This window comes from Pseudoxanthomonas sacheonensis (assembly GCF_010093305.1).
Taxonomy (GTDB): domain Bacteria; phylum Pseudomonadota; class Gammaproteobacteria; order Xanthomonadales; family Xanthomonadaceae; genus Pseudoxanthomonas_A; species Pseudoxanthomonas_A sacheonensis.
In genome coordinates this window covers 56,872-113,781 of the sequence record NZ_PDWS01000013.1, presented here as the reverse complement: position 1 = coordinate 113,781, position 56,910 = coordinate 56,872, and the positions used below count along the sequence as shown (strand labels likewise).

The following is a 56,910-nucleotide window of genomic DNA, read 5'->3' as shown; positions in this document are numbered from 1 at the left end:
TACCGCTGGACCGGCTGATCGCGTTGCCTGACGACATCGATTTCGAAACGGCGGCCGCATTGCTGCTGCAAGGCCTCACCGCGCAGTTCCTGCTCGAGGACAGCCACGCCGTGCGGGCTGGCGAGACCTTGCTGGTGCATGCGGCTGGCGGCGGCGTCGGCCAGTTGCTGGTGCAGTTGGCGACCGCGAAAGGGGCGAACGTGATCGCGCTCGCCTCGTCCGAGGACAAACGCCGATCTGCGCTCGCCGCTGGCGCCCGCCATGCTTTGGATTCGGGCCTGGGCTGGGCCGGGCGCGTACGCGCAGTGGCGCCGGATGGGGTCGACGTGGTCTACGACTCCATCGGGCGCACGCTCGGCGACAGTCTGGCCCTGGCGCGTACCGGTGGCACGGCGGTGTTCTACGGCATGGCGGCTGGCGATCCGGATCCCGTCGATCCACGCGTGCTGATGGACCGTTCGCTGACCCTGGTGGGCGGCGATCTGTGGAACGTTCTGACTACCGCACAAGAGCGCCAGCAGCGCGCCGACAGGCTCTTCGAAGCGGTGCACGCGGGGCAGTTGCGCGTGAGCGTCGCCGCGCATATCCCGCTGCGCGAGGGCGCCCAAGCGCACGCGCTGCTCGAAGGCCGGGGCAGCGCCGGCAAGGTACTGTTGATTCCGTAGCGGGAATGCAGACCCAACCAGTCGATTGAGCGGATGCCGGCGGAGTCGGGAAAGACGCTCCGCTCGCGTTTTCCGCTATGCCAATCGGGTCCGCAATTATTGGTCGAACAGGCGCAATACCGCCCGATCGAAATCATGGATAGTGGAACGAGGACGCTTTGCCATGGCGGACTCCTATTCCTGGCCGGGCTGCGGTGTATGCAACAGCCCGCGTAAGGCGGGTTTACGGTTTCGCCGCCGCCGTCGGCTTCAGCAAATCCAGCACTGCCACGGTCATCGCTTCGGTACCCAGGCGCACGGACGGTTCGGGATCGATCTTGAACAACGGCGAGTGGTGCCCGGAGACCGGCGGTCCGCCGGCCTTGGCGGCGTCGAAGGCTGGTTGCGGAGTGCCGCCGACGTTGAAATAGAAACCCGGCACGCCGAGTTCGGGCTGCACGAAATACGCGAAGTCTTCGGCTCCCATGCCGGTACGCGGCGGCGATTTCAAAACCGCGGTGCCGAAGGCCTGGGCGAAGACCGTGCGCAGGCGCGCGGTGAGCGCGGCATCGTTTAGCGTGACGGGCGTCGATTCGACCGACAGCTTCACTTCCGGCAGCTTATCTTCCGGCAAGCCATTCATGCGGCCTACGTTCTGCGCGATCCGTTTGATGCCGTCCAGCAGCACTTTGCGCACCGCTTCATCGTCGGTGCGCACCGTCAGCTGCAGGTCCGCGCGGTCGGAGATGATGTTGTGCTTGGACCCGGCATGGAACGCGCCGACCGTCACCACGCCCGGCGACAGCGGCGAGATCTCGCGGCTCACCAGGGTCTGCAAGGCCAGCACGATTTCCGCGCCCATCACGATCGGATCCTTGCCCTGGTGCGGGTACGCGCCGTGTGCGCCGACGCCGTGGATGGTGATGTCGATGCTGTCCGAGGACGAGCCGACGATGCCCGGATCGGCGACGATCGTGCCAGTCGGCGACTCGGCATCGACATGGAATGCCAACGCGTAGTCGGGTTTGGGGAAGGTGTGTCGCCCGGATTGGTTTCTACCGGGCCTGCAATGGCTTATAGAACTCGGCTATCTTCGGAATGAAGTTCTGTGGATTCGCGCCAACGAGGTTGGTCAACACAATGATGGCCAGTCGATCATCGGGATAAACCACGAATGCGGCGCGGGCGCCCCCCATACCCGCCACTTGCAGGTGCGGCGAAGTCTCCAAAACCGACCATCCAGCGGCCCAACTTCCGTCGGCGCCGCTGTTCAGTTTTTCTGGCGTCCACATATTCCGGACATTGGCCGCATTGATCAGCCGACCACTCGACAACGCGATCATCCAATGCGCGACTTCATCGGCCGTGGTCAGGATTCCACCGCCCGCCCAAAGACCAGGAGGTATGTCGTAGAACCAATGGGACAAACGCTCGTCGTCGCCCTGCGCATCGGTTTTGCGTGGGAAGTAGCTGTACATCGTAGCCGCGTTGGCAATCAGGTCATAGCTGTCGCCGAACGTTGACGAGCGCATGCCGGCGGCTGCGAATTGACGTTCTGCTACGTATTTCTCATAAGGCATTTTGGTTTGTTTGACTATGATCTGTAACAGCAACACATAGTTGGTTTGGTTGTATGCGAACCTATCGCCAGTGGGCGCATCCATGGGCAGCAGCTTTACTGCCTTCCACGCATCTTGTTCGGAGCCTCCTCCGATCAGGCCTTTCTGGTCGAGGATATCCGGAAGCCCTGAGGTGTGCGCCAGCAGTTGACGGACACGGATACTTTGCCAAGCTTCAGGCAACCCATCCAGATAATCGGAGACAGGGGCATCCAGATCGACGAGCCCGGCTTCGGCCAACTGCATCATGGCGACGCCCGTAAACGACTTTGTTGCGGAATTGATGGGAAACAGAGTTGTTCTTGTGGCAGGCACGTGGTTCTCCACGTTGGCCAAGCCATAGCTTTGAGATAACACAACCTGATCGTCCTTGATGACTGCGATCTGCAGACCCGGTATGCGTTGCTCTTTCATCGTCTGCTGTATCGATTGCATAGCCCGCTCGTTCGCTTCGTCCAAGGGGGTCGCAGCGGCTCCAAAGCAGGGAAGCGTCAGTAAAGCGGCGAGGGTCACGGCGGCACGGTACTTTCCAAACAGCATGAATCTTCCTCGGGCGAATCCGCCAATGATGTGATGGCAACGACTGCTTATCTTGACGAGCAGGGCTGATGCTGGGATGCGTCGCAAGGCCGCATGGTTTAAACCGGCCGCTGGGGAACCGGGGTGCGGCCCTGCAAGGTCAGCCTGGGATCCAGGTGCTGGTCCCCCAGCCCGCGGTGCACGTCCAGGCACCGCGGGCGCCGCTCGCTCGCTCACCCGCCCGTGCTGTGTAAGACGGCGTGGCGGAAAGCCCATGTGTAGGTGTTGCCGAGCATGACCGGCAGCATGTTGCGATAGGCACGGATGCGCTCTTCGTTGCTGGGTGCAGCGGGCGTGTCGTAGCGCGCGGGATGCTGCAGCGAAAGGAAGGCCAGCGGTCCCAGCGCCGCCTGTTGGATTGCGATGCCGTTGTTGTCGTTCATGGTGCGCATGCCTCCTGGGAAAACAGACATGCCCGCGGGCTTGCCTGCGGCCGAGTTCCCCCGACGGCCCACGCCGACGACGCACTGAAGAAGCCGCAGGCGGCCGGGGCGCTTATTCCCCCTTTTCCGCCGGATGCGTGAGGCGAACTCCCCCTGTTGGACCGCCTGCCAGCCGCATCCGGCGCCTTCATAACAAAGAACGTATGCGTCTGCCGGAGGCGGCCACGTCACCCGTAGCGACGGGGGTGGTTTGTGCTGGAGAAATCTCTGGGCACGACGGAAACCGGTTCACCGCATCGGACGCTTCGCCTTCGGCGCAATGGACAACCATCAGACGAAGCCGATCCAGCGGCCCGCGAGCAGCGTCGAAATCCACAACAACGCCGACATTCCCGCCAACACGCGTACGCGCACGGGCAATGCACCCATCGCCTCCGGCAGCCCGAGCGAGCGCCATTGCCGGTGCTGGACCGCTACGTTGAGCAACGCCAGCGAAAGCAAAAGCAGTTTCCAGCGGAAGGCCGCGTTCTCCAGGTAGTCGCCGGGATTCACCGAGAAAAGCCATGCGCCGGTGAGCAGGGCCAGCACCAGACCCGCGGCAGCGGTGCGTATCGCTACTGGCGCGAGCACGGACAACGCTGGCTGCGCGCGCCCCAGCACCAGGCGCAAGTCCAGCGGCAACATCGCGCCCAACAGCAGCCCCAGGCCGAGAATATGGGCGGCATTGACCAACAAGTAGGCGGTACCCGATTGCTGAAGCCAGCGCGCACCCGGCCAGTTGCCAATCCAGTCCACCGCCGCCAGGCCCACAACCGCGGCCGTGTTCACGGCATGCCGGCCAACCGTTCGGGATAGAGGTCGTAGTTGCGGCCGTCGATGGTGATGCGCACCGCTTTCATGTGCCGCTTGCCCGGCTCTTTGCTGCGGTTGCCCAGCACCGTGACCCGGTCACCAGCGCGGGCGCTCTTGCCGGTGAAGCCGGACCGTTCGGTCTGCGAAGGATTGGCCAGGTCGATCTGCCAGCGGCTGCCGTCGTCAGCCTCGACCTGCAGTTGCGGATGCGGCGGCGCCATCGATACCGACAGGATTTTTCCCTCCAAAGTGGTCTGCTTCTCCTCCGCCCAGGACCAGCCGTGATGCGCCAGCGCCGACACGGCAACCGTGGCCAGCAGCAAACCCGTCGCCATGCCGCGCAGCCGCCGATTTACTTTCGTTGCCTCGGTCTTCATCGTCATGTTGGTCTCCTCGTTCGCGTCGGCCGCCGTGGACGCGTGCGATACCCACGAACCGGCGGCGCTACACCTTAGCGCAAGGCGAAGGAGCGGGAAGTGAAACGACTCGGCAGGCTCAGGGACCCGAATCGACGGGCGGATCCTTGCTCCGGGTCCGGGATACCGCGGTGACGATGCCGATACCCAGCAACACGATCGCACCCACTCCGATCCACTGCGGGGCCAGACCGGCCAGATGCGCGCCATAGGCCAAACCACCCACCAACACCACGATGCCTAAGAGATAGATCGCCAACGATGACATGTGCGCGCCTCCTGTCTGTGGAGGCGCGATTGTAGGCGGCGTCCGTGTTGGCCGGCGTGAGGACGGGCCAGGATTTCGGCTGTCCGTAGCAGCCTGGCCAATCGAAGCGCGCTGTTCCTTCAACCGCGCCGCGCCGCCTCGATCCTGGCGATGTCGATCTTTCGCATCTCCATCATGGCGTCGAAGGCGCGCTTGGCCGCTGCGCGGTCCGGGTCGGTGACGGCCTCCGTCAGTGCGCGGGGCGTGATCTGCCACGACAGGCCCCATTTGTCCTTGCACCAGCCGCAGGCGCTTTCCTGGCCGTCGTTGCCGACGATGGCGTTCCACAGGCTATCGGTTTCGGCCTGGTCCTCGGTGGCCACCTGGAACGAGAACGCCTCGCTGTGCTTGAACGCGTCGCCTCCGTTCAAGCCGAGGCACGGAATGCCGAGCACGGTGAATTCGACCGTCAGCACGTCGCCCTGCTTGCCCGAGGGGTAGTCGCCCGGCGCTTGATGGACGGCGGTCACTGCGCTGTCCGGGAACGTCTTGGCATAGAACTCCGCGGCATCGAGCGCGGTGCCGTCGAACCAAAGGCAGATCGTATTCTTGTGGGTCATCTTCTTTCTCTCGGAATGGGAGGAGTCAAAGCTGGGAAAGGCGGATCATTTCGAACCCGCTGGAAAGCCGGGGTGAAACCAAACGCATCGAGGGGGAGGAATCAACCGGCAAACGGTTGCAGGTGATCGAGCGCGATCATTGCGGCAGCGATGGGCTGCCTCATGCCGGGGTTCCGTGCGGATCGACGTGCCCGCCTTCCTACACATGACGAACGGAGAGCAGGAGAATCGACAACCGGGTCATGAACAGGGCCCATGGATAGGATCAGGTTCATTTCCCAACGCTGCGTTGAAAACGGGGCTGGCCACGCACCGACGCTAAACGAATCCCAAGCCCCTTTTCCTCACGGCCCGGGAAGAAAGCGAATCCGCCCCCCGACGCGTTACGATGCCGTACCCCACCGCCGCACGTCATAGACTCCGCATGAAGGCCCCTACCCCCGACGCGCTTGCGGCGGCATGAGCAAGGCGTCGAGCCGCGCCGATGCCGGGACCGAACCCCGGATCGAACGCCTGCAGCACTGGATCGCCGCGTTCTCGAGCGCGCTGCTGCATCTGTTGTTGCTGCTTCTGGCGTTGTTGACTCCCCCGATTACCGTGACGACGCCGCAAGGCGCCGATGCCGGCAGCAGAATGGCCGTGGATTTCATCGGCGACACGCCACCGCAACCCACGGACGCGCCGCCCGCCGCCAAGCCGGCGCCGCGCAAACCCGTAGCGAAGCCACGCGCGGCCTCGCGCGTGCAGTCCACGCTGGTCGCGCGTGCCGACGACCCGGTGCCGTACGTCGTCCCGGACGAACCCGCGCAGGACTCCGCACCGGCGCCCGCCGCGGCGATGCCCACGGCGCCCGCAACGCCACGGCGGCGCCCGCACATCTGGGGGCAGCCGCCGGGCATGCTCGCTGAAGAGACCGCACCGGAAAATGCGGGGCTGGCCAGAAGCCCTGCCATCGACCGCGGCCGCGGCAACGATGCCTCCGCCGCCGTCGCCAGCCTGGAAGTAGGCGGCTACCAGGTCTATTACGACCTGCGCAGCGAAACCCGGCTGCGCGCCTGGCGCGACAGGGGAATGACGGAGGTGTTCCTGCTACTGCCGGGCACGCGGCGGTACATGGTGTGCCCGCTGGAAACCGCGTTGAGGCGCGAATCCGGCCCGTGCCGCCTGCTGGAACCGGACTCGCCGGAACTGGCGGCCATCGGCGATGCACGCGAAGTCATCGACATGCAGCGCGTCTACCGGCAGGGCGAAGTGGTCTGGAGCGGCCCGGGTCCGTATCGATGATCCGGGTTGGCGCTGTCGGCTTCTAAAGCAGATGCGGCCAGTTGCCGGGCGGAATGGGCCGTGACATTGAAATGTGGGAACGGGGTTGGAAACCGGATCAGGTTCGTTCCCTAAGATCGCCGGGGCGCCCGCGCGCCATTGGCGAATGAATCCGACTCTTCTCCAACAGGCGCAGGACGGCATGCGACACTCGCAGGGCAGCGTCGCATGCCGCCGCCTTTCTTGCCGGTGGCCGAAGCGAAGGAGACCAAGATGGAAAACCAATCGGCCGGAATCAGCCGGCGCCGGATGTTGCAGGCAATGGGTCTGGCCGCAGGTGCGGCGTGGAGCCCGATGGGTGCGTGGGCCGATCCTTCGGACAGCGCCGGCGCCGGCGGCAACCAGGAAACGAAGTTGCGCGTGGCGCTCATGGGACTGGGCAGCTACGCCGCCCGGGTGGCCGAAGCCATGCAGTCCTGCAAGCGCGCCCGGGTCGCCGGGCTCATCAGTGGAACGCCTTCCAAACTGCAGGAATGGGGAACGAAGTTCGGTGTGCCGGAAAAGAACCGGTACGACTATGGGAATTTCGACCGCATCAAGGACGATCCGGACATCGATGCGGTCTACATCATCACGCCCAACGCGCTCCATCGCGATCAGGCGATCCGCGTCGCCAAGGCGGGAAAGCATGTCATCTGCGAAAAGCCGATGGCAGTCAACGCCAAGGAAGGCCAGGACATGATCGATGCCTGCGCCGACGCCGGCGTGAAGCTGCTGGTGGGTTACCGGATGCATTTCGAGCCCAACACGCTGGAAGTGATCCGCATGCGCAAGGCAGGAGATTTCGGAAACATCCTGTTCTTCCAGGGCCTGTGCGGCTTCCGCATCGGCGATCCAAACCAATGGCGGCTGGACAAGGCGCTGGCAGGCGGCGGGTCATTGATGGATATCGGCATCTACGCCATCAATGGCGCGCGCTACATGGTGGGCGAAGACCCGGTATGGGTGACCGCGCAGCAAACCAAGACCGACCCGATCAAATTCAAGGAAGGAGTGGACGAAACCGTCCAATTCCAGCTGGGCTTCCCCAGCGGAGCCGTGGCCTCCTGCCTGTCCACCTACCAGATGAACCATCTGGACCGCTTTTTCATGACCGGCGAACAGGGATTCGCCGAGCTGCAGCCTGCCACGGGCTATGGTCCCATCCAGGGCCGTACCCACAAAGGCGAACTCGCGCAGCCGCACGCCATGCACCAGACCCTGCAGATGGACGAGATGGCCGGCATCCTGCTTGACGGGAACACACCCGTGGTCCCTGTCGACGGCGAAGAAGGCCTGAAAGACCTGAAGATCATCGATGCCATCTATGCCGCCTGCGACACCGGCCGCAGGCAGGAGCTGCGCCCAGGCTAAAGGGAAGTAATCAAAGCAGAGAAGCTCTTGTAGGATGGGTTGAGCGAAGCGATACCCATCGCTACCATCCCACCACACACGCAAGAGGTCACGGATGACCAACTATCGACGCACATATGTTCCCGGCGCCACATGGTTCTTCACCATCAATCTAGCCGAGCGCCGCTCACGGTTATTAGTGGATCGTGTTGACGAATTGCGACAAGCCCTGCGTTACGTTCGGACGCGTCACCCCTTTCAAATCGACGCCATGGTGGTATTGCCAGACCATCTGCACGCGATCTGGACCTTACCTCCGGGCGACAGCGACTACCCGCTTCGCTGGCGATTATTCAAGACGTGGCTCTCCCGCCACGTACCTCAGGGCGAACCCCGAAGAGCCAGTCTGGTCGACAAAAGCGAACGCGGGATATGGCAACGCCGTTATTGGGAACACCTGATCCGGAATGAAGCCGATCTGCACAGCCACATTGATTACATCCACTTCAATCCCGTGAAGCATGTCCATGTCTTGAGGACGGTGGATTGGCCGCATTCCACCTTCCACCGTTATGTGGCGAAAGGCATCCTGTCTGCGGATTGGGGTATTGCACTGGGTCGCGACGTCGGCTTCGGAGAGCGCACGTGATGGGTATCGCTGCGCTCAACCCATCCTACTGGGCTGAAGGGAAGTGATGTAGCCCGGTAGGCTGGGTTGGTTTCATCAACCCAGCATCTCGCGGTTGCAAGCTGAAAGCGCTGGGTTGATGGAACTAACCCAGCCTACGGCCTTTCCTCTCGCAGAATTTCGCCCCCCCACGTGGTCTGCTCGATCCAATCATGTGCTTGCCTCCTGTGGAGATTGCAGCCTTATTCTGGCGCGGATTCGTGCGGGCAGCGCGAGCGGAATATGAGGCGGAAGTGAAGCACGGCTTCTGCCGCGACGTAGTCCGGGTACGGCCCGCGATTACAAATACCCCAGATGCATCAACGTGAAGGCAGTCATGTCGGCGCAGGCATGAAAACTGATCACGTACCACAGGTTGTCCGACCAGCGCTGCCGCACTGCCGCCGCGAACACCGCGAATACCAGCGCATTGGCCACGCCGAAGGCACCGAGTTGCACGTGATAGGCGGCGAACAACAGCACGACGAGCGTCGTCGCCACCACCGGCCGCCCATGCCACGCCGGCAGGTGCCGCAACAGCATGGCCTGCAAAAACCCGCGGAATACGAGCTCTTCATAGAACCCTCCGATCACCCAGGCCAGCGCGAGGGCAATCAGGTAACCGGACAGGTGCGCGCGCACGAAATCGAAACTGGAAAGATCGGGCAGCTCGCCCAACGAACGAGCCAGCATCGGGCCGATCGCCGCGTAGTTGGCCATCGCATAGGCCACGCCGAGCGTGCCGCCCACCAATAGCGGCACGATTCCCAATGCCCGCCACCGAAACCCGATGTCGGCAAACCCGAGCCGCTGATATCGCAGCATCCCGGCACACAGGCCAAGCCCGAGCAAAGGGTAGAGGAACATCGGCACGCCGAAGTGCGGCGCGAGCAATACGCACAGGCTGCCGGATGCAACCAGTAACGTTTGTGCGATCGCCGGCCGGGAAGGGGTCAACGGGGCATCTTCCATGCGGTCAGTGGGCCACCCGCCATTTCTTGCGCAGAAAGTGACGGCGTTCTCCCTACTCTGCCAACGCCTTGACCAGGTCGAACAGGTAATCGCGGCCGACGTAGACAGAACGCACCTCAAGACGTTCGTTGAGGCCATGGACACCGTTGCCGTCGGGGTCGCCCCACATGCCTGGCGCACCGTAGGTCGGGATTCCCACCGCCGACAGGTAGAGCCCGTCGGTCGCACCGGTCGAGAGCGATGGGATCACCGGCACGCCGGGGAAGTACTTCGCGCTCAGCGCCTCCATCGGGCCGATGATGGCCGGATCGAGAGGGGGTGACTTGGCCAGTGGCTTGTCCTTGCGCGCCAGCTCGATCGAGATGTCGGGATTGCCGATGATGCCGACCAACCGGTCCTTGATCTCTGCCGGCGTATGGCCGGGAAAGATGCGGCAGTTGACGTTGGCTTCCACCCGCTGCGGCAGTGCGTTGACCGCATGGCCGCCATCGATCATGGTCGCCACGCAGGTCGTGCGCAGCATCGAGTGGAACCCTTTGTCGGTGTTGACCACCGCCGCCGCGTCGGCGTCGCCCGGATCCTTCGCCAGGGCCGCCATCGCCGTTCCCATGGCGTCCTTGCGCGCGGCACCGGCACGCTCGAAGAAGACGCGGGTGGTGGCATTGAACTCGGCGGGGAACTCGTGTTCGCGGATCTTCTGCAGCGCGTCGGACATGGCGTAGATCGCGTTGTCGCGCACCGGCTGGGAGCTGTGTCCTCCCCGGTTGGTGGCGACAAACTTGTAGTCCTGGTAGATCTTCTCGCCGACCTGGATCGACTGCGCCACGATACGGCCCTTGCCGTCGGTGTCGCCGCCGCCGCCTTCGTTGAGCGCGAAGGCCGCATCGATCAGGTCGCGCTTGTTGTTGGCGAGGTACTGCGCGCCGTTGAATGCGGTGTCGGTCTCCTCGCCGCAGGTCAGGGCCATCTTGACGGTACGCGCCGGCTTGTAGCCGTCCTGCCTGAAACGGATCAGGGCGTCGGCCCAGGTCGCCGCCATCATCTTGTCGTCGGCGATGCCGCGGGCGTAGTAGTAGCCGTTCTCCTCGATCAGCTTGAACGGGTCGCGCTCCCAGTCGGCGCGGTTGGCCGCCACCACGTCGATATGGGCCAGCAGCAGGATCGGCTTGAGCGTGACCGACGTGCCGGGATAGATCGCCACGATCCCACCCTCCTTCGGATGTTCGGGCACGGAGAACAGGGTGATCTGGTCGTCGGCGAAGCCGGCCGCCTTCAATCGCGCCGCGATCTGCTCCGCGGCCTGGGTGCAGCTGCCGTTGGTGACCGTGGTGTCGGTCTCGACCAGTTCCTTGTAGAGCTCGAAGAATTGCTTCTGGTCCGGACGCAGTTCCCCCATCGTGCCGGTCGGTACCTGTGCCGCCACCGGACACGCCACGAGCGCAGCGGCAGCGAACGCGATCAATGCCTTCATCGACTTCTCCTTCGATAGTGTCCGAACACGCGGGTCGGCGTCGATCTCGCCGACGCCAGCGAGCGGGGATTTCCGATACTACCGCAACACCACAGCGTCGTAGGTATCGATCTCGAGTGCTCGTGTATGGAAGCGCTCAACCTATCCTGCGCGACCCGCTATCCGGCATCGTCACGGACACGCTCCACGCGCGTGCGATACGCACTTACGTTGTTGCCGGAGATGCTCGTCTCCTGCGTCCCGTTGTTCTCGCCGACCTTCTCGTCCGAGCCGGTCACCGGCTGCGCCTCGACGGCCGTTTCGTGTTCGAAGGCGTGCGACTTGTCGGTGTTGCGGTAATAACGGTACAGGGCCCAATACAGCGCCGTGGCGCCGGCGGGGCCGATTGCGAGCAGCCAGAGTCCATTGTCGTCGCTCATGATGCGGCCACCATGATCCAGAGTGCGATGCCTTCAAGGAACGTGCCCACCGTCAGCGCGGCCGTGAGCAGTTTCCACTGCTGCACCGGCACGCTGCCCATGGTTTCGCCGGTACGGCCGTTCACCGCGATGTAATGCAGCATGCCGCCATTGCGGCCCGGCTGGTGGTACGAATACAGCCACACCGGCAGGTACATCGAAACCCAGCGCGTGCCGTGGACGTCGAGGCGCTCCTGCTCCCAGCGCACGCCGCGATCGTAGCGGCGCACCGACGCTTCGACCTGAGCGCGACCGACCGATAGCAACTGGTCCTCAAGGCGCGGGCGCAGGTGTTCCACGTCGCTGTTGCGCTTCTCCGAAGTGAAGCCGGACAGGTAGGACGCATTCCACTTCACCGCGTTCTTGGTGTCGAAGGGCAGGATGGTGTTGATGATGTTGTTGGTGTTCGTCTTGGTATCCAGGTTGCCGCGTTCGGTCGAGGATTCCAGCGGCAGATCGTCCACGGTGAAGTCCACGTGCCGCTCGATCTGGTACACGTCGGCGTCGTAGTAGGTCTTTTTCTTGTCGCCGCTGCCGCGCGTGTACTCGCGCGTCTGGATCTCGCCCTTGCCGGCAACGCCCACGCTCACGTTGCCGTCGACGATCATGTAGGGCAGATAGACGCCGACCACGTTCTCGGGCGTGAACTGTTCCTTGAACGCCTTCAGCGCGAACAAGCGCCGCTTGTCCACGAACTGGCGGATGCGCGCCACCGCGTCTTCCTTCCTGATATGGAAGGGCAGCACCGCGTCGGGCACCGCACCGTTGGCCACCTGTTCGTTGACGCCCAGCACGTGCCGGCACCAGTGGCAGCGCGCCGTCATCGCGTTGTCGGTATTGACCGTCACCTCGGCGCCGCAACCGGTGCACTTGAAGCTCATCAGGCTGGCGGCGTCGGCTGCGATGTCGCGCGCACCGGAGGCGATCACCGTGCCCTTGAGCTGCGCGATCCCTTCGCCGAAACCGAATTCCTCCTCGACCCGCGCGCCATCCCATTCGTTGCGGCAGTACAGGCAGACCAGCAGGTCGCTGCCGGGCTTGTGCCGGATATCGGTCGCGCCGCATTTCGGGCAGCGGTTGAGGCCGTCCTTCAGCTCGGCCGCGGAAGTGTCGATGGCGACCGGATCGGGCGCCAGCAATTCCTCGCGGATCGGTTCGGGCAGCGTGGCCGGGTCCACCGGCAGGCTGCCGGGCAACGGTGGGACGTCCTGCGGTGAACCAGGACCGGTGACGGGCGCCGCCGGAATCGGCGGCGGCAGGTTCGAGTTGGACATGTTCGCTGCTTGCCCGTTGCTTACAGGCCCAGCGCCTTGGCTTTGAGCGCGTCGTAGTCACCCTGCGTGATCAGGCCGAGATCGAGCATCTCCTTGGCCTTCTTCAATTTGGCGACCGGATCTTCGGCGGCCGGTGCGGCCGGCGCAACCGGCTGCTGCAGGTTGCCGATGCCGCCCAGCATGCCCGATGCCATGCCCACGCCGACCAGGCCCGCGGCGCCGCCGTTTTCGCCTGCCGACTGGATGCCCTGGGCAACGCTGGCCTGCAGGTTGGAGTTGCCGCGCGAACCGGCCAGCGCGTCGGCGCGCTGCACGGTCTTGAGCAACTCACGCGTGTTGGCGTCGTATTCGATCGACACGATCGCGGTCTTGACGATGGCCAGGCCGCGTTCGGATTTCCACTGGTAGCCGCTCTCCACCGCATCGGACAGGCTCTTGGCGAAACCGAGCGAATCCTGCTGCAGCTTGGTGATGCGATTGCCCTTGGCCGGGTCGTTGGAGTACAGGCTGAAGGCCGGCGCGAGCGAACCGACGACTTCGTTGAACAGTTGGCCGGCGGCGGCATTGTCCAGATCGGTGAAGTCGAAAACCTGGCCGGGCTGCAGATAGCTGGCCGGCACGAAGTTCTTCACGAACAGGATGGGGTCGACGATCTTCAGCGTGTAGGAGCCGCGCGTGACCGCGCCGACCTGGGTGTTGAGGAAGCCGTCGTCCCAGTAGATTTCCGATTGGGTGCCGAAGCGGTTGTCCGGCAGTTCCTTCAGCGAGACGAAGAAAGCGGCCTGCTGCGAACCGGGCTGGCCGCCGAACTTGAAGCGCTCCCAGCTCTGCTTGATCAGCGGGCCGACGATCCCATCGCCCGCGAAGATCGATTGCGAGTTGACGTCGTCCGAGCGCCATTCGTAGCCGCCCGGCTCGGCGGCGAAGCCGGTGATCTTGCCGTCCTGGAACAGCAGCAGCCCATAGCCCTCGGGCACGACGATCTTCGACCCGTTGGTGATGATGTTCGAGGAACCCTGCGTGTTGGAGCCACGTCCGGCGTTGGTGCCGCGCGGCACCGCGGCGAACAGCGCCGCCGTCGACGGCAAGCCGTCCGGAACCGTATAGAAGTCCTTCCACTGGTCGCCGAGCATGCCACCGACCGCACCCGACACTGCTTGAACAAGACCCATGACATCTCTCCGTGATTCGTGGCTGGGCAACGTGCCCGCCATGCCGGCGTACTATACCTTCGCGGACGGCGGCTTCGGCCAAATCAAACGAAAGACAAACAAAAGGGATCGGAGTATCTATCTGTTTGACTCCTTTGTTTCACTTTTTCGCCTTTTTCGTTTTAGTTAACAAGGGTGTTTGGCCAACGCAACCGCATCGGCGCCCGCTGCAAAACGCAGGCGGCCCGAGGTGTCGTTCGCCGCCTGCCACACCGCTTCAGCGACTTCATCCGGGTGGGTCGTGGCGTCGAGTTGCGAGAAGCCTGCGAAGACTTTGCCCGCGAACGGCGCATAGGGTTCGGTAATCAGACCCTGCATGCGCGTGGCGCCGTTGTCGGCGAAGCGCGTGTCGGGGCAATAACCGGGTTCGATCAGCTTCGCACGCATGCCGAACTCGGCGAGTTCCAGCGCCAACGATTCGGTGAAGCCTTCGATCGCGGTCTTGCTGGCCGTGTACGCGGCGACCAGCGGAAACGGCGCGAGCGTGGCGCTGGAAGTGACGTTGACGATGGTGCCTGCGCGGCGTTCGCGGAAGCGCGGGATGGCCGCCTGACACATCGCCATGGTGCCGAAGGTGTTGGTCTCAAAGATTTCGCGCACGGTCGCCATCGGCGTGGCCTCGAACGCGCCGAACAGGCCAAGGCCGGCGTTGTTGACCAGCACGTCGATAGGGCCCGCCGCGTCCAGCGCCCGGGCGATGCTGTCGGCATCGGTCACGTCCAAGGGCAGCACACGGATGCCGGCCGACGCGGGGAACAGGGCGGCGCGGGGATGGCGCATCGTGGCAATGACTTGCCAGCCCTGCGCATGGAAGTGGCGGACGGTGGCCAAGCCGTAACCGGACGAGCAGCCGGTGATCAGTGCGGTATTCATGGGGTGGCTCCTTGGATGGGTAGTAGGTCTGGGATGCCAGCTTGACCCGCGCTGTCCGGATGATCGATAGTCAAACGTCCGCATTATTTTAGTGATAGTCCGGCTATGAGCGATCCTCTGTCCCAGGTCATCGGCCTTCTGCACCCGCGGGCCGCCTTCGCCAACGTCATCAGCGGCAAGGGCCGCTGGGCCGTGCGCTATGCCGAATACGGCAAACCCAGCTTCTGCGTCGTCCTGGAAGGCGGCTGCCAACTGGCCATCGACGGCCATGCGCCATTCGCAATCGGCGCGGGCGATTTCATCCTCCTACCCGCCACCCCAGCCTTCACTCTGTCCAGCGACGATCCGCCCCCGCCCGTGTTGCGGGATCCCGATGCCTTGCCCAGCGACGGCAGCGAGGTGCGTTATGGCGAAGCGGATGGCGCGCCGGACCTGCGCTCGCTCGGCGGTGCGTTCCTGTTCGACAACGGCAACCCGGCCCTGCTGGTCTCGCTGCTGCCTGCCGTGGTCCATGTGCGTGGCTCCACGCGCCTGGCGCAACTGGTCGCGATGGTGGCCGAGGAGACCACCACGATCCGGCCCGGTCGCGAGTCGGCGCTGTCGCGGCTGGTGGAACTGCTGCTGATCGAAGCCATGCGCTCTACCACCGCCGGCAGCGCCCCGCCCGGCTTACTCAGGGGTCTCGGCGACGAACGTCTCGCCATGGCGCTGACGCTGATGCATGCGCGCATCGAACGCCCCTGGACGGTCGCGCAACTGGCGAGCGCCGCCGCGCTGTCGCGTTCGACGTTCTTCGAGCGTTTTACCCGCACCGTCGGCGTGGCGCCGATGGAATACCTGCTTGCCTGGCGCATGCAGATCGCCAAAGAGTTGCTGCGCCAAGGCGAACTGCGCGCGTCGGAGATCGCGGAGCGCGTGGGTTATGGATCGGGCAGCGCTTTCAGTGTGGCGTTTCGGCGATATGTGGGGATGGCGCCGAGTCGGTATTCGCAGTCGAGCGCGCACAACCACAGAAAGGAGGCAGGTTCATTTGTCGATAAATGAATCTGCTCCCTATTTTTCCGCAGTCCCGTTCACTTCGTCGGAAGGAAATCGTTCGCGTTCACGAGCTCAACGCCCGGCGCCGCGCGCGCGCAGCTTGCCAACTGCGCGACATGTCCCTGTCCGTAGAACACCACGGCATGATCGCCGGGTTTGAGCGCCTGTAGCAGACGCGCGCAGATGGCGAAGTTGCGTTCGGCCCAGGCGGCGTTGAGGGCGACGCCAGGTTGCTGCTCGCCTTTGCCGTAGCGCAGGAATTCTGCGTAGAAGGAGGCAGCCTCATCGATGGCCTGCTGCGTGTTCATCTCGCGCAGGACGCCGCCAATGGTGTGCGTGGCCTGCAGCGCGGTGATGCGGGCGGTGATGGCTTGCGCCTGTTCCGTCAGCGCGCTTAGCGCATCGGCCTTACCGTTGGACTGGGCCCATGCCTGTACGGCTTCGAACGGGAACTCGCCGGGGACATCCAGACCGTGGACCTGCTTGAGGCCACGCTGCTTGGCCAGACGGAAGCCGAGCTGCACTACTTCGTTGGCGGAAGGCGGCAGACTGCCGTTGAGGTATTGCACGTACTGGGTGCTTGCGGTGTCGGCCGGCCATTCGACGCCGACCAGGGTCGGCTCGAACTTCGCCAGCGCATCGGTAACCGCCTGCAACTCGGCTTGCCGCTGCGGCACGGTCACATCCACTGACTCGACATTCGCCTGGTCCTGGCCCGGATTGCTGAAATGGTAGGTGCCGACGATCAACACGCGCGCGGGTTCGGCAGCCTGCAAGGCGGCGGGAGCGAACACCAAGCAAAGCGCGAGCAGGTAGCGGATCATGGCAGCAGCCTCACAAGGTTTATGGAATCCGGGCAACTTTGCATCAGCAAGCGAACCGATACCTGCCTTGCCTGCCAACGCGACGAACAGGAGCGGCCGACCTCGCCATGGATTGTTTGCCAGTCTAGGGCGGCCGGCGCCTGCCAGGCATGTGCCGTAGGATGGGCTGGATAGCACGGTAGGCTGGGTTGGTTTCATCAACCCAGCATCTCGCGGTCGCAGGCTGAAAGCGCTGGGTTGATGGAGCCAACCCAGCCTACGGCTCTAGCCGGCGGTGTAACTCACCAAGAGGTCGGCCAACTCTTTCGGGTGACTGAGCGCAACGCAATGGCAGCCCGGAATCTCGTCGGGGGTGATGCCCAGGCGCTCTGCCGCAAGCCGGCGCAAGAAGTCGGGCGGAAAAAGGTGGTCGTCCTTGCACAGCACAAATTTCGTCGGCACCTCCGGCCACGCGTTCAGCGGCCACGGCGTACGCCAGGCCGTCGGCGACTCATCGCGTGCCCTGCGCAACGCCTCTTCGGCCAGGGCGCGTGGAACGCCGTTGTAATAGCTGACGAGCGGATCGTCGTTGCCGGTCTTTCCGTCATCGCGCTTGGCCTGTTCCCGCGAGGCCTCGCTGTAGCCGGTGTTGGCCCACCAGTCCTCCGGGGTCTCGCCTGGGGATGGAATCATCGCAGCCAGCAGAACCAGCAGATCGGTCGGCAGTCGGGCGGCCACCAGCGGTGCGGTGAAGCCGCCATACGATTGGCCCACGACCACCAGATCCCTCCGGCTGCCGACAGCCTCGACCACGGCGTCCGCGTACTCACCCAGTCCCGCAGAGGGGTCGTCGCACGGCAGGTCGGGAGCGATCACATCGTGCCCCCGCGAACGCAACTCCGCCTCCAGCAGATGCCAGTACCAGCCGACGTCTCCGCCGCCATGGATCAACACGAAGGTCGTCATGTTCGCGAATCCTTGCAGTCAAGGTCGTTGATTCGGTTGAAAAGAGTATCAGGAACGATTTTCCGCGCCATAAGTTGTCCCTGACACCTTAAAGTTGCCTCTGCCCACTTTGGTCCGGGACTTGGACTTCAAGAATGTGGGCCTGACGATATGGAATGAAACCGGAGGAACACTGATGCGTACGATACTGATCTGCTTCACCCTGTGCGCCAGCTTGTTGGCCGCCTGCGCGGCCCGGGCGCAGACGGCAGCGGCGGCCGAGGCGTGCAAGTCAACGGCTACCGGCGATCTGCATGTGCATGCGTTGAAAAGCGAGATCTTCGGCAATGAGCGGAAGATCCGTGTGCTGTTGCCGACAGGGTATGGCGACGCCGCCAACAAGGATCGCCGCTACCCGGTGCTGTACCTGCTCGATGGGCAGAATGTGTTCGACGCGTGCCTGAGCGAGGTCAGCCACCACGAGTGGAGCGCCGACGAAGCGGTGCGGCAATTGGTTGCGGACAGGAAGATCCCGCCGCTGATCGTGGTGGGCGTGGACCACGCCGGCAAGGATCGTGCGCGCGAATACCTGCCGTACAAGGATTTCGTCGGCAACCCCGACATGGACGAACCGGCCGGCAAGCAGTTTCCCGATTTCATGACCAAGGAAGTCATGCCGCTGGTCGACGGCAACTACCGCACGCTGACAGGCGCGCCCAACACCGGCATTGGCGGTTCGTCCTACGGCGGCGTCGCCAGTCTGTACGCGTTGCTGGCCAAGCCGAACGCGTTCGGTTATGGCCTGATCGAGAGCCCGGTGCTGTGGGTCGGCATGGGCCAGTTGGTGCGCGATACCAGTCCGTTGGCGGCCATGCCCAGGAAGGTGTTCGTTGCATTCGGCGGCAAGGAGGCGTCGGATCCGTACATCAGTCAGAAGATGATCGGGTTCGTGCGCCAGGTCGAATCGAACTTCCACGCCGCCGGTTATGACGAAACGAATTTCCGGGTGGTCATTGAGCCGGAAGCCGAGCACACCGAAGCCGCGTGGGAAAAACGGCTGCCCGGTGCATTGACTTTCCTGTTCGGCGATTGGAAACCGACGCCCACACAGTAACTACAGACTGACCGAAGAAGCCCTTCCCCCGTTTACGGGGGAAGGTGCCGAAGGCGGATGAGGGCGCTTTTCGCATCAAGACTGAGTTGCAGTGAAGCCTATTGCGTTGGAACACGATCAAGAGCTGCCCCCATCCGCCCTGCGGGCACCTTCCCCCGCGAGCGGGGGAAGGGCTCATTCTGAAGGGCTGCTTCTCCTGAAGCACGCGACTGCAGGCGATACGTGCTGGCGATGATTGAATCAGGGATCGCAGAGACCTCTCCAAACAAATCGGCGCCCACAAGGGGCGCCTGGAACAGTGAGGTTCTGGGACAAGCGAAGCGTTGCCTGCCCCGAACTTTTTCGCGATCCGTCAGGGCAACGTGTTCAATGTCGCCCGCACTGGCTGCGAGAAGTTGAACCCGTCGCGACGGTCCCAGTTGATCGACCAGGTCATGACGCCGCGGAACGTGGGATAGGCCTGCTGGGGCCGGATGGTTCCGCAACTCTGCAGCCGCGTCAGGCAGTTCAAGGCATTGGCGATCGTGGCCGACGACGCCTGTCCGCTGTTGGCCGACGAGGGTCCCGAAGGCAATCCGAATGCCACCTGGTCCGGCCGCAGGCCATTGAACACGACGCCGGTGTTGTTGTTGGTCCTGAAACCCTCGATCAGCATCAGGCTGGCGCCGACCAGCATGTCTACCGAACCCTCGGCCAGGCCGTTCTGGCTATACGGCGAATACAGCGCGCCGTTGTTGTAGTACTGCACATGGATCAGGTCCAGCTCCTGGCGCAGTCCATCGATGATTGGCAGGTAAGCGCCCCAGATTCCGCTGTACGCGGCGAAGCCGCCCTGCACATACGGGTGCTCGGGCGCCATCGACAGGTAGAACGACGGGCCGATGCGCGTGTTGAGCTGCTTGATGGCGGTGACCAGATTGGTCTGGACGGGCGCGCCGTGGGAGACGCCCGCGCCGCTTTCCAGATCGATGTCCACGCCGTCGAAGCCGTAGTACCGGATCAGGTCCTCCATGCTGTTGACGAAGTTGGCGACTTGCGCCGAGTTGTTCAGGGTTACGGTGCCGTTCTGGCCACCCAGCGACAGCACCACCTTCTTGCCGCGCGAACGCGCCGCGGCCACGTCGGCGATGAACTGCGCTTCGCTGCCGGCGCCCGGATCGACCGTGAAGCTGACGTTGCCGTTGCCTGCATCGTCGCCGAAGGCGACCACGATCACGTCGAAGTCGTTGGAGACCTGGCTGATCGGAATCGTGGGACCGGACGGATTGGTGAAGTTGTGCCAGTACCCCACCAACGCATGGCGCGGCAGGTCGTTGGAACCGCCGCTGGCGCTGGTGGTCGCGGTGATCTGCGCGCCTTGCGCCGAGGCGTTGCCGGCGTTGTCGCGGGCGCGTACGCGGAAGGTGTAGGCCGTGGAGGCGGCAAGGCCGGTGCTGCTGAAGGAAGTGCCGGCAGGCGAGCCGACCAGCGTGCCATTGCGGTAGACGTCGTAGCCGGCGATGCCGCTGCCGCCTGCGTTGTCGGTGGAGGCGTTCCAACTTAGGTTGATGCTGGAGGAAGTCACCGACGTAGCGGTCAATCCGGCAGGCACGCCGGGTGCGGTGGTGTCGGGCGTGCCCACGGTGTTGACGGTGATGTTGGCCGTCGCGGAAGTGCCGGTGGCGCCCGCGTTGTCGGTGGCGACCGCCTTGATGGCGTAGGTGCCGGCAGCCGCATTGTTCCAGGTCACACTGTAGGGGGACGTGGTATCGATTCCCAATGAAGTGGTGCCACGAAAGAACTGCACTTGGGTGACGGTGCCGTTGGCATCGGCGGCATTGGCCGATACCGTGATGTTGGCGCCTGCGTTGAAGGTCGCGCCATTGGCCGGTGCGGTGAGGGTGACCGTCGGCGGGGTGTTGGTGCCGGTGCTGCAGGCGCCCAGGTCCTGGTACCAGCCGCAGCTGGGGCAGTGCGTGGGCGGTGCATTCCAGATGGTTGTAGCCGCCTGGTACAGCCGCCCCTGGTAGACGAGCTTGTCGCCCGGGTTATAGATGGTGGAGGCGTTCCATTCGGCGATCCCCGTACAGCTGACGCTCTGCGCCTGCGCGGGCGATATCCATGCGGCCAGCAACAAGCCGCACAGCAAACCCTTTGCCAATCTGATGCTCATGAGTGTGTTCTCCAGGTGCCTGGTGGATAGGGACAGAGGCGGGCGCGTAGGCGCGGGCCGTTCACGCGACGCACCGCAAAGCTGCGGCGGCGCGGTTGTTCCCTCAGGCAAGAACGACAAGAGTGTTGCGGTCTGTTGCTGATCCGTGGAGTGCGTTGCATTCGTGTGCAGCGCTATCGGCGCCGCCGACTGTGGTGCGCGACCACCCTCGCGTCAAGCGGTGTGTTTCGGAAAATGCTGTGCTCGTCACGCTACGAGAAAATGCTGTCCTGCATCGAAGTCCGCGTGCTTCCGCAACCGTGTCGCGCCTGCGTCCGGCGATGACCGATTTTGTCTTGCCCAAGCCGCTGGAAGTCTCGCGCATGCCGCATCGGGCGTGGCGCGATGGGACGTGCAGACAATGCGAGTCGCGCGTAGGCGGGCGAAAAGGCTGCAGCGCGCGCGATGGGTATCGCTGAGCTCAACCCACCCTACGAGGCGTGCCCCCGAGCTTGCTAGTCAGGCAGCGCAACAGGTCCCTGCCACACGCCAGCATTGACTACCCAATAGACGAATCGATCCTGGCCCACGCAGAACGCATTGAGCTGAGTATTGGTCTGGGGGAAAGTCGCCAGTGGAGCACCTGCTGGCGCAATGCCCGATGGCCCCAGCCCAACAGGTCCTTGCCACGTTCCAAGCCCCTCCACCCAACTTACGTGAAGTTGCTGGTTGGAACCGACATATAGAACATCCAGTTGATTGGGGGAGCCCTGGTAGCCCGTCGCCAGGGCGGCGCCGGCCGGCGCGGTTTCTCGCGGGGTGATTGCAACCGGCCCCTGCCAGATACCGCCGCCCACGACCCAGCTGACATTCAAAGCGCCTTGGTGGTCGACGAAGAATGCTGATAGTTGATTCGGCCCTTGGCCGGCCGCGGCAATTCCCGCGCCTGCAGGAGCAATTCGAGTGTTGCTGACCGTGACCGGTCCTTGCCATGCACCCATGCCCACAACCCAGGACACTTGAAGGCCTTCATTGGTGCCTATGAACACCACATCCAGCTGATGCTCGCCTTGCATGATGGCCGCAAAGGCACCGCCTGGCAGATTGACGTCCTTCGGCGAGACGGCGGCCGGACCATGCCATCCATCCGCGCCCACCTTGTCTCCGCTTGCCCACATCACGTTGAGTTCGCCTTGGTTGCCGAAGAACAACACGTCCAGCTGGACCTCGGAAAGCTGGTGAGCTGCCTTGATATGCGCGCCGGGCGGTGCAGTCCCCGGTTCGCTGATGGCAACGGGGCCTTGCCAAAGTCCGCTTCCCTGCACCCAGGCAACGTATACCGCTCCGTTGTGGCCTACAAAGAAGACATTGATCTCTGGAAAGAACTCTTCAACCGGCACAATTTCGTAACCGTCTTTGCCATCCGTATCGTGCGCATCTCCCGCTTCGCCTCGCTCATAAGAAGGGACAATTACGGTGGTTCTACGTACTGCGGCAGCGACCGGGGCCCCCGGTGGCGCCAATCTAGGTTCGCTTATTCGATGTGGTGGTTGCCATTGGCCGCCCCCTATAACCCACGCAACCCACAAGGCTCCGTCTTCTGCGATAAAGAACTGATCCAACTGGCCACCGGTTGGGTGGAGGGTCTGTTGCAGAAGGGCGATGTGGGCCCCTGGCAATGCTTTGGCTGGCATGTGCACTCCTCGTTTGCCCAAGTGCGCCGGATTCACGCGCGGTGCGTGACTTGAAGACCGTCGCACATACCACCGGAACGACCGCTACATCTGGAATCGGTCAAGCAGTACGACTTGTATGTGGATTGATCTGCTCCCGTTTTTAGTGCGAACTACTGTGAGCATGGATTTGGCGCGGTGGGAGTTACTGCTCAGGTTTGCGGAGCATGTGTGTAAATAGTTCACAGCCCGTTTGTCGGAATCATGAGCTGCTTTGTGAGTAAATCGCGGCGATCCGCATGGCGACTTGGGGGTGGTCGCGGTAGTAGGCGGCGTTGTCTGCCAAGGTGTGCCAGCGCTGGCGGTCTTGCAGCAGGTGGGTGATGTGCTGGGCCATGGCCATGAGTGAGGCAGGCTGGGTGGGTGGGTGAAGCTAACCCAGCCTGCGGTCCTTAAGCCCACTCCACGGGGTCTTTCTGGTGTCTGCATTCGACCCACCCTGCGGCCCGATCAGATACCCTGCCCGCCGGATACTTCGATCCGCTGCGCGTTGATCCAGCGGTTGTCCTCGGACAGCAGGCTGGCGATCATCGGGCCGATGTCGTCCGGCAGGCCGACGCGGCCAAGTGCGGTCATGCCCGCGAAGATCTTGTTGATCTCCGGATTGTCACGCACGGCGCCACCGCCGAAGTCGGTCTCGATTGCGCCCGGCGCCACCGTGTTGACCGCGATCCCGCGCGCACCCAGTTCCTTGGCCATGTAGACACTGAGCACTTCGACCGCACCCTTCACTGCCGCATAGGCGGCGTAGCCGGGGTAGGACACGCGGGTGAGGCCCGACGACAGGTTGACGATACGGCCACCGTCGGCGATCAACGGCAGCAGTGTCTGGGTAAGGAAGTACACGCCCTTGAAGTGGACATTCACCAGTGCGTCGAACTGCGCTTCGGTGGTCTGCCCGATCAGGGCGTAGTCGCCGTGTCCGGCATTGTTCACCAGGTAATCGAAAGTTTCGCGCTGGCAGGTTTCGCGCAGTGCCGCGTGCAGGCGTTCGGCGAACGGTACGAAGCTGGCGATATCGCCGGTATCCAGTTGCAGGGCGACGGCCTTGCGACCCATTGCCTGAATCTCCGCGACCACCTCCTGGGCGTCCTCGGCCCTGCTCTGGTAGGTAACGACGACGTCGCCGCCCTTGCGGGCGATGCTGAGGGCGGTATTGCGGCCAAGCCCGCGGCTGGCACCGGTCACGATGGCGATCTTGTTCATTTGGCAGCTCCTGTAAGAGGGAGCGCCATGATCCCTGCCAAGGGCGCGGCGGTCGTTACCGGAACCTCCCCCATCCTTACCTTTTCCTCCAGACAAGGTTTGCGTACCGCTCCAGTATCGTTACGATCGCGGCATGACCCACACGCTGCTCCAGGCGGTTCGCCGATACGTCGAGACGTATGCCGATCCCGCCGGCGTTGCCCAGACGCCCATTCCGGGCCTGACCACCATCCGCTCGGTCACGCCCAGCGGTCTGCAGCACGCCATCTCACAGCCGCTGGTGTGCCTGGTGCTGCAGGGAAGCAAGCAGGTGGCGATGGGCACGCAGTCCTTCTCCTTCGGCGCCGGCGATTCGCTGCTGATTACTGCGGACGTGCCGACCGTCAGTCAGATCACGTGCGCCAGTGCCGACGCGCCCTATCTGTCGCTGGTGCTGGAGCTGGATCCGGCGGTGATCGCCGACCTGGCGATGCAGATGAAGGAGGAAGCGACCATTGCCGACGGCACGCCGGTGCGCGTGGAGCCCACCGATGCGGAGGTCGCAGACGCGGCCCTGCGGTTGATGCGCCTGTTGGATCGCCCGGCGTCGATCCCGGTGCTGCATGCGCAACTGGTGCGCGAGCTGCACTATTGGCTGCTGGAAGGAAAACACGGCGCGGCGATTCGTCGGCTGGGCTGGCCGGATGGCCATGCGCGGCGTGTGGGACGTGCGGTCGCGTTGCTGCGCGCGGAGTTCGCCCGTCCATTGCCTGTCGATCGGCTGGCGGCGACAGCCGGCATGAGTCCGTCTTCGTTCCACCATCATTTCCGTGCGGTAACTTCGTTGTCGCCGATGCAGTTCCAAAAGCAGTTGCGTCTGATCGAAGCGCGCCGGTTGATGATGTCCGAAGGCCGGTCAACAAGCAGCGCGGCGTTTGCGGTGGGTTACGAGAGCGTCCCGCAGTTCACGCGTGAATACGGCCGGATGTTCGGTTTGCCGCCCGGGAAGGACAGGGAGGCAGTAAGGAATTGGGCGGGCGCGGCGGCGTAGCCAATGCGGTTCGCAAGGCGGCGATGAGAGAGGCAATTGGAGGGTGGTCGGGGCTGTTTTCGCGCGGCAGGTGGAAGACGGTGTCGGTGTAGGAAAGCGAGGTCAGCCAGTGGGATGCCTGAGAGGGTCCGCAAGTTGAGCGCAGCGAACCCTGTTTTTATCGGATCTTACAGCGTCAACTTGAACTTACTTTCGAGAAATACACTCTCACGGTGGAAGCCGAGGAACTTATGCTGGTCTTGCGAGAACGCGCCTACATTGATTGCAACATCCGGGTCGATGCCCATGCGCCGAAGTGAATCCCGATGTACGACGGGCGAGATCAGAACTTTTCCGCTGTCTTCAAAGGCAATAAATCCACGATCGAACAGGTGATCGATGGTGGGCGTCAGCAATAGTCCGTTCGTGCCATCCAGTCTTTCTTCGTTGGTAGAATCCCGCCATGGTTTGCAATGACTGGCACGCAGATGCTCTACCTGGTCCACGCGGGTAATCCGGCAGAACGCCTCATGCTTCAGTACGTTCTGCTTGAACACACCTTGCCCGCGCCGCGCCATCACAACCGCTTTCCGCGTCGTTTCGGGTACAGTTTGATCTTGCGAAATCCGGCGTAGCTCGTGCTCTTCCCACTCAATCAGCCCGATTGCAATAGGTGGTTGCGCTGCATCGGAAACACGCGTCATGTGCACAATGCTGCGGGCTTCTCTGCCCAGAATATCAATCAGTGCCTCTGCGAATGAGTCGGGCAACAGGGTGAGATAAACACTCTGCAAGCCCTGTCCGTTCGATTGGAGCGGCGCGTAGCGTTTAGGCAGGTGTGGTTCCAGCTGCGCCATGTACTCGGCAGGTTTTATTGGAAACTTCAGCTCGATAAAACGTATATCTACCCGCCAACCGATCTTGTCCCAGTAGGCGCCCGACTGCCCAAACTCAAGCGGCTTGGGTGCTTCATACGCATGCGTAGACGCAATTCCTATTGCCTTGATCAGACCATCTGCATAGGAAAAAACCACATCTCCGGGCGCGACTTCGCGCATGAAATCGTAGAATGCGTTCGCGTGCCCATTAGTCTTACGCTTGGGCGACCACAGGTAACCACCCGGGACTTCATGCCGGTAGGTTTGCTTCTGGTTGACCCACCAATAGCGCATGGCGTGGAAGAGCTCGAGCGAGTGTGAAGGACTTTAACTCTTTTGTGAGCGCATGGCTGTATCTGTCGAACCGGGCGGCTGTGTTACCGCCCATCAAATCGGTTTATCAACCAGGGTCAGATTACTTCCAGCTAGGTATTGCAGAACTAATGGAAACTCATCGCTCTCCTTTGATACATGGCTTTCGTTGCTTGAAAGTGCGTAGTCCTCGAGCGATGGATCTGTTATCCGCGGCCTGGACACCAATGAATGAGGAAATATCCTCCCCGAGTAGAAGGCTTCCATCTCTTCCATGGTCACTCTGTAGAGAGGCACAGGACGACTCAATGCTCGCACCATTGCCTTGAGCTGGATTCGGCATCCGGCGTATGTCCACTCCCAGCCATCGGCGAATGGGCGATATCGATAAACGTCCATATCGCCGACTGTCGCTGCCTTCTCGACCGCCAATAATTCGATGCGCTGTGGAGCCAGCGCATTCTTATCGAGAAACTTAACTGTCGATATGGCCAGAAGTGGAAGACTCGGAGGTTCAATCAGCGTAGCCATTACATCGAATAGGCGCTGTGGACACTTGTAGCAGTACTCCGTTTCGTACGTACGTTCGTCTATGCCCACGATCCATTCCGGACGCACGCCAAATAGCCTGCCTACTGCATCAACCAATTCTGGCGTGAGCACTGAAAGTAATGCCTGCTCGCTAGCTAAATCGCTGTATCGCAGCGAAGGGATAAGACGCGGGATATGCCCTGACTGCAACCCATGGCCCTCAAACACCTGCAGAAATCTGGATGCGATATCAGCATCTTTTTGACCTGACCGAGACTTCCACCACCGATTCAACGCTCGTAGGTCTATCCCTAGTCCGTAAATATTCGGCTTCAATTGAAAGATTTCATCGCCCACGTGACGCACCTTCTGCTACACGCCTAGTTGCAGCTTAGTACACCGTAAGGCTAGGGAGCTCATCAGCCCACGCTAAAAGACAGGTATATCGAGCCGACGCAGCGGAATCCTCACGCAATGTGACGCTCAGGGACACGTAAATAATTCACACCCCTCTGCCCAGCCACCGCGCACAGGTCGTATCGCGACCTGGCATGTGTTTTGCGTTCCTAGTCGTGGGGAGAGGTACCAATGAAACTAATCAGCTTGATTCTGCTCGCGTTGCCCATCGTGGCGGGCAATGCCTGGGCGCATGGTGGTGGGCTTAATAAGGATGGCTGCCACAATGACCGCAAGAACGGTGGCTATCACTGCCATCGCGGCAGCAGTCCGGCGCCGGTTGAGCGGCGCACTCAGCCTGCGAATCAGCTGGCGCCCTCCTACTACGCCGCACCCGCACGATCACCCCGAGGCCGCGCCTTCGCCAACTGCTCCGAAGCACGAGCGGCCGGCGCCGCGCCGGTCAGACGTGGCGAACCTGGTTATGGGCCGCATCTGGATCGGGACAATGATGGAGTTGGATGTGAGCCTTACACAGGGCGTTGAAAGAACGCGGTTAAGTGCTTTTTCTAGCAAATGAACCTGACCGATTTTTCGTAGTTTCTAAAGCTACTTGGCTCTACTGGCGCATTAAGGGAACAGTATGTTGATACACAATTTCGGTCACCTGTGGGAAAGAAAGTACATTCAGTTCGGACGACCAGGTAACAAGGGGCACTTGAAAGGTTACAAAACGGCCACCGGAAAGGAGCCGGACTTTAGAGAGCAAATCGGCATATACATCCTTTACGACAAAGATCGACAGCCGGTTTACATTGGACAGACGGGCAGCGGAAATCAACGGCTCTTTAGCCGTCTTAAGGCGCATACGAATAACCACTTATGGAACCGCTGGGAGTACTTCACGTGGTTCGGCATTCGGCGGGTAAACGGCGGCAACAACAAGCTTTCAGAACATGATTCGGCTACCAAAAGATACGTTGCGGCAGGATCAGCTATCCTGAACGAGATCGAAGGCGTTCTGATCTCGGCGCTCGAGCCAGGATTGAACAAGCAAGGCCCTAAATGGGGTGCAGTTGATGAGTACTTCCAAGTTGTCGACGAAAAGTTGGAGGAACGTCAGGTTTCAGAAGTGCTGCTAGAGCTTGAAGCTATAAACAAGAAGTTTGACGCTTTATCCCGACGCTTGGCGAAGACGAAGCCCTGACACGTGACGTGCGCTACGGGCACTCTTCCATAATGTATAAGAAGATGGTCGCGTCGGTGCGTTGTTAGGCATGTAGAACGGCAGCTCTAGCAGTTGCGGGGCTAGAAAAGACACTCTGACCCCGTTTTCAAGGCGCTAGGTTGATGGAACTAACCCGTCGCAGCCATGGAGATTACTCGATTACCTTCATCGGGTGGGGAAAAGCTTTTCTCACTCCCTGCGACAGCTGTACGTAAATAATTCACCAAGCAGATTCGCGAGGATCAAATGCATCGATGGGAGCGTATCGCGCTGCGAGCGCATATGCCCGCAGCCGGTGGATGTTATTGCTCCTTATTTCCATGCTCGTCGTTCGGGTTTGCAGGACAACCCGCTTTTGGTAAACCCACCCTCCGGGACCTGGACTACCCCCGTTTTCTGGGCAGTCATGTCACAATCTGTACATCCGTCCACGTGTACGAGCCGATGAGCAAGAACGAGAGGAAGACCGAGAACATTGTGCGTGATGTACTGCGAAGGCACAGTTACTTCGAGGATGACAATGACATTGTCATCGAGGAACAGAAGAGCAACATTGATGAAGTTCGCAAGCTTCTAAAAGCCGCCAGCAAGTCCGGCGGCGGCGGTAATGGCTCGCCGGAGTTCATAATCAGCTCCCCGTCGAGTTCTGACTTCTTACTCGTTATCGAGTGCAAGGCATCAACCAAAGACCACGCTAGTTCGAAATGTCGCAGCACTCTGGCTGGCGTTTCCGTAGACGAAACCGCAGCCGAGTATAACAAGCGGGTACAGCGCTATGCCGCTGACGGAGTATTGCACTATGCAATCCAACTCGCGAAGGAGTTTAACGTAATCGCTGTTGCAGTTAGCGGCGAGACGAAGAGTAGCATCCAGATTGACAATTACCTTGTATCCAAGGGCGGCACCACGGCACGGCCTCTTCGGACCAAGGAAGGAACTGACGTCACCGGCATAATTTCTTGGCCTGACTACATTGAGCACGCCACGTACGACCCGGCGGTCCAGCGAATTCGCTTCGATGAATTGATGGCGTTCTCGCGCGAATTGCACGAATTCATGCGCGACCACGCGAAACTAACCGAAAGTCAGAAGCCCCTGCTGGTAAGCGGCACGCTAATTGCTCTTCGGAATAAGGCTTTCGCGCTCGCGTATGAGACATACTCACCTGAAGAGCTGCAGCGCGCATGGATGCGCGTTATAAAGGACGAAATACACAAGGCCGACATTCCAAAAGCCAAGAAAGAGAATATGGCACAACCATACTCAGGTATTGCAGTCCACCCTGAGTTGGGAAAAGCCAAGGCGAAGTTTCCCAAGGGCGTGTTGCATCAACTCATCAAAAGGTTGAATGAGAAAGTCTGGCCGTTCATCAGCGTCTACCACGACTTCGATGTTGTGGGCCAGTTTTACGGCGAGTTCCTTAAATACACCGGCGGCGACAAGAAGGCGCTTGGCATTGTCCTAACTCCTCGCCATATCACAGAGCTGTTTGCGTTACTTGCGAATGTCAACAAGGACACTCGGGCGCTGGATATATGCGCGGGCACTGGGGGTTTTCTGGTCTCGGCGATGCATCAGATGATGCGAACCGCTCAGACGGAAGCTCAGAGGACGAAGATAAAAAGTCAAGGGCTTATAGGCGTCGAGCAGCAGCCAGAAATGTTCGCGCTGGCCGCGTCCAACATGATTCTACGGGGCGACGGAAAGGCAAATCTCCACCAAGGTTCTTGCTTCGATGATGCTATTACGAAGGCGATAACTGCCCATAACTGCAACGTCGGCTTACTAAACCCCCCGTTCTCACAAAGCGACGCGGACCAAGCTGAACTCTACTTCGTGAAACATATGCTCGATTGCCTAAAGAAGGGCGGCACGGGAATAGCGATTGTGCCCATTTCGTGCGCAATTTCCCCGCACGTGGCCCGGCATGAGTTACTCAAGCACCACACGCTTGAAGCAGTTATGTCGATGCCAAATGATTTGTTTGCTCCTGTCGGTACCGTTACTTGCATCATGGTGTTCACGGCCAAGATCCCCCATGCTGCCAGCAGTCGAAAGACATGGTTTGGATATTGGCGCGACGATGGATTTGTCAAGACAAAGCATCGGGGTCGAATTGACCTATATGAACGCTGGCCAGCCATTCGCGATCGGTGGGTAGAATCATTTCGCAATCGGGAGGTACACGCGGGCGAAAGCGTAATGGTAGCGGTGACCGCCGATGACGAATGGTGCGCAGAGGCTTATATGGAGACCGACTACTCTACGCTCACCCGTAGCGAATTCGAACGCGAATTGAAAAAATATGTCGCTTTCAAGATTCTCAACGAAGACTTGATTTTGGACGACGATGAAGAAATTGAATGAGTTGTTCAATGTTGCCTACGGCAACAAGCTCGATTTCAACAAGATGAAGCAAGCCAGTAGGCGCGATGGTGGAATCAACTTTGTTGGGAGGTCAAGCCAGAATCATGGGGTGACCGGAACGGTTGCTCCAATTGCTACCACGCCTTACGAGGCGGGCTTAATCACTGTAGCGTTAGGCGGCACGAAGCTGCTTTGCTCGTTCGTGCAAGAGCACGCCTTCTATACTGCGCAGAATGTGGCGGTACTGAAGCCGAAGAAGGCGATGTCTTTCGCCGAAAAGCTGTTCATTTGTATCAGCATCCGACACAATCGTTTTAAGTACAGCGCGTTCGGACGAGAGGCCAATCGCACCCTTCGTGAGCTACTAGTGCCCGACTTGGCCGAGTTCCCTTCGTGGGTAGAAGGCGCGGAAGTAGACGCAATTGGAGATAAGGCTTTGCCCCGCGTTTCAGGCGCAGTGAATTTCAATACCGATGCGTGGCGTCCTTTCCCGCTGTCTGCGCTTTTTTACTTAAGGAAGGGGCGCCGCTTGACTAAGGCGCAGATGACGAAAGGAGAGACACCTTTCATTGGCGCCATTGATGGTAACAATGGGATTTCAGCCAGGATCGGTCAGCACCCCATTCACGACGGCAATACGATTACTGTCAATTACAACGGTTCCGTCGCCGAAGCGTTTTATCAAGAGGTGCCGTTCTGGGCATCCGACGACGTCAACGTGCTGTACCCAAAGTTCGAGATGACGCCGGCGGTAGCTCTGTTTCTTACGACAGTTATACGGCGCGAGAAGTATCGGTTTAACTACGGTAGGAAGTGGCATCTTGAGCGAATGAGTCAATCAGAGATCCGCTTGCCTGCCAATTCAGCGGGAGAGGTTGACTTCGCATACATGCAGTCCTTCATGGACTCGCTTCCATATAGCTCGCAGGTAGCATAATTTACTTGGGCGTCGTGCTGTCCGCTATGGAGCGCCAGGCTAGCGGGGTCAAGTTCAGAGGAACAGGGTCAGGCTCACTAAGCATCAAACAAAAGGCGGCCATCAGGCCGCCTTTTCCCTTTCAATTCCCATCAAACCTCAAACCCCAACCGGATTAACCTTCTCCATATCAATCTTGTACTGCTTGATAGCCCTGGCCACACATCCTTGCCAGTCATCTTGCCGTCCGCCGCCAGCGCGGCAAGGGCCGCATGCACGATGCAGTTGCGGACGGTCATCAAGCCGCCACCTCAATGTATTCCACCTGGTTGGACGGCTGCGGAACGGCGGCGCCGTCCTCCCGCAGGCCTGCCTGGTGCAGCTCGATGGCATCGTGGACAGGGCCTCCACCTCGGCCTTGGTCCCACCTGTGGCAATGCAGCCCGGCAGATCCGGCACGTAGGCGCAGTAGCTGCCGCCCGCTTGTTCGATGACAACGGCGTAGCGCATGACGGTTACCTCTTCAGTCCAGCCTGCCTTCCTTCTCTGAGAAGGCAGGCCCATCAACCCATCCGCATCTGCGGAGGACTGATTTCCCTTGCTGGCTCATCCATCGCCTGAGCCAGTGACTGCCGCTGCTGGGTCTCGTTCAAGGCCTGTAGCTGCCCCAGCGACTGTTCGACCGGCGTGTTGACCGCATCCTGGGTCTTCATCATCGCCCTGCGATGCGCCGGATCAGCCGGCTCACCCTGCACCACGAACAGGTTCTCGCCCTTGCGCATTGCACCACGTTCCTCGCTCAGAAAGATGTGGTCGATACCCGACAGCCCATTGGCCTTGGCCAGACAGGCGGCGCTGGCGGCCATGCACGCACTCTGCCCGTCGTACTCGCGGCCAGCCTTGGCATCCAGACGGCGCACCGCCGCCTCGGCCTGCAAGACCAGCGGGTCCGGACGGCTGGCGCTCGCCTGGTCGCGGTCCGGACCCGTCGGCCCGCCTTGCTCCTGCTCGGAGATCAACCACTGCAGCGGCGTACGCTCCGGCATCTTGTTGTTCTGTTCCGTATTGAGCTCGCTCTTGGGAAAAGGCGCATCAATGCTCTTGATGTCCCGGATGTTGTCCAGCGGCTTCAACGCGCCTTCGTAGTTCTTGTCCTTGCCAAACACCGTATCCCGGTGCAGCCCCGCATGGTTCAACGCGCTCCAGGTGAAATCGATGCAGCTGTTGGACGCCCCGCCGTATTCCATATCGAAACCATGCTTGGCCGGAGCCTTGCCGAATTCCTGCAGCTTGTCGTACTGCTCCTTGCTGATCTCCATGGTGCGGGAGTAGCGGGGATCTTTGTAGTCCTTCACATCCGTGTCGTACACCTTCCCCGGCCCACTCGATTGCCCATGTGCGGCTGGCGCAAAGCCGTAGCTTTTTTCTTCTCCACCATCAGAAATCGAGTAGAAGACATGCCCTGCCGCAGAGGTGCCTCCGGGAGGTATCGTCAACGGCGTTCCGGGGGCGGCGACATAGACTGTGGCTGTGTATCTCTTTTCCATGGTTGCGCCTTATTTTCCCTGGCGTGGATAGGCAATTATCAGTTCTGAATTGATAAGCGCTGCATTCTCTTTGAATAACGCTTCGCGATTCCGGACAAAGCGAATCGTTGCCCGATAGCGGCCCGAAGGCACACTTGGTGCATAAGCAAATTCGAGTTCGCTGTATTTTGCGAACTCTCGATAGGTGGAGCCTGGCGGAAGTAAACCCGCCGCCTCCATCGTGTCGACATCGGCATCGGCGGGGGTCAGTCCGGGCACCAGGCCATCGGCAGGGACCGCTAGAGACACAACCGCCTCGCCTGGCCCAAACCCGGTTTTCCACTGGCTACGTTGAAGACTTACCGCAATCTGACCAGATTCCTGGATGCGGTAGAGGTGCACTTCTGCCGATACGTCAGCAGCTCTCAATCGGTCCGCTGCATCGGACACCGCAGTGGAATCGCCATCGGCGGCTGCAGCGGGATCGACGTTCGTTAGTCGCACCCCTATGAATAAAGGTGGAGACGGATTGTCCGCCCATGCGGGCACATCGAACTCCAGTTCGATGGGTCCGGTTTGATTCGGATCCAACTTGCGTACAAGGGGTACTGTAGTTCGCATGTCGCTCGGTTCCTTTGCGATGGATTCGCTTACTTTCTGCGGCTGCGGTTGGCAGCCCGTCATCGCGCACAGGGCCAGGGCCATGAACGCTCTCCGCATTCCTTTGTTTGCTGTGAACACGACTACCTCGTCATGGTGTGAGATGGGGCGCATAGCGAGCATGCAGTCTGCCGATGCGCTGCAAGCCTCCTGTTTTCCTCGCACAAAGGCAATGGGTGACCGATGGTCACCCATCGCTTGAGCACGTCGCGGATTTTCGATGGCATGGGATCGCATTCCTTGTGATGGTTTACTGGCGCCAGGCCATTGGCCTGCCAGCGGATTCCTTTCCGGAATGGAGATGGTTACCCCATCCGCATCTGCGGAGCAGCCGCTTCCCTTGCAGGCTCATCCATCGCCTGAGCCAGTGACTGCCGCTGCTGGGTCTCGTTCAAGGCCTGTAGCTGCCCCAGTGACTGTTCGACCGGCGTGTTGATCGCATCCTGGGTCTTCATCATCGCCCTGCGATGCGCCGGATCGCCCGGCTCACCATGCACCACGAACAGATTCTCGCCCTGGCCTACCGTGCCGCGCGCCTCGCTGAGCAGGATATGGTCGATCCGCGACAGCCCATTGGCCTTGGCCAGACAGGCGGCACTGGCGGCCATGCAGGCGCTCTGCCCGTCGTATTCGCGGCCGGTGGCGCTATGGAGCCGCCGCACTGCCATTTCCGCTTGCGCGTGCAAAGGGTCTTGTTCGTTGGATCGGCCTATGTGCTGTTCCATTTGCTGCAGCGAAATGCCCAGATCGCCACTTTGGAAATCCCGGACCGTGACCTGCCCGCCTGCCGAGTTGGCAATGACAAGGTTTGCGTTATCCATGGTGTACGTGAACCTTCCATCTTCACTGCGGAAAGTGTTGGCCGGATCACCGGCGCGTTGGGTGCCTCCACTCAACGCCTGCTCACCCCAGAATAGGCGGCCCTGCCGATCGCTGTCCTGAATCACGTCTCCATCATCGACCAAGTAGGTGTCTTGTCCGGCCCCACCCTGGAGCTGATCCGCACCAGCACCACCTATCAAGACATCATTGCCAGCGCGCCCCATCAGCGTATCTCTGCCGCCCATGCCCATAAGCAGATCATTGCTGGCAATTTCAGCGCCATTACGCATCTTCTGAGCATCGATCAACGCGTCCCGGTTGGGATCAGCATCTTGCAACGTGGAATTTCTTCGCTCAGCCGACAAGTTCGCGCCTTGTTGCAAATCCCTTCCGGCGTCCAGATGGATCGCCCCAGCATGGAAATTTTCCGTCGTGAGTGTGTCGGCAAGATGCGGGTACTCTTCCCGCAAATGCGCCAAGAGCGCGACCCTGGCCGGCTCAAGCGCGCGTGAGATCTCGGAAACTGAGCCGTACTGCGCCGTGAGCACCGGATAATCCCGGTTGGCCAACGCGATAAGATTACGCGTCCCGGGCTCGCCATCTACCGTCACACCCCATCGCCGCTCGACACGATCTATCTCGTTCCGGTGAAGCTGATACATCTGGTAAACAAGCTTGGATTCGTCAAAGGTAACGGCCGCCGGATCGTCATAAAGCCCAAACACTTCGGCCTCTGCGAATCTCCGCTTTCTCAAACCGGCCTCACCTTCGGCATACGTTCCCCAGCAGTTGTAGCGCATCTGAAACCAGGACTCCGCCCTATCCCCGTCGCTTATGGCGTCCATGACCGGGCTTCTGGACAAAGCGCCAACCCCTCGGTTGTACGCGACCGACACCATCGCCACACGCTCTCGTGACATTGGCATGTTGAGATCGTTCGCCGGTTGCTCGTACTCCCGCACTGAAGCGAGCAGCAGCTGGTCTGCCTCAAGTGCGTTCAATTGCCGCGGAAACATGAGGCCAAGTCGAGTTCGACTATCGTTTGGAGCTGCATCGATGGCCTGCAAGGCACGCCATTCGCCTTCGGTCAGATCAATGGCAGAATCACGCCATATCTGAACATTGTTTCCACGATTGAAGGTGTAACCGTAGCCAATTGTCGCCATTCCATCGCCGACGTCCTGCGCACGGGCGTGCAGGCCTTCCGCGCCAATGATTACGACCTTAAGTGCCGCCGTATATTCTTCCTGTGTAAGCTCGTTGTAACGCATCACTTGCTCCTCCTTGAGTTTTATTACGCCTCTTAATCCTGACTACACTCTTGCCTGACCCTGGCAATATCCTCTGCTGTAGTATTTCCCGTCTTCCTCTTCATAGACTGACTAGATGCAATAAGGTCCACGTCGTCGGATGACGGCTTCTTGATGGTCTCGGCGGTCTGCCAATGCAGAGTGCCTCCCGATTTTCTGGCGGACCCCAAGTAGATGGCGCCATTCCTGCCGCTCTCGATCGAAACCACCGCAGTATTTCCGACCACCACGCCCAGCACGGATCTCGGCTCCCCCTCGTCAACTTGACTGAGGTGCGCACGACCGCCGAAATAGCTTCCACAGATCCGATCCTTGTTTTGAACAAGGTAAAGCACGAACGTGCCGCACGAGGCTTCCTGATCGGACTCTCCGCAGCGATCGCTTCCCCAGACACCCGAAAGATCGGCCGGCTTGGGACCGGCCCATGCCGACGATGACAGAATGAGCAGACTCGCTGCTGATGCTCTCGCCAGGCAAGGCATTCTTGATTGTTTCCTTATCACATCAACTCCTCGATGATTGATCGCCAAATTCCTACCTGTCTTCATCGCATACCTCAGTGGACCGATGCGGTTTATTTCCTTTCGTGAGAATTACGTATTCTGAATACTCTTGGCCATACTTCTGATACCAAATAATCTTTCCATCACGCGCTACCAAGTAGTCCTCTGACCAGTCGTAATGCGGGCAGACTGCGGGAGCACCCGCTTCCTCGTACTCGCTGCACCACTCTGCGATTAGCCGATCTTTACTGACCCTACCTTTCAGCAATCCTTGCGAGCCACGCAGCAGGGTCCCATCGGACCATGAACCAATCAGCTGATCGTTCTCTCTCTTTAGTTCCAACGTGACGTAATGACCACGGTCGCAATCATCGCGATATGACCATTGGCCCTCGAATTCACGCGCTTTCCCGATCTGGGTCGGATCACCAACCGAAAGCTCGTCGTGATTGCCAATCGCCTCTTGCGGGCGTTCGTGATCATCTTTGGATAGATCAGCCTGCACGGAACAGGCCGCCAGCAGGCCCACGAGAACAAACGATATGGCAGTGTAAAACGGCCCACCTCGGACGCGCGCACCGGCATCAATAGCTTCCTCCATGACTCTTGCCTTCTTGCTGCATCAATCCCTGTTGGAGCAACTGTGCCTATGCAGACGACCCTTGGTCAAGCTTCGCAGAAGAATGTCGCCCCAATTGGGTGATCTGTTTTTTTGCTTTCCCCGCCCGTCACTAAGTACTGTTTTTCATCTCACAATTCCCTCCGCCAAGGGGGTTCGCTGTTGAGGTTGCCACGCAACCTATGCCATGGTGCAGGTAACAGTATCGGCCCCTCAAAGAAACGGCATCCACAAGACTAGATCAATGAATGGAATCACAGTTCGGCGTGAATGGACGCCTCAAGCAGCAATTCTGTTGGTCCTGACTTTCATTTTTCAATCGAAAGCACATGCGACCGGAGAAGAAGGACGGATTGTCGATCTGTCCTGGGAAGCTCAAAGCCGCGGCGCCTGCGAGGGTAAGAACTTCGATGGATTCTTCGAGGCATTCGTAAGTTCGCCCGAGGTACGGCTTGAGAGAACGACTAAGTTCGTGGAGCTCCGGTCAATGAAGAATCCTTCGTTGATCGTCGGAAGGATTGATGGCACCCAATACGAACACTCTTTCAACATCAGTCTTAGCGATTATTACTATGCCGATACTGCTTCCATGAACAAATGGAAGTTGGGGACCTTAGACTGGTACGAGGATGTCTCGGTGACAATAAAGAGGATGCCTGGCGACACCTATCGTATCGACTATAGCAAGGCCGTTTTTCGCGACGATGGTGAAGGTGATTCGAAGACCTTCATTCGAAATTACGGGCCGAAACGAGCCTATGTGTTCGAGATGCGGGGCAACTGTTGGAAGTTGACGCAGGACCTGCGCTGATAGCTGCAAGAAACGGAAGCAATCAACTTGCCGCAATTTGAGAACAAAGGCGTTGGTTTTGGCGGAGATAAGCTAGCTCAGCACCGTGGGACGGGTTGAGCACAGCGGCTTTCAACAAAGAAGCTGCCTTACCTATCACTGGCACCTTCCGGAACAGACCTGTCCACACATCATGCGGACAACGATCGTGAGTCCTGCACCCTTCTCGAGCGTGGTGGGATGGCAATGATGGGTATCGCTGCGCTCAACCCATCCTACGAGGCTGATTTTGTCCGTTCACGGCTTCCCCACATTCGCCAGGACTACTTAAAAACAAAAAAGGGACCATTCGGTCCCTTTTGTGCTCTGCGTGGACTCTGAACCTCAAACCCCAACCGGATTAACCTTCTCCACATCAATCTTGTACTGCTTGATAGCCCTGGCCACATCCTTGCCAGTCATCTTGCCGTCCGCCGCCAGCGCCGCAATGGCCGCGTGTGCGATGTAGTACCGATCGACCTCGAAGAACCGCCGCAGGTTGGCGCGCGTATCCGAACGCCCAAACCCATCCGTACCCAGCACCGTATAGGTCTGCGGCACGAACGCGCGGATCTGGTCCGCATAGGCGCGCACGTAGTCGGTGGCGGCGATGGCCGGGCCCTGGCGGCCTTCCAATAGCGTGGTCACGTAGGCCTTGCGCGGGGCCTTGGCTTCCGGGTTCAACCGGTTCCAACGCTCCACATCGAAACCATCGCGACGCAGCTCGTTGAAGCTGGGGCAGGACCAGATGTCGGCGCTGACGCCGAAATCCTTGTCCAGCAGTTCGGCCGCCGCAATCGCCTCGCGCAGGATGGTGCCGCTGCCCAGCAACTGCACGCGCAGCTCGCCCTTCTTCGGCTTGCCCGCATCCTTCAACAGATACATGCCCTTGATGATGCCCTCGGCCGCACCTTCCGGCATGTCCGGGTGAGTGTAGTTTTCGTTCATCAGGGTCAGGTAGTAATACTCGTCCACCTGCTCCTGCATCATCTTCTGCATGCCGTGCTGCAGGATGACCGTGACCTCGAAACCGAAGGTCGGGTCATAGCTGCGGCAGTTGGGAATGGAACCGGCGATCAGATGGCTGAAGCCGTCCTCATGCTGCAGGCCCTCGCCATTGAGCGTGGTGCGCCCGGCCGTGCCGCCCAGCAGGAAGCCGCGCGTACGCATGTCCGCCGCCTGCCAGGCGATATCGCCCACGCGCTGGAAGCCGAACATGGAGTAGTAGATGTAGAACGGCAGCATGGGCACGTTGCTGACCGAATAGCTGGTGCCGGCGGCCATCCACGAAGAGATCGCGCCCGGCTCGCTGATGCCCTGCTGCAGCACCTGGCCGCTCTGGTCCTCGCGGTAGTACATCAGCTGGTCGGCATCGACCGGCTTGTACTTCTGCCCGAACGGCGCATAGATGCCGATCTGCCGGAACATGCCTTCCATGCCGAAGGTGCGCGCTTCATCGGCCACGATGGGCACGATGCGCGGACCGATCTGCTTGTCGCGCAGGGCGATGTTGAGCGTCTGCACGAAAGCCATGGTGGTGGAGATTTCGCGCTCGCCGGAAGACTTCAGCAAACGGTCGAACACTTCCAACTTGGGCGTCTCGAACGACTCGCTGGCCTTGCGGCGGCGCTGCGGCAGATAGCCGCCCAGAGCGGCACGCCGCTCCTTCAGATACTGCACTTCCACCGAGTCTTCGCCCGGGTGGTAGAACGGAATCTTGCCGTCGGCCAGCTGCGCGTCGGTGACCGGGATGTTGAAACGGTCGCGGAAGATCTTGACCGTTTCGTCGTCCAGCTTCTTGGTCTGGTGGGTGGGGTTGAGCGACTCGCCCGCCGCGCCCATGCCGTAGCCCTTCACCGTCTTGGCCAGGATCACCGTGGGCATGCCCTTGGTGTTGACCGCCTGGTGATAGGCCGCGTAGACCTTGTGCGGATCGTGGCCGCCGCGGTTCAAACGCCAGATGTCGTCGTCGGAAAGGTTGGCGACCATGGCCGCCGTTTCCGGATACTTGTTGAAGAAGTTCTCGCGCGTGTACTTGCCGCCGAAGGCCTTGCAGTTCTGGTACTCGCCGTCGACGGTTTCCATCATCAGCTTCTTCAGCACGCCGTCGGTGTCGCGTGCCAGGAGCGGATCCCAGTAGCTGCCCCACAGCAGCTTGATCACGTTCCAGCCGCCGCCGCGGAACACACCTTCCAGCTCCTGGATGATCTTGCCGTTGCCGCGCACCGGGCCGTCCAGGCGCTGCAGGTTGCAGTTGACCACGAAGACCAGGTTGTCCAGGCCTTCGCGGCCGGCGAGAGCAATGGCGCCCAGGCTTTCGGGTTCGTCGGACTCGCCATCGCCCATGAAGCACCAGACCTTGCGGTCGGACTTCTCGATCAGGCCGCGGTGCTCCAGGTACTTCATGAACTGCGCCTGGTAGATCGCCGCCAGCGGGCCCAGGCCCATCGACACGGTGGGGGTCTGCCAGTAATCGGGCATCAGCCAGGGATGCGGATAGGAAGAAATGCCGTGGCCGTCGACTTCCATGCGGAAGTTGTCCAGCTGGGCTTCGCTGATGCGGCCTTCCAGGAACGAACGGGCGTAGATGCCGGGCGAGGAGTGGCCCTGCACGAACAGCAGGTCGCCGGGGTGGCTTTCCGACGGGGCGCGCCAGAAGTGGTTGAAGCCCACGTCGTACAGGGTGGCGCTGGAGGCGAAGCTGGCGATGTGGCCGCCCAGGTCGCCCGGCTTGCGGTTGGCCCGGACCACGGTGGCCATGGCGTTCCAGCGGATGATCGAGCGCAGGCGCCATTCGATGGCGGCATCGCCGGGGGACTTGGCTTCCAGGCCCGGGGCAATGGTGTTGACGTATTCGGTGGTGGGCGAGAACGGCAGGAACGCGCCGGAACGGCGGGTCAGTTCCACCATGCCTTCCAGCAGCTGGTGGGCCCGCAGCGGGCCTTCGGCGTCGATTACCGCCTTGATGGAGTCGACCCACTCGCGGGTTTCCTGCGGGTCCGGATCGCTTTGCAACATGTCGTTCAACCAGTTCATTGCCACTCCCGTGGGGGCCATGCCGGGCATGGCGTAATCGTTTTTTTGTGAGCCCACGAGTGTAACGCAGGCACCGTAAAACGGCCTCGCTACGCCCGCGTATGGAAACGGCACGCCCTGTTCCACGGGCTGCCACGGAAACGTCCGCACCCCGTCTCACATTAGTAGCGGCCGGGAGCATATGATCGGCTGGGGATCCACGGGATACCGGCATGTCCGGAGCTGGTTCACAGCAGCGCAGCAGTACGGCGCCTGCCGACGCTGTGCGTTGGCGCGGCAGCCTGCGCACGAATATCGCCCTGTGGTCCGGGGCGCTCACCGTGGTGCTTCTGTTGCTGGTCACTGTGGCCGTGGCCTGGCTGGCCCGCGACATGATCCTCGACGACGCCAAACGCAACACCCTCGCCAGTGCGCAGGAAGCGGCGCAGCGGCTGACCGTGCAGATGCGTTCGGTGGCCATCACCACCACCGGCCTGACCGACCTGGTGGCCGCTTCCACTCTGGATCCGGACGAACTGAACGCCACGCTGCGGGCCATGGTCCGGGCCACCCCCGGCGCCAACGGTGCGCTGCTGGTGCTGGACCCGGTGCATGGGCAACAGGAGCTGGGTTACGCGCGCTACATCGCGGCCAATGGCAGAGACCGGGATCTGCTCGCCGACGGTTACGACTTCCGCAGCAGGGACTGGTACCAGCGCACCCTGGCGGCGCACAGCGGCTGGTGGTCGGAGCCGTACCGCAACGAAACCGCCGGCGGGGTGTGGATGGTCACCTACAACCTGCCCCTGCGTCCGACCGCCCGCGGCGGCAGTGCCCGCGGCATGGTCAGCCTGGACCTTCCGCTGACCACGCTGACCGACCATTTCGAATCGCTGGCCAACCTGCCCGGCTGGCGGGTGTCGCTGGTGGCGCCGGCCGGTGCCCTGGCCGCCAATCCCGAACCCGGGGTGGCGCTGAGCATGACCTTGGACCAATACATCCAGCGCAGTGGCCGCTCCGATCTGGCCGCCGCCGCCGAAGCCGTGCGCCTGCACCGGGCGGCGCAGTTCAGCCATCAGGACACGCGCAGCGGCGAACGGCGCTACACCGTGGTCGAACCGATCGGCGACAGCGGCTGGTCGCTGCTGGTGGCGCAGTCCTATCAGTTGATCGTGGCCCGGTTGAACCAGGCGCTATGGCAGCTGGCCGCGGTGAGCATGCTGCTGGCGCTGATTTCGATGCTGGTGGTGCGGCGCCTGGCCAAGCGCATCAGCCGGCCGGTGGAGCACCTGGCCGTCTCCACCACCCGCCTGGCCCATGGCGATTACGACCGGCCGGTGCCGCATACCGGACGCAACGATGAAGTCGGCCTGATGGCGCGCACCCTGGAGCACGCGCGCACTTCCATCCAGCAACAGCTAGTGGAAATAGGCGAGATGGGCGCGGCGCGGCAGAAACTGGAGAGCGAACTTTCCATCGCCCGCGATATCCAGTTGGCGATGCTCCCGCCCGCGCGCGTGATAGAACGCGGCCGCGCGCGCCTGGAGGCCTACGCGGTGCTGGAAGCGGCCAAAGCGGTGGGCGGGGATTTCTACAGCTTCATCGAGCGCGACGACGGCGAACTGTGGTTCGCGATCGGCGATGTCTCCGACAAGGGCGTGCCGGCGGCGCTGTTCATGGCCCGCACCATGACCGTGCTGGAAGTGGCGGCGCGTTCTTCCTCTTCGCCGGACCAGGTGCTTGCCGAAGCGTCGCGGCGGCTGGTGGAAGGCAACGACACCTGCATGTTCGCCACCGTGCTGTGCGGCCGCATCGACCTGCGCGACGGCCAATGCACGCTGGCCAGCGCGGGCCACGAATCGCCGCTGCTGCTGCATGCCGACGGCCGCGTGGAAACCATCGCCTTCGAAACCGGACCGCCGCTGGGTTTCGAAGTCAGCAGCCGCTTTCCGCTGTGGCATGGAAGACTCGAACCCGACGCCAGCCTGATCGCCTACACCGACGGCGTCACCGAGGCCTTCGATGCGGACAACCAGGCCTATGGCAGCGAACGCCTGCTGGCCGCGCTGCGTGCCGGTTACAGTGCGCAGGACAACTGCCGGCGCCTGATCGCCGAAGTGCACCGCTTCGCCGGCGCCGCGCCGCAATCGGACGACATCACCGTGCTGGCGATACGCTTGGGCCAAGTGCTGGAAACGACGCAGGAAAACCCGCAGTCCGCAACCATCGAGGAGAGCGCGCATGCTGATACGTCTGATCGTCCCGGGTGAGCACGCCCGCGTGGAGGACCTCAACACCTCGCTGGAAGCGGTGCTGAAGCGGCACGGCATCGATGCGGGCGTGCGCGGCGACGTACGCCTGATCGTGGAAGAGCTGGCCAGCAATGCGATCGCCTACGGCGGCGCCGACGGCGGCAGCATCGAGGGCAAGGGCGTCGGCCAGTACGAGCTGTCGGTCAACATCGCCATCGCCGGCGACCTGCTGACGTTGGAGTTCCGCGACGAAGGCGCGCCCTTCGACCCGCTGTCCACCGCGCCTCCCGACCTGGAGGCCGACATCATGGACCGCCCCATCGGCGGGCTGGGCCTGTACCTGATCCGGCAGATCGCCGAGGAGACCCACTACCGCCGCGTCGACGACGCCAATCTGCTGCGCGTCAGCCTGCGCATTCCCGCCACGGAGACATCCTCATGAGCCTGGACATCCAGATCCTTCCCGCCACCAGGGGCAGCCAGCGCGTGATCCTGGCCGGGCGCCTGGACACCAATACGTATGAAGGCCTGGACGAAAAGCTGGCGCCATTGCTGACCGGCAACCTGCAATCGCTGGTGCTGGATCTAGCCGGGCTGGAATACATCAGCAGTGCCGGTATCCGTTCCATCTTCAAGGCGCGCAAAGCGTTGGGCGGGCATGGCGGCAAGGTGCTGGTGGTCAATCCACAGGCGCAGATCCAGAAAGTATTCGATGTGGTCAAGGCGGTGCCGTTGAACGAGATTTTCTCGTCCACCGCCGAAGTCGACGCGTACCTGGATGCGATGCAGCACAAAGTGCTGCAAGGCGACGAGGAAGACTGATGCCCACCCCGACTCCACCGTGGAAGCAGCATCTGTGGGAGCGGCGTCCCGCCGCGAGCTTTTCAATCAACCGGGAAAGCGAAAAGCTCGCGGCGGGACGCCGCTCCCACGATTATGCCTGCAGGGGATGTCCGCAGTGAGCCTGGATATCGCGATCTATCCGCCGGTCAACGGTAATCAATACCTGGTGTTGAGCGGGCGCCTGGACACCAATACCTACGAACAGCTGGACGATGCGCTGGAGCCGCTGCTGGCTGCCGCCAAGCCCACGATGGTGCTGGTGATGGACCTGTCGCACCTGGACTACATCAGCAGCGCTGGCATCCGCTCCATCCTGCAGGCGCGCAAGACCCTGGCCCCCGGCGGCAAGGTGCTGGCGGTCAATCCGCAGGCGCAGATCCGCAAGGTGCTGGACATGGTGCAGGCGGTGCCGCTGGGCGATATCTTCGCCAGCACCGCCGAGGCCGATGCCTATATCGACAAGCTGCAGCGGGAGATGCTGCATGGGGAGGATGAGGCTTGAGTTGTGAGCCCCTCTCCCATCGGGAGAGGGGTTGGGGTGAGGGTGCGGCGAAACCTGGATGGTTGAACCATCATGACTTCGCCGTACCCTCATCCGCCCCCGTATCAAGTACGGGGCAGGCTCTACGGGCACCTTCTCCCGATGGGAGAAGGGAAAATCACTTCTGCTGCGCCCTTATCTGCGCATCCACCGCCGCAATCGCAGTCATGTTCACCACCCGCCGCGGCGTTGCCGAGCTGGTGAGGATATGCACCGGCTTGGAGATGCCCATCAGGATCGGGCCGATGGCCACGCCGTCGGTCATCACCCGCACCATGTTGTAGGTGATGTTGGCCGCGTCGATATTCGGCAGCACGAACAGATTGGCGCGTCCGCTCAGCGTGGTGTTGGGCATCATGCGCTTGCGCAGCACTTCGTCCCAGGCGGTGTCGCCCTGCATCTCGCCGTCCATCTCCAGCTTGGGCATGCGCTCGCGCAGCAGTTCGCGCACTTTGCGCATCTTCTGCGCGCCGGGGGTGTCGTGGCTGCCGAAGTTGGAGTGCGACAGCAGCGCCACCTTCGGTTCGATGCCGAACAGCTTCAAACGATAGGTCGCCTGCAGGGTGGCCTCGGCGATCTGCTCGGCGGTCGGGTCGTCCTGCACATGGGTGTCCAGGAAGAAATACGCGCCCTGGTTGTTGATCACCCCGGTCATGGCCGAGGTCGACTGCACGCCCGGATCCAGCGGAATCACGCTGCGCACATAGCCCAGCTTCTTGTGGAAGCGCCCCACCATGCCGCTGACCAGCGCGTCGGCCTCGCCGCGCGCCACCATCACCGCCGCGATCAGGGTCGGGCGCGAGCGCATCAGGTTCTTGGCCGCGGCCGGAGTGACGCCGCGGCGTTCGGTCAACGCGTGGTAGTACTGCCAATAGTCGTTGAAGCGCGGATCGTCGTCCTGGTTGGTGAGCTCGAAATCCACGCCCTCGCGCATGCGCAGGCCCAGGCGGTCGATGCGGGTCTGGATCACGTCCGGGCGGCCGATCAGGATCGGAAAGGCCAGGCCTTCGTCGATCACCGTCTGCACCGCGCGCAGCACCACTTCCTCTTCGCCTTCGGCATACACCACGCGCTTGACGTCGGCGCGGGCGCGGTCGTAGACCGGCTTCATCATCAGGCTGGTGCGGTAGACGAACTGGCCCAGTTTTTCGCGGTAGGCGGCCATGTCGGCGATCGGACGCAGGGCCACGCCCGAATCCATCGCCGCCTGCGCCACCGCGCCGGCCAGTTCCACCAGCAGGCGCGGGTCGAACGGACGCGGGATCAGGTACTCGGGACCGAAGCAGGGAATCTCGTCGCCGTAAGCGGCGCCCAGGTCCGAAGCCTCGCGCCTTGCGAGCGCGGCGATGGCCTTCACGCAGGCGGTCTTCATCGCCTCGTTGATGACGGTGGCGCCCACATCCAGCGCACCGCGGAAGATGTAGGGGAAGCACAGCGCGTTGTTGACCTGGTTCGGGTAGTCGCTGCGGCCGGTGGCGATGATGCAATCCGGGCGCACGGCCTTGGCGTGTTCCGGCAGGATCTCCGGATTGGGATTGGCCAGGGCCAGGATGATCGGCCGGTCGGCCATGGTCGCCACCATCTCCGGCTTCAGCACGCCGGCGGCGGACAGGCCCAGGAAGATGTCAGCGCCTTCGACGATGTCGGCCAGGGTGCGCTTGTCGGTGTCGCGCGCGTAGCGGGACTTGTCCGGGTCCAGGTGCGGACGGCCGGTGTAGAGCACGCCGTCGCGGTCCACGGCCAGGATGTTCTCCGGCTTCAGGCCCAGCGCCACCAGCATGTCCAGGCAGGCGATGCCCGCCGCGCCGGCGCCGCTGGTGGCCAGTTTCACCTGGCCGATATCCTTGCCCACCACTTCCAGCGCGTTGTAGATCGCAGCGCCCACGATGATCGCGGTGCCGTGCTGGTCGTCGTGGAAGACCGGGATCTTCATCCGCTCGCGCAGCTTGCGCTCGACGATGAAGCATTCCGGCGCCTTGATGTCTTCCAGGTTGATGCCGCCGAAGGTCGGTTCCAGCGAAGCGATGATGTCGACCAGCTTGTCCGGGTCGTTTTCGTCGATCTCGATGTCGAACACATCGATGCCGGCGAACTTCTGGAACAGCACGCCCTTGCCTTCCATCACTGGTTTACCGGCCAGCGGGCCGATGTTGCCCAAGCCCAGCACCGCGGTGCCGTTGGTGACCACGGCGACCAGATTGCCGCGCGCGGTCATCTCGCTGGCCATGTTGGGGTCTTCGACGATCGCCTCGCAGGCGTAGGCCACGCCCGGCGAATACGCCAGCGCCAGGTCGCGCTGGGTCACCATCGGCTTGGTCGGCGAGATCTTGATCTTGCCCGGCGGCGATAAGCGGTGGTACTCGAGGGCGGCCTGCTTCAGTTCTTCGTTCGACATCGACACATCATCCGTGGGCTGGACCAGGATTCTACGGGATCACGCGCAATGCGGCCGTAGCCGCATTGCCGCAGGTTCAGTCCGCGTCGCCCAGCACGGCCTGGCCGGGACCGGCAAAAGGTCCATGCGCCAGCGCTTCCGGCGCTTCGATCAGTCCGCCCGGGCCGGCGTCCAGCTCGGCACGCAGCCGCGCCACGTCCAGTTCGCCTTCCCACCGGGAAACCACCAGCGTGGCCACGCCATTGCCGATGATGTTGGTGATGGCGCGCGCCTCGCTCATGAAGCGGTCGATGCCCAGGATCAACGCAAGTCCGGCCACCGGCACCGACGGCACTACCGCCAGGGTGGCCGCCAGGGTGATGAAGCCGGCGCCGGTCACGCCCGAAGCGCCCTTGGAGGTCAGCATGGCGACCAGCAGCAGGGTCAACTGTTGCGGCAGGCTCAGGTCGATGTTCATGGCCTGGGCGATGAACAGCGCGGCCATGGTCAGATAGATGTTGGTGCCGTCCAGGTTGAACGAATAGCCGCTGGGCACCACCAGACCGACCACCGATTTCGGGCAGCCCAGCTTTTCGAGCTTCTGCATCAGCGGAACCAGCGCCGATTCGGACGAGGACGTGCCCAGCACCAGCAGCAGTTCGCCGCGGATGTAGCGCAGGAACTTGAGGATGGAGAAACCGGTGAGGCGCGCCACCGTGCCCAGCACCAGCAGCACGAAGATGGCGCAGGTGGCGTAGAAGCCGCCCATCAGCTTCATCAGCGGACCCAGCGCATCCACGCCGTACTTGCCGATGGTGAAGGCCATGGCGGCGCCGGCGCCGATCGGCGCCAGCCGCATGATCATGCCCATCATGCGGAAGAACACCTGCGAGAGGGAATCGAACATGCCCAGCACCGGCTTGGCCTTCTCGCCCACCGCCATCAGCGCGAAGCCGAACAGGCAGGCCAGCAGCAGCACCTGCAGCAGGTCGCCGTTGCCGGTGAAGGCTTCAGTGAAAGTCTTGGGGATGATGTGCAGCAGGAAGTCGACGGTGCTCTGCTCGTGCGCCTTTTCGGCGTACTTGGCCACCGCCTCGGCGTCCAGGGTGGCCGGATCCACGTTGAAGCCGGCGCCCGGCTTCCACAGATTGACCACCAGCAGGCCGATGGCCAGGGCGAAGGTGGAGACCACTTCGAAATAGAGGATCGCCTTGGCGCCTACGCGGCCCACCTTCTTCACGTCGGCCACGCCGGCGATGCCGATGACCACGGTCAGGAAGATGATCGGCCCGATCAGCATCTTGATCAGCGAGATGAAACCGTCGCCCAGCGGTTTGAGCGCAACGCCGGTCTCCGGCGCGAAGTGGCCGATCAAGCCGCCGATCACGATGGCGCAGAGGACCCACAGATACAGCCGCGAGGATTTGGCAGGCATGGCGGAACGCTCCGATGGCGATGACGGTGCCGACAATGGCAGCGTCCGGGCGCCGCACCAATAACGCATTGGTACTAGCCCGCAAAGGTAGGTCGGGGCTACGCCCCCGACGCGCAGGGAGACAGGGTTTCCGTGTGTCGGGGGCGTAGCCCCGACCTACCCGTAAAAACGCAAGTCCGCAGAATGGCTGTCCCGCGCTGGAGAAAAGCCGCGCCCCGCGTGAAGATGCCCGCCATGGTTCCTTCCGTCCGCCCCCGTTTGCGCCTGCTGTTGGTCGGGCTGGCCATCGCCCTGGCCATCGGACTGCTGAGCGCGCTGGCGGCATGGCAGGCCGAACAGCGCAGCCTGCGCGTCAGCGCCGAACAGGCCCGCGAACAACTGCGGCTTCACCGCGACACCCTGGACGCCATCGTCGAACGCTACCGCATGCTGCCGGCGGTGCTGGCGCTGGACCCTGAAGTGCGCGATGCGCTGGCCGGCGACACCAGCGACGCCGCCGTCGTCGAACGGCTCAACCGCAAGCTGGAGCAGGTCAACGGTGTCGCCACCACTTCCACCCTGACCCTGCTGGACCGCAACGGCAAGGCGATAGCCGCCAGCAACTGGCGCACGCCCAACAGCAATGTCGGTACCGATTACGGCTTCCGTCCGTATTTCCAGCAGGCCATGACCCACGGCACCGGCGATTTCTACGCGCTGGGCTACACCACGGGCGTACCGGGCTACTTCCTTTCGCAAGCGGTGCGCGATGCGCAGGGCCGGGCCTTGGGCGTGCTGGTGGTGAAGCTGGTGTTCAACGAACTGGAAGCGGCCTGGCGCACCCTGCCCGATCCGGTTTTCGTCAGCGATGCGCACGGAGTGATCTTCCTGTCCGGACGCGACCGCTGGCGTTACCTGGACCTGCGCCCCCTGCGCGAGAACGAACGCAGCGAACTGGCGCGCACCCGCCAGTACGGCGAAGTGCCGCAGCGCCTGCTGCAGTACCGCGAGCTGCAGGCGTTCGCGCCCGGCGTGCGCCGCGTGCGCCTGCCCGGCCAGGGCGAACACATCTGGCTCTCGCAGACGCTGCCGGAACAAGGCTGGACGCTGCATCTGCTGCACAGCACCCGATCTTCGGCGGCCGCCGCGCGCACGGTCGCCATTGCGGTGGCGGGCGGCCTGCTGGCGGTCGCGTTCCTGTTGCTATCCGTCCATCAGCGCCGGCGCCTGGCGCGCCTGCGCGAGCGCAGCCGGGTGGAACTGCAGCAGCTGGTCGAACAGCACGCCATCGAATTGCGCACCGCCCAGGACGGCCTGGTGCAGGCCGCCGGCGGCGCCGACTACGGCGAAAGCCCCAGCCTGCAGCACCTGCCGCAGGGCGTTTGCGTGATCGACGCCGACCTGCGGCTGGTGGCCTGGAACCGCCGCTACATCGAACTGTTCAAATTCCCCGCCGGCTTCATCCATGTCGGACTGCCGATCGAGGAAGTGTTCCGTTACAACGCGCGCCGCGGCCTGCTGGGACCGGGGCCGATCGAAGAAGCCATCGCGCGCCGGCTGGAGCATCTGCGTTCCGGCAAGCCGCACATGCACGAACGCGAACGCAGCGACGGCACGGTGATCGAAATACGCGGCAATCCTTTGCCCGACGGCGGCTTCGTCACCAGCTATGCCGACATCACCGCCTACAAGCAGGCCGCGCGCGATCTGCGTTCGCTGGCCGACGCGCTGGAGCACCGCATCGGCGAACGCACCCGCGACCTGGCCGTGGCCAAAAGCGAAGCAGAGAACGCCAACCGTTCCAAGACCCGCTTCGTCGCCGCCGCCGTGCACGACCTGCTGCAGCCGCTGAACGCCGCGCGCATGTTCGTTTCGGCGATGCGCGACAAGCTGCAGGAGCCGCAGACGCAACAGCTGGCCGACAACGTGGAGGACGCGCTGGCCGCACAGGACGCCATCCTCAACAGCCTGCTGGATATTTCCCGGCTGGAATCGGGTGCGCTGGAAACCCGCGTGCGGGATTTCCCGCTGGCGCCGCTGCTGGAAACGCTGGCGCGCGAGTTCGGCATGCTGGCCCGCGCTCGCGGATTGCGCCTGGATTGGGTACGCACGCAGGCCGTGGTGCGCAGCGACGAAGCGCTGCTGCGGCGCATCCTGCAGAACTTCCTGTCCAACGCGCTGCGCTACACGCCGAAGGGCCGCATTCTGCTGGGTTGCCGGCGAGTGGAGGGCGGTTTGCGCATCGAAGTGCACGATACCGGCCCCGGCATTCCCGAAGCGCGCCAGCAGGAAATCTTCGAGGAATTCCGGCGCCTGGACGACGGCACGGCCGACGACCGCGGCGCCGGCCTGGGGTTGGCCATCGTGGAGCGCATCGCGCGCCTGCTGGGGCATCGCGTGGGCCTGCGTTCGACCGTCGGCCGCGGAAGCGTCTTCAGCGTTCTGGTGCCGCTGGGAGACAGCGGCGCCGTCGCCGCACCGGTCGCCGGGGCGGCTGCGGCCGACGACGACCAGGACCTGCGCGATTGCACGGTCTGGTGCGTCGACGACGACCCGCGCGTCTGCGAAGCGAGCCGCGCTCTGCTGCAACGCTGGTCCTGCCAAGTGGAACTCGCCGCAGGCGCAGGCGAGGCATTGGCCGCCGCGCGACCCGGCGCGGCGCCGCGCCTGTTGTTGCTGGACATGCGCCTGGGCGACACCACCGGCCCGGAGCTGTATCCGCAATTGGTGGAACGCTGGGGTAGCGAACCCATCGTGATCCTGGTGACCGCCGAACAGGACGACACCGTGCGCGCCATCGCACGACAACACGACTGGGGCTATCTGCCCAAGCCGGTCCGTCCGGCGGCGCTGCGCGCGCTGATCACGCAGATGCTGTTGCGCCAGTAGGTCGGGGCTACGCCCCCGACACCACGCCATGCACGATTCCCACGCGTGGGCCTCGTAGGTCGGGGCTACGCCCCCGACGATGCGGTCTACACAGATACCCCGTGCGTCGGCCACGTAGAGCCTGCCCCGTACTCGATACGGGGCCGACCTACGCGAAGATCACGGATCGATCCCGCCTTCCTGTTCCAGCGCCTTCACCAGCACCGCCGCCTGCGTGCGGCTGTTGCATTCCAGCTTCTTGAGGATCGCGGTCACGTGCACTTTCACCGTGTTTTCCGCCAGGCCCAGGTCGTAGGCGATCTGCTTGTTCAACAAGCCGTCGGCGATGCACAGCAGCACGCGGAACTGTTGCGGCGTCAGCTGCGCCAGCCTGGCCGCCAGGCGCGCATCGGACTCCGATCTTTCCGCGGTGATCGGCGGAAACCAGGTGCCGCCTTCGAGCACCGTGCGCACCGCGGTGCGGATGGTTTCCACCGGCGAGGATTTGGGAATGAAACCGGCGGCGCCGAACTGCTGCGCGCGGCGGATCACCGGCGGATGGTCGTTGGATGAAATCACGATTACCGGAAGCTCCGGCCGCTCGCCGCGCAGATAGACCAGCGAGGAGAATCCGCGCGCGCCGGGCATGGTCAGGTCCAGCAGCACCAGCTGCAGATCGGGATGCTCGGCCAGCAGCGCGGTCAGGGTGGAGGCGCTGGAAGCCTCCACTGTCGAAAGACCCTCCACCGCCCCCTGCAACGCATGCAGCACCGCCGCGCGGAACAGCGGGTGGTCGTCGGCTACCAGGATCTTGTTGGCGGTCATGGGGTAAGTCTCGCATGAACGACGGAGCCAAGAGGCTGCTTCCCTTCTCCCGTCGGGAGAAGGTGCCCGAAGGGCGGATGAGGGAATGGATTGTCAGTTTGTAATGAAAGCTGGATGGCAAGTCATTGTCATTCCCTCATCCGTCGCTACGCGCCACCTTCTCCCGGCGGGAGAAGGAAAACCCTAATACCAATGCGTTATTGGTGCAGGGCGCTGCCGCTGCCATCGTGCGGACCATCCAACACCGCCGGATAGTTCCCGATGACATCGCCACGCACTCACCTGCTCCCGGTCTCCTTGCTGCTGCTCGCCTGCGCCACCAACGCACAAGCCGCCGACGCGGAGACGGAAGACAACGTCACCGGCAAGCTCGGCGGCCGCCTGCACTGGGACACCGCCGACTTCGACAACGATACCCGCGGCGCGCCCAACGCCAACGATTCGGATCTGCGTGCGCTCTGGCTGGACCTGTCCGGAAAGTTCTACGGACTGAACTACAAACTGGAAGCGGATTTCTCCGGCGACGAAGTACTGGCCAAGGACGTGTACGTCAGCAGGAAATTCGCGCCCGGCACCCTGACCGTCGGCCAGTTCAAGCAGTACTTCAGCCTGGACGACCGCATCAGCTCCAACCACATGACCTTCATCGAGCGCAGCTATCTGGGCCAGACCCTGGCTCCTACCTACCGGCTGGGCGCGGCCTGGCTGACGGCGCGCGACGGCTACACCGTGGGCGGCAGCATCTACAGCCTGGAAAGCATCGACGTCTGGCAGACCGAAGGCCTGGCCGTCGCCGCACGCGGTACTTACGCGCCATGGCGGGAGGAGGGAAAAGTGCTGCACCTGGGCCTGTCGCTGGCGCATGAGGACTACGACCATCCTGGCGCCGACGGCGCTTCCGCGCTGCGCATCCGCCCGCGACCGGCCGGGATTTTTTCCGACAACAGCCGGGTGACGCTGGCCGATTTCAGCCAGGGCCGCGATACGCGGGTGGACAAATATTCGCTTGAACTGGCCGCAGTGAAGGGCCCCTGGACGTTCCAGGGCGAAGCCGGCGGCGCGCGTTTCGACGATGGCGAACAGGAAGCGCGGCTTTCCACCGGTTATGCGCAGGTCGCCTGGATGCTGACCGGCGAAGTACGCCCCTACGACGCCAAGGCCGGCCGCTTCGGCCGCATCAATCCGCAGGGCCGCGCCGGCGCCTGGGAACTGGCGCTGCGCTACGACACTCTTTCCGGCCGTCAGCGGCCCGACGGCGAACCGCTGCTGCGCGACGTGCAGGTGAGTTCGCTGACCGCCGGCGTGAACTGGTACCCGCGACCGCACCTGCGGCTGATGCTGAACTGGATAGACAGCCGCAACCGCGACCGCCTGCGGGACCTCACTCTCGACCGCACCCGCGCCCTAGTGGGCCGCGTGCAAATCGATTTTTGACCGAAGAAACGAACAGCCGAACACTCGGAACTTGTCCAGTCGTAGGAGCGTAGGAGGCGTAGGAGCGACGTAAGTCGCGAATATTCAGCGCAACCCTTCGCGACTTACGTCGCTCCTACGCCTCCTACGTCCCCCTACACCTCCCACGGCCTGCAACCCAGGCGCGCTTTTTTGGTGCTAGGGGCTATTCCAAGGGATCGTGAACAGCTTCTCAGTCCCTTACTCCGTTTCCGATATCTGATCCAGGCGGATGCGATTGGCGAACAGCGAGAACGCCAGTACGCCCGCCAGTCCGTTGGCGCGGCTGACCCAATGCGGCAGCCAGCGCGGCGGCGCCAGCATGCCGCTTTCGAACAATGGCTCGAAGGCCTTCACATCGTCGAGGGTCATCTTGCCGGCGAACAGGCGGCGGCACAGGCGCAGCCGGTCCTGCTGCAAGGAACGGCGGAAAAAAGTGTGCACGCCCACCAGGCCGCGCAGGTACACCGTGTCCTTGGTGAACGCCGCGCCGCCGCCGGTGGGCACGCCGCGGAACACGCGCTGCGCCGAGGAAAAGCTTTCGGCGGGATTCTGACCCGCGTCGATGAAATAGCGGAACACCTGGATGAAATCGGCGCCGTCCAGCGCCATCGCCACCGCTTCGATGCGCAGGCTGATGCGCTTCATGCGTTCGATGTCGATGCTGCCGGTGATCTGTTCGGCGAAGGTGGCCAGGCCTTCCTGGGTGGCGGTGACGCGCGGCGAGGATAGCGCCAGGCTGGGCAGATGAACCTGTTCGCGCCCGTTCAAGGCCGTCAGCGAATGCACCAGCGCTTCGTGCTGCAGCAACTGGCGGCGATCGTAGTCGCTGAACGCGGCCCCTTGGCGCAAACGGATGCGGGTGGCGCCGGCGGCGGCCTTGGCGATCAGCTCCGGATCCAGTTCCACGGCGATCACGCGGCTGCCGAAGAAATCGTCCAGATCGCCCTGCAATTGCAACTGCAATGCGGTGGCGGATACCGGAATCTGCTCTTCCGGCGCCAGCAATTCGTGATCCAGGTCGTTGGCGATGTCGATGAAATGCCGCGCCGCCTCGCGCGCGGTGGGCCCGTTGCCGGGCAAGGTCTCGTTGGGCTGTCCGAACAGCGCGATGGAATGCGCGGTGACCGCAGGCGCCCCCAGCGATTCCAGCAGCTGCGCGGCGATATCCCAGCTCCGCACCGATTCGCGCAGATAGACGCCCAGCGGATGCGAAGCATCGGCGGCAACGGCGATCTGATCGAGTTCGCGCCGCGCTTCGGCGAAATCCAGCTTCGGATAGTCGATTTGCGGCAGCACCGGCCGCCCGCGCGCATAGCCTTCCAGGAAAGGCGCCTGCGCCGCCGCCGGCCAACTCGCCAGACTCAACAGCCTGATCCCACGCACCGCCTTGACCATGCGCGCATCGAGCGCGGCGTGGTGGGTGATGTCGGGGGTCAGGTTGGTCATGTCAGCTGCCTTGCTTCTGATCTTGCTGTTGCTGTTGCCAGAAAAGCCCCGTGAGTCGCGGCAAGCGGGGCAGGCAAACCCCGCAGGGGCGGCGCACACGGATGTGCGCCGTTTTTGGAGCAGCAGGATGCTGCTTCCAAAAATTCCTGCCGCGCTTGCGGACCCAGCGGCTTCATCGCTGGGCGCGACGTTAGGGCGGCTTTCTTTTGGTTACTTTTCTTTGCCGTTCAAAGAAAAGTGACTCGCGCAACGCGCGAAACGCTTTTGCTCTGATCAGTGGGATCCGCGCCAAGAGCGCCCCCATCCGCCTTCGGCACCTTCCCCCGCAAGCGGGGGAAGGGTTCTTCCTGAAAGATCTGCGCCTTCTCAATGATGCGCGCCTTATCGATGCTTCTAGCGATTCCCGTACTTGTCAACCAACCGCTTATGCAATGCCTTGCCCTGCACCTTGGCCTCCGCCTTCTGCGCCAACCGCGCCGCCAGCTTGTCGGCCGCGGCAGCGACCTCGTCACGCAGCTTCAGGTAATTGATGAAACGTTCCTCATCGATATCGCCCCGCTCGATCGCCGCCCGCACCGCGCATCCCGGCTCGGTCTGGTGCGAACAATCGCGGAACTTGCACTGCTCGGCCAGCGCCTCGATATCGGCGAAACCGCTTTCCGACAATTCCTCCTCGCCGGTGGGCTTGAGCTCGCGCATGCCCGGCGTGTCGATCAGGCAGGCGCCGGACGGCAACGGAATCAGCGCGCGGTGGGTGGTGGTGTGGCGGCCGCGCGAATCGTTCTCGCGCACCGCCGCCGTTTTCATCTTGTCGATGCCCAGCAACGTGTTGGTCAACGTCGACTTGCCCGCGCCCGACGAACCCACCAGCACCGCCGTCTTGCCCGCGCCCAACCACCCATGCAGCGAGGCCACGCTGGCCGGGTCCTTGGCGTTGACCGCGCACACGGTGATGTCCTGCGCCGCCAGTTCGGCCAGGGTCTCGACCGCGTCCGGCGCATAGTCGGTCTGGTCGGCCTTGGTCAGCACCACCACCGGCTCGGCCCCCCCTCCGCCGACCAGCATCAGGTAGCGTTCGATGCGGCGCGGATTGAAATCGTCGTCCAGTCCACAAACGATGAAAACGGTGTCCACATTGGCCGCGATGACCTGCTGGTGGTAATGCTCGCCGGCAGCGCCGCGCTTGATCGAGGTATGCCGGGGCAGCAGGGCCACGATCTTCTTGCCTTCCATCAGCACCCAGTCGCCGACCGCGGCGCGCTCATGGGAAGGGAACCGTGGCTTCTGCCATTCGGGCAGCGATTCGGCCCTGAGCGCCGCTTCCGGCCCGTCCGCCACCACATACCCCGACCGGTGCTGCTCGCTGACCCGCGCCGGTTTGGCCCGCGGATGGGCCGCGAAGGCCCGGGCCCAGACCGGATCCTCAGGCGGACCGGCATAGGGCCAGCCGATCAGGCGCAGGGCAGTGAAATCCGGGAAGTTTTCAGGCATGGGCGCCATTGTAGGCCTGCCCCGCGTGGGAGCGCCGTCCCGGCGCGAGCTCTTCGCTCGGAGGTCGTGGCAGGCCTCAGGAAAAGCTCGCGCCGGGACGGCGCTCCCACATTTGGCCTGGTTCACCGCGATTTGCGGCAATTCCGCTAAGATTCGGTACTTCCCGCCGCCAGACCGTCCCGATGTCCACTCCGCCGATCAAACCTCTCGCGACCCGCGAGCGACTGTCCGAAGTCCGCTACGAGATTCGCGGCGAACTGGCCCGGCGAGCCCGCGACCTGGAAGCCCAGGGCCGCAAGCTGATCAAGTTGAACATCGGCAATCCCGGCGCTTTCGGTTTCCGCGCGCCCGAGCATCTGCAGCACGCGATCACCGGCGACATCGACCACACCGATCCCTACACCCACCAGCAGGGCCTGCCGGCCGCGCGCGAAGCCGTCGCTGCTGCCTATCTGCGCCGCGGCACGCCCAACGCGCATCCGGACCGCGTGTTCATGGGCAACGGCGTCAGCGAACTGATCGACCTGTCGTTGCGCGCGCTGCTCAACCCGGGCGATGAAGTGCTGGTG

52 protein-coding genes (2 of these 52 cut by a window edge) are annotated in these 56,910 nt (G+C 62.4%); 20 read left to right on the top strand and 32 right to left on the bottom strand.

Annotation, left to right across the window (positions count from 1 at the left end; genetic code table 11):
* Positions 1-665, top strand: partial view of a quinone oxidoreductase family protein gene (locus CSC73_RS12280; RefSeq protein WP_163840714.1) — the 3' portion only. Its footprint begins 304 nt before the window's first position; only the last 665 of its 969 coding nucleotides appear in the window; the start codon falls outside the window, past its left edge; it ends in the stop codon at positions 663-665.
* Positions 666-888: 223 nt separating this feature from the next.
* Here the strand turns inward: CSC73_RS12280 and CSC73_RS12275 are convergent, their stop codons facing one another.
* The 7 genes from CSC73_RS12275 to CSC73_RS12245 form a co-directional block, all read right to left on the bottom strand.
* Positions 889-1,656, bottom strand: coding sequence for a M20 metallopeptidase family protein (locus tag CSC73_RS12275; protein WP_211840881.1), 768 nt, complete (start codon positions 1,654-1,656; stop codon positions 889-891).
* Between the two features lie 43 nt (positions 1,657-1,699).
* Complete coding sequence (locus CSC73_RS12270; protein WP_211840880.1) at positions 1,700-2,803, bottom strand: serine hydrolase domain-containing protein; 1,104 nt, start codon at positions 2,801-2,803, stop codon at positions 1,700-1,702.
* A gap of 212 nt (positions 2,804-3,015) precedes the next feature.
* Positions 3,016-3,225 (bottom strand): hypothetical protein, encoded by a 210-nt coding sequence (locus tag CSC73_RS12265; protein WP_163840713.1) that lies wholly within the window; start codon positions 3,223-3,225, stop codon positions 3,016-3,018.
* Positions 3,226-3,555: 330 nt separating this feature from the next.
* A complete protein-coding gene (locus CSC73_RS12260) occupies positions 3,556-4,053 on the bottom strand; it encodes a hypothetical protein (RefSeq protein ID WP_211840879.1) in 498 nt (165 codons plus the stop codon).
* Positions 4,050-4,460: a DUF6152 family protein gene (locus CSC73_RS12255; protein ID WP_211840878.1), complete on the bottom strand. Its 411-nt coding sequence runs from the start codon at positions 4,458-4,460 to the stop codon at positions 4,050-4,052. Before CSC73_RS12255 ends, CSC73_RS12260 begins: the two co-directional genes overlap by 4 nt.
* 112 nt (positions 4,461-4,572) lie before the next feature.
* Positions 4,573-4,761: a hypothetical protein gene (locus tag CSC73_RS12250; RefSeq protein ID WP_163840712.1), complete on the bottom strand. Its 189-nt coding sequence runs from the start codon at positions 4,759-4,761 to the stop codon at positions 4,573-4,575.
* A gap of 119 nt (positions 4,762-4,880) precedes the next feature.
* Entirely contained in the window at positions 4,881-5,360 is a 480-nt protein-coding gene (locus tag CSC73_RS12245; RefSeq protein WP_163840711.1) for a VOC family protein, read from the bottom strand.
* Between the two features lie 459 nt (positions 5,361-5,819).
* On the opposite strand from CSC73_RS12245, the gene CSC73_RS12240 reads away from it, so the two are divergent.
* The 3 genes from CSC73_RS12240 (at position 5,820) to CSC73_RS12230 (ending at position 8,664) form a co-directional block, all read left to right on the top strand.
* The gene (locus CSC73_RS12240; RefSeq protein ID WP_163840710.1) at positions 5,820-6,644 is read left to right on the top strand and encodes a type II toxin-antitoxin system RelE/ParE family toxin; all 825 of its coding nucleotides are present in this window, start codon (positions 5,820-5,822) and stop codon (positions 6,642-6,644) included.
* 207 nt (positions 6,645-6,851) lie between these two features.
* Positions 6,852-8,036 carry a Gfo/Idh/MocA family protein gene (locus CSC73_RS12235; RefSeq protein ID WP_211840877.1) on the top strand — a complete coding sequence of 395 codons (1,185 nt, stop codon included), beginning with the start codon at positions 6,852-6,854 and terminating at the stop codon, positions 8,034-8,036.
* Positions 8,037-8,130: 94 nt separating this feature from the next.
* Complete coding sequence (locus tag CSC73_RS12230; protein WP_163840709.1) at positions 8,131-8,664, top strand: REP-associated tyrosine transposase; 534 nt, start codon at positions 8,131-8,133, stop codon at positions 8,662-8,664.
* Positions 8,665-8,982: 318 nt separating this feature from the next.
* Here the strand turns inward: CSC73_RS12230 and CSC73_RS12225 are convergent, their stop codons facing one another.
* The 6 genes from CSC73_RS12225 to CSC73_RS12200 all read right to left on the bottom strand — a co-directional run bounded on the left by CSC73_RS12225 (position 8,983) and on the right by CSC73_RS12200 (position 14,941).
* Complete coding sequence (locus CSC73_RS12225; RefSeq protein WP_163840708.1) at positions 8,983-9,639, bottom strand: CPBP family intramembrane glutamic endopeptidase; 657 nt, start codon at positions 9,637-9,639, stop codon at positions 8,983-8,985.
* A 67-nt stretch (positions 9,640-9,706) separates the two neighbouring features.
* Positions 9,707-11,125 (bottom strand): M20/M25/M40 family metallo-hydrolase, encoded by a 1,419-nt coding sequence (locus tag CSC73_RS12220; RefSeq protein WP_163840707.1) that lies wholly within the window; start codon positions 11,123-11,125, stop codon positions 9,707-9,709.
* A 158-nt stretch (positions 11,126-11,283) separates the two neighbouring features.
* Complete coding sequence (locus CSC73_RS12215) at positions 11,284-11,544, bottom strand: hypothetical protein (protein ID WP_163840706.1); 261 nt, start codon at positions 11,542-11,544, stop codon at positions 11,284-11,286.
* A complete protein-coding gene (locus CSC73_RS12210) occupies positions 11,541-12,857 on the bottom strand; it encodes a TFIIB-type zinc ribbon-containing protein (RefSeq protein WP_163840705.1) in 1,317 nt (438 codons plus the stop codon). Before CSC73_RS12210 ends, CSC73_RS12215 begins: the two co-directional genes overlap by 4 nt.
* Before the next feature lie 20 nt (positions 12,858-12,877).
* Positions 12,878-14,029 carry an SPFH domain-containing protein gene (locus tag CSC73_RS12205; protein ID WP_163840704.1) on the bottom strand — a complete coding sequence of 384 codons (1,152 nt, stop codon included), beginning with the start codon at positions 14,027-14,029 and terminating at the stop codon, positions 12,878-12,880.
* Between the two features lie 165 nt (positions 14,030-14,194).
* Positions 14,195-14,941, bottom strand: coding sequence for an SDR family oxidoreductase (locus CSC73_RS12200; RefSeq protein WP_163840703.1), 747 nt, complete (start codon positions 14,939-14,941; stop codon positions 14,195-14,197).
* Positions 14,942-15,046: 105 nt separating this feature from the next.
* Between CSC73_RS12200 and CSC73_RS12195 the strand changes: the two genes are divergently transcribed.
* On the top strand, positions 15,047-15,985 hold the full coding sequence (locus CSC73_RS12195) for an AraC family transcriptional regulator (RefSeq protein WP_163840702.1): 939 nt from the start codon (positions 15,047-15,049) through the stop codon (positions 15,983-15,985).
* A 29-nt stretch (positions 15,986-16,014) separates the two neighbouring features.
* Here CSC73_RS12195 and CSC73_RS12190 read toward each other — a convergent pair whose 3' ends face one another.
* Both CSC73_RS12190 and CSC73_RS12185 read right to left on the bottom strand, forming a co-directional pair.
* The gene (locus CSC73_RS12190) at positions 16,015-16,803 is read right to left on the bottom strand and encodes a DUF5694 domain-containing protein (RefSeq protein WP_163840701.1); all 789 of its coding nucleotides are present in this window, start codon (positions 16,801-16,803) and stop codon (positions 16,015-16,017) included.
* A gap of 264 nt (positions 16,804-17,067) precedes the next feature.
* Positions 17,068-17,748, bottom strand: coding sequence for an alpha/beta fold hydrolase (locus CSC73_RS12185; protein ID WP_163840700.1), 681 nt, complete (start codon positions 17,746-17,748; stop codon positions 17,068-17,070).
* Between the two features lie 175 nt (positions 17,749-17,923).
* Here CSC73_RS12185 and CSC73_RS12180 point away from each other — a divergent pair, with 175 nt between their 5' ends.
* Positions 17,924-18,841: an alpha/beta hydrolase gene (locus CSC73_RS12180; protein ID WP_163840699.1), complete on the top strand. Its 918-nt coding sequence runs from the start codon at positions 17,924-17,926 to the stop codon at positions 18,839-18,841.
* 352 nt (positions 18,842-19,193) lie between these two features.
* Here the strand turns inward: CSC73_RS12180 and CSC73_RS12175 are convergent, their stop codons facing one another.
* The 4 genes from CSC73_RS12175 to CSC73_RS12165 form a co-directional block, all read right to left on the bottom strand.
* A complete protein-coding gene (locus CSC73_RS12175; protein ID WP_163840698.1) occupies positions 19,194-20,993 on the bottom strand; it encodes an Ig-like domain-containing protein in 1,800 nt (599 codons plus the stop codon).
* Between the two features lie 494 nt (positions 20,994-21,487).
* Entirely contained in the window at positions 21,488-22,666 is a 1,179-nt protein-coding gene (locus CSC73_RS12170) for a beta propeller lectin (protein ID WP_163840697.1), read from the bottom strand.
* Between the two features lie 241 nt (positions 22,667-22,907).
* A complete protein-coding gene (locus tag CSC73_RS18565; protein ID WP_281352899.1) occupies positions 22,908-23,042 on the bottom strand; it encodes a hypothetical protein in 135 nt (44 codons plus the stop codon).
* Between the two features lie 113 nt (positions 23,043-23,155).
* Positions 23,156-23,911 carry an SDR family oxidoreductase gene (locus CSC73_RS12165; RefSeq protein WP_163840696.1) on the bottom strand — a complete coding sequence of 252 codons (756 nt, stop codon included), beginning with the start codon at positions 23,909-23,911 and terminating at the stop codon, positions 23,156-23,158.
* Between the two features lie 133 nt (positions 23,912-24,044).
* Here CSC73_RS12165 and CSC73_RS12160 point away from each other — a divergent pair, with 133 nt between their 5' ends.
* The gene (locus CSC73_RS12160; protein WP_163840695.1) at positions 24,045-24,941 is read left to right on the top strand and encodes an AraC family transcriptional regulator; all 897 of its coding nucleotides are present in this window, start codon (positions 24,045-24,047) and stop codon (positions 24,939-24,941) included.
* Between the two features lie 167 nt (positions 24,942-25,108).
* On the opposite strand, the gene CSC73_RS12155 is transcribed toward CSC73_RS12160, so the two are convergent.
* A complete protein-coding gene (locus CSC73_RS12155; protein ID WP_163840694.1) occupies positions 25,109-26,092 on the bottom strand; it encodes an HNH endonuclease in 984 nt (327 codons plus the stop codon).
* A gap of 93 nt (positions 26,093-26,185) precedes the next feature.
* Positions 26,186-26,998 (bottom strand): hypothetical protein, encoded by an 813-nt coding sequence (locus CSC73_RS12150; protein WP_163840693.1) that lies wholly within the window; start codon positions 26,996-26,998, stop codon positions 26,186-26,188.
* Positions 26,999-27,229: 231 nt separating this feature from the next.
* Here CSC73_RS12150 and CSC73_RS18595 point away from each other — a divergent pair, with 231 nt between their 5' ends.
* From CSC73_RS18595 to CSC73_RS12130, 4 genes are all read left to right on the top strand, one after another.
* Positions 27,230-27,583, top strand: coding sequence for an excalibur calcium-binding domain-containing protein (locus CSC73_RS18595; protein WP_163840692.1), 354 nt, complete (start codon positions 27,230-27,232; stop codon positions 27,581-27,583).
* A gap of 97 nt (positions 27,584-27,680) precedes the next feature.
* The gene (locus CSC73_RS12140; RefSeq protein ID WP_163840691.1) at positions 27,681-28,244 is read left to right on the top strand and encodes a GIY-YIG nuclease family protein; all 564 of its coding nucleotides are present in this window, start codon (positions 27,681-27,683) and stop codon (positions 28,242-28,244) included.
* 465 nt (positions 28,245-28,709) lie between these two features.
* Positions 28,710-30,632 carry an HsdM family class I SAM-dependent methyltransferase gene (locus CSC73_RS12135; RefSeq protein ID WP_163840690.1) on the top strand — a complete coding sequence of 641 codons (1,923 nt, stop codon included), beginning with the start codon at positions 28,710-28,712 and terminating at the stop codon, positions 30,630-30,632.
* Entirely contained in the window at positions 30,616-31,569 is a 954-nt protein-coding gene (locus CSC73_RS12130; protein ID WP_163840689.1) for a restriction endonuclease subunit S, read from the top strand. Before CSC73_RS12135 ends, CSC73_RS12130 begins: the two co-directional genes overlap by 17 nt.
* 138 nt (positions 31,570-31,707) lie before the next feature.
* Here the strand turns inward: CSC73_RS12130 and CSC73_RS18405 are convergent, their stop codons facing one another.
* The 5 genes from CSC73_RS18405 to CSC73_RS12110 all read right to left on the bottom strand — a co-directional run bounded on the left by CSC73_RS18405 (position 31,708) and on the right by CSC73_RS12110 (position 36,970).
* The gene (locus tag CSC73_RS18405; RefSeq protein WP_211840876.1) at positions 31,708-32,112 is read right to left on the bottom strand and encodes a type II toxin-antitoxin system HicB family antitoxin; all 405 of its coding nucleotides are present in this window, start codon (positions 32,110-32,112) and stop codon (positions 31,708-31,710) included.
* Positions 32,112-33,095 (bottom strand): XVIPCD domain-containing protein, encoded by a 984-nt coding sequence (locus CSC73_RS12125; RefSeq protein WP_246197509.1) that lies wholly within the window; start codon positions 33,093-33,095, stop codon positions 32,112-32,114. The genes CSC73_RS18405 and CSC73_RS12125 overlap by 1 nt, the downstream gene beginning before the upstream one ends.
* A gap of 9 nt (positions 33,096-33,104) precedes the next feature.
* Positions 33,105-33,779 carry a hypothetical protein gene (locus CSC73_RS12120; RefSeq protein ID WP_246197508.1) on the bottom strand — a complete coding sequence of 225 codons (675 nt, stop codon included), beginning with the start codon at positions 33,777-33,779 and terminating at the stop codon, positions 33,105-33,107.
* Between the two features lie 260 nt (positions 33,780-34,039).
* On the bottom strand, positions 34,040-35,827 hold the full coding sequence (locus tag CSC73_RS12115) for an XVIPCD domain-containing protein (protein ID WP_163840688.1): 1,788 nt from the start codon (positions 35,825-35,827) through the stop codon (positions 34,040-34,042).
* Positions 35,828-36,400: 573 nt separating this feature from the next.
* On the bottom strand, positions 36,401-36,970 hold the full coding sequence (locus tag CSC73_RS12110; RefSeq protein ID WP_163840687.1) for a hypothetical protein: 570 nt from the start codon (positions 36,968-36,970) through the stop codon (positions 36,401-36,403).
* Positions 36,971-37,232: 262 nt separating this feature from the next.
* Here CSC73_RS12110 and CSC73_RS12105 point away from each other — a divergent pair, with 262 nt between their 5' ends.
* On the top strand, positions 37,233-37,799 hold the full coding sequence (locus CSC73_RS12105) for a hypothetical protein (protein ID WP_163840686.1): 567 nt from the start codon (positions 37,233-37,235) through the stop codon (positions 37,797-37,799).
* A gap of 363 nt (positions 37,800-38,162) precedes the next feature.
* Here the strand turns inward: CSC73_RS12105 and aceE are convergent, their stop codons facing one another.
* The gene (aceE, locus tag CSC73_RS12100; RefSeq protein WP_163840685.1) at positions 38,163-40,853 is read right to left on the bottom strand and encodes a pyruvate dehydrogenase (acetyl-transferring), homodimeric type; all 2,691 of its coding nucleotides are present in this window, start codon (positions 40,851-40,853) and stop codon (positions 38,163-38,165) included.
* Between the two features lie 212 nt (positions 40,854-41,065).
* Between aceE and CSC73_RS12095 the strand changes: the two genes are divergently transcribed.
* The 4 genes from CSC73_RS12095 (at position 41,066) to CSC73_RS12080 (ending at position 44,429) form a co-directional block, all read left to right on the top strand.
* Positions 41,066-43,102: a SpoIIE family protein phosphatase gene (locus CSC73_RS12095; protein ID WP_163840684.1), complete on the top strand. Its 2,037-nt coding sequence runs from the start codon at positions 41,066-41,068 to the stop codon at positions 43,100-43,102.
* Positions 43,074-43,526, top strand: coding sequence for an ATP-binding protein (locus CSC73_RS12090; protein ID WP_163840683.1), 453 nt, complete (start codon positions 43,074-43,076; stop codon positions 43,524-43,526). The genes CSC73_RS12095 and CSC73_RS12090 overlap by 29 nt, the downstream gene beginning before the upstream one ends.
* Entirely contained in the window at positions 43,523-43,906 is a 384-nt protein-coding gene (locus tag CSC73_RS12085) for an STAS domain-containing protein (RefSeq protein WP_163840682.1), read from the top strand. Before CSC73_RS12090 ends, CSC73_RS12085 begins: the two co-directional genes overlap by 4 nt.
* Before the next feature lie 136 nt (positions 43,907-44,042).
* Complete coding sequence (locus CSC73_RS12080) at positions 44,043-44,429, top strand: STAS domain-containing protein (RefSeq protein WP_425502313.1); 387 nt, start codon at positions 44,043-44,045, stop codon at positions 44,427-44,429.
* Between the two features lie 157 nt (positions 44,430-44,586).
* On the opposite strand, the gene CSC73_RS12075 is transcribed toward CSC73_RS12080, so the two are convergent.
* Together CSC73_RS12075 and CSC73_RS12070 are read right to left on the bottom strand one after the other, a co-directional pair.
* Positions 44,587-46,863 (bottom strand): NADP-dependent malic enzyme, encoded by a 2,277-nt coding sequence (locus CSC73_RS12075; protein ID WP_163840680.1) that lies wholly within the window; start codon positions 46,861-46,863, stop codon positions 44,587-44,589.
* Between the two features lie 76 nt (positions 46,864-46,939).
* Entirely contained in the window at positions 46,940-48,319 is a 1,380-nt protein-coding gene (locus tag CSC73_RS12070; RefSeq protein WP_425502314.1) for a dicarboxylate/amino acid:cation symporter, read from the bottom strand.
* 192 nt (positions 48,320-48,511) lie between these two features.
* Between CSC73_RS12070 and CSC73_RS12065 the strand changes: the two genes are divergently transcribed.
* On the top strand, positions 48,512-51,145 hold the full coding sequence (locus CSC73_RS12065; protein WP_163840678.1) for a NahK/ErcS family hybrid sensor histidine kinase/response regulator: 2,634 nt from the start codon (positions 48,512-48,514) through the stop codon (positions 51,143-51,145).
* Between the two features lie 159 nt (positions 51,146-51,304).
* On the opposite strand, the gene CSC73_RS12060 is transcribed toward CSC73_RS12065, so the two are convergent.
* Complete coding sequence (locus CSC73_RS12060; RefSeq protein ID WP_163840677.1) at positions 51,305-51,949, bottom strand: response regulator; 645 nt, start codon at positions 51,947-51,949, stop codon at positions 51,305-51,307.
* Positions 51,950-52,210: 261 nt separating this feature from the next.
* On the opposite strand from CSC73_RS12060, the gene CSC73_RS12055 reads away from it, so the two are divergent.
* Positions 52,211-53,383, top strand: a complete 1,173-nt coding sequence (locus CSC73_RS12055) for an OprO/OprP family phosphate-selective porin (RefSeq protein WP_163840676.1) — start codon at positions 52,211-52,213, stop codon at positions 53,381-53,383.
* Positions 53,384-53,602: 219 nt separating this feature from the next.
* Here CSC73_RS12055 and CSC73_RS12050 read toward each other — a convergent pair whose 3' ends face one another.
* Positions 53,603-54,850: a flavohemoglobin expression-modulating QEGLA motif protein gene (locus tag CSC73_RS12050; protein WP_163840675.1), complete on the bottom strand. Its 1,248-nt coding sequence runs from the start codon at positions 54,848-54,850 to the stop codon at positions 53,603-53,605.
* Here CSC73_RS12050 and CSC73_RS12045 point away from each other — a divergent pair.
* A complete protein-coding gene (locus tag CSC73_RS12045) occupies positions 54,849-55,091 on the top strand; it encodes a hypothetical protein (RefSeq protein WP_163840674.1) in 243 nt (80 codons plus the stop codon). The genes CSC73_RS12050 and CSC73_RS12045 overlap by 2 nt on opposite strands.
* Before the next feature lie 152 nt (positions 55,092-55,243).
* Here CSC73_RS12045 and rsgA read toward each other — a convergent pair whose 3' ends face one another.
* A complete protein-coding gene (gene rsgA, locus CSC73_RS12040) occupies positions 55,244-56,341 on the bottom strand; it encodes a ribosome small subunit-dependent GTPase A (protein WP_163840673.1) in 1,098 nt (365 codons plus the stop codon).
* A 182-nt stretch (positions 56,342-56,523) separates the two neighbouring features.
* Here rsgA and CSC73_RS12035 point away from each other — a divergent pair, with 182 nt between their 5' ends.
* Positions 56,524-56,910, top strand: the 5' end (the start) of a protein-coding gene (locus tag CSC73_RS12035) for a pyridoxal phosphate-dependent aminotransferase (protein ID WP_163840672.1). 903 nt of this gene lie beyond the right edge of the window; the window shows 387 of its 1,290 coding nt (coding positions 1-387); its start codon is at positions 56,524-56,526; its stop codon lies beyond the right edge, outside the window.

Bases quoted from the DNA above. Each gene is read 5' to 3' on its own strand.
- CSC73_RS12270 (WP_211840880.1), bottom strand. From the start codon at position 2,803: ATGCTGTTTGGAAAGTACCGTGCCGCCGTGACCCTCGCCGCTTTACTG.
- CSC73_RS12265 (WP_163840713.1), bottom strand. From the start codon at position 3,225: ATGAACGACAACAACGGCATCGCAATCCAACAGGCGGCGCTGGGACCG.
- CSC73_RS12255 (WP_211840878.1), bottom strand. From the start codon at position 4,460: ATGACGATGAAGACCGAGGCAACGAAAGTAAATCGGCGGCTGCGCGGC.
- CSC73_RS12250 (WP_163840712.1), bottom strand. From the start codon at position 4,761: ATGTCATCGTTGGCGATCTATCTCTTAGGCATCGTGGTGTTGGTGGGT.
- CSC73_RS12245 (WP_163840711.1), bottom strand. From the start codon at position 5,360: ATGACCCACAAGAATACGATCTGCCTTTGGTTCGACGGCACCGCGCTC.
- CSC73_RS12240 (WP_163840710.1), top strand. From the start codon at position 5,820: ATGAGCAAGGCGTCGAGCCGCGCCGATGCCGGGACCGAACCCCGGATC.
- CSC73_RS12235 (WP_211840877.1), top strand. From the start codon at position 6,852: ATGCCGCCGCCTTTCTTGCCGGTGGCCGAAGCGAAGGAGACCAAGATG.
- CSC73_RS12230 (WP_163840709.1), top strand. From the start codon at position 8,131: ATGACCAACTATCGACGCACATATGTTCCCGGCGCCACATGGTTCTTC.
- CSC73_RS12220 (WP_163840707.1), bottom strand. From the start codon at position 11,125: ATGAAGGCATTGATCGCGTTCGCTGCCGCTGCGCTCGTGGCGTGTCCG.
- CSC73_RS12215 (WP_163840706.1), bottom strand. From the start codon at position 11,544: ATGAGCGACGACAATGGACTCTGGCTGCTCGCAATCGGCCCCGCCGGC.
- CSC73_RS12210 (WP_163840705.1), bottom strand. From the start codon at position 12,857: ATGTCCAACTCGAACCTGCCGCCGCCGATTCCGGCGGCGCCCGTCACC.
- CSC73_RS12205 (WP_163840704.1), bottom strand. From the start codon at position 14,029: ATGGGTCTTGTTCAAGCAGTGTCGGGTGCGGTCGGTGGCATGCTCGGC.
- CSC73_RS12200 (WP_163840703.1), bottom strand. From the start codon at position 14,941: ATGAATACCGCACTGATCACCGGCTGCTCGTCCGGTTACGGCTTGGCC.
- CSC73_RS12195 (WP_163840702.1), top strand. From the start codon at position 15,047: ATGAGCGATCCTCTGTCCCAGGTCATCGGCCTTCTGCACCCGCGGGCC.
- CSC73_RS12190 (WP_163840701.1), bottom strand. From the start codon at position 16,803: ATGATCCGCTACCTGCTCGCGCTTTGCTTGGTGTTCGCTCCCGCCGCC.
- CSC73_RS12185 (WP_163840700.1), bottom strand. From the start codon at position 17,748: ATGACGACCTTCGTGTTGATCCATGGCGGCGGAGACGTCGGCTGGTAC.
- CSC73_RS12180 (WP_163840699.1), top strand. From the start codon at position 17,924: ATGCGTACGATACTGATCTGCTTCACCCTGTGCGCCAGCTTGTTGGCC.
- CSC73_RS12175 (WP_163840698.1), bottom strand. From the start codon at position 20,993: ATGAGCATCAGATTGGCAAAGGGTTTGCTGTGCGGCTTGTTGCTGGCC.
- CSC73_RS12170 (WP_163840697.1), bottom strand. From the start codon at position 22,666: ATGCCAGCCAAAGCATTGCCAGGGGCCCACATCGCCCTTCTGCAACAG.
- CSC73_RS18565 (WP_281352899.1), bottom strand. From the start codon at position 23,042: ATGGCCCAGCACATCACCCACCTGCTGCAAGACCGCCAGCGCTGGCAC.
- CSC73_RS12165 (WP_163840696.1), bottom strand. From the start codon at position 23,911: ATGAACAAGATCGCCATCGTGACCGGTGCCAGCCGCGGGCTTGGCCGC.
- CSC73_RS12160 (WP_163840695.1), top strand. From the start codon at position 24,045: ATGACCCACACGCTGCTCCAGGCGGTTCGCCGATACGTCGAGACGTAT.
- CSC73_RS12155 (WP_163840694.1), bottom strand. From the start codon at position 26,092: ATGCGCTATTGGTGGGTCAACCAGAAGCAAACCTACCGGCATGAAGTC.
- CSC73_RS18595 (WP_163840692.1), top strand. From the start codon at position 27,230: ATGAAACTAATCAGCTTGATTCTGCTCGCGTTGCCCATCGTGGCGGGC.
- CSC73_RS12140 (WP_163840691.1), top strand. From the start codon at position 27,681: ATGTTGATACACAATTTCGGTCACCTGTGGGAAAGAAAGTACATTCAG.
- CSC73_RS12135 (WP_163840690.1), top strand. From the start codon at position 28,710: ATGAGCAAGAACGAGAGGAAGACCGAGAACATTGTGCGTGATGTACTG.
- CSC73_RS12130 (WP_163840689.1), top strand. From the start codon at position 30,616: ATGAAGAAATTGAATGAGTTGTTCAATGTTGCCTACGGCAACAAGCTC.
- CSC73_RS18405 (WP_211840876.1), bottom strand. From the start codon at position 32,112: ATGGGCCTGCCTTCTCAGAGAAGGAAGGCAGGCTGGACTGAAGAGGTA.
- CSC73_RS12125 (WP_246197509.1), bottom strand. From the start codon at position 33,095: ATGGAAAAGAGATACACAGCCACAGTCTATGTCGCCGCCCCCGGAACG.
- CSC73_RS12120 (WP_246197508.1), bottom strand. From the start codon at position 33,779: ATGGCCCTGGCCCTGTGCGCGATGACGGGCTGCCAACCGCAGCCGCAG.
- CSC73_RS12115 (WP_163840688.1), bottom strand. From the start codon at position 35,827: ATGCGTTACAACGAGCTTACACAGGAAGAATATACGGCGGCACTTAAG.
- CSC73_RS12110 (WP_163840687.1), bottom strand. From the start codon at position 36,970: ATGGAGGAAGCTATTGATGCCGGTGCGCGCGTCCGAGGTGGGCCGTTT.
- CSC73_RS12105 (WP_163840686.1), top strand. From the start codon at position 37,233: ATGAATGGAATCACAGTTCGGCGTGAATGGACGCCTCAAGCAGCAATT.
- aceE (WP_163840685.1), bottom strand. From the start codon at position 40,853: ATGAACTGGTTGAACGACATGTTGCAAAGCGATCCGGACCCGCAGGAA.
- CSC73_RS12095 (WP_163840684.1), top strand. From the start codon at position 41,066: ATGTCCGGAGCTGGTTCACAGCAGCGCAGCAGTACGGCGCCTGCCGAC.
- CSC73_RS12090 (WP_163840683.1), top strand. From the start codon at position 43,074: ATGCTGATACGTCTGATCGTCCCGGGTGAGCACGCCCGCGTGGAGGAC.
- CSC73_RS12085 (WP_163840682.1), top strand. From the start codon at position 43,523: ATGAGCCTGGACATCCAGATCCTTCCCGCCACCAGGGGCAGCCAGCGC.
- CSC73_RS12075 (WP_163840680.1), bottom strand. From the start codon at position 46,863: ATGTCGAACGAAGAACTGAAGCAGGCCGCCCTCGAGTACCACCGCTTA.
- CSC73_RS12065 (WP_163840678.1), top strand. From the start codon at position 48,512: ATGGTTCCTTCCGTCCGCCCCCGTTTGCGCCTGCTGTTGGTCGGGCTG.
- CSC73_RS12060 (WP_163840677.1), bottom strand. From the start codon at position 51,949: ATGACCGCCAACAAGATCCTGGTAGCCGACGACCACCCGCTGTTCCGC.
- CSC73_RS12055 (WP_163840676.1), top strand. From the start codon at position 52,211: ATGACATCGCCACGCACTCACCTGCTCCCGGTCTCCTTGCTGCTGCTC.
- CSC73_RS12045 (WP_163840674.1), top strand. From the start codon at position 54,849: ATGTCAGCTGCCTTGCTTCTGATCTTGCTGTTGCTGTTGCCAGAAAAG.
- CSC73_RS12050 (WP_163840675.1), bottom strand. From the start codon at position 54,850: ATGACCAACCTGACCCCCGACATCACCCACCACGCCGCGCTCGATGCG.
- rsgA (WP_163840673.1), bottom strand. From the start codon at position 56,341: ATGCCTGAAAACTTCCCGGATTTCACTGCCCTGCGCCTGATCGGCTGG.